Origin of the sequence: Kribbella sancticallisti (genome assembly GCF_039530625.1) — a bacterium.
Lineage (GTDB): Bacteria > Actinomycetota > Actinomycetes > Propionibacteriales > Kribbellaceae > Kribbella > Kribbella sancticallisti.
Genome location: NZ_BAAAOS010000058.1, coordinates 1 through 57,345 on the forward strand (window position 1 = coordinate 1; position 57,345 = coordinate 57,345).

At 68.8% G+C, this 57,345-nt stretch carries 52 protein-coding genes and 2 pseudogenes (1 of these 54 only partly in view); 42 read left to right on the forward strand and 12 right to left on the reverse strand.

The genetic code is table 11. The features are described from left to right. The 11 genes and pseudogenes from ABD255_RS37105 to ftsZ all read left to right on the forward strand — a co-directional run. Positions 1-272 (forward strand): annotated as a pseudogene (locus ABD255_RS37105) (hypothetical protein); the annotation flags it as partial. Beyond that, a complete protein-coding gene (locus ABD255_RS37110) occupies positions 269-2,050 on the forward strand; it encodes a peptidoglycan D,D-transpeptidase FtsI family protein (RefSeq protein ID WP_344221485.1) in 1,782 nt (593 codons plus the stop codon). The pseudogene ABD255_RS37105 and the gene ABD255_RS37110, both read left to right, overlap by 4 nt. Before the next feature lie 50 nt (positions 2,051-2,100). Then, the gene (locus ABD255_RS37115) at positions 2,101-3,642 is read left to right on the forward strand and encodes a UDP-N-acetylmuramoyl-L-alanyl-D-glutamate--2,6-diaminopimelate ligase (protein WP_344221486.1); all 1,542 of its coding nucleotides are present in this window, start codon (positions 2,101-2,103) and stop codon (positions 3,640-3,642) included. Then, on the forward strand, positions 3,639-5,033 hold the full coding sequence (locus tag ABD255_RS37120; protein WP_344221487.1) for a UDP-N-acetylmuramoyl-tripeptide--D-alanyl-D-alanine ligase: 1,395 nt from the start codon (positions 3,639-3,641) through the stop codon (positions 5,031-5,033). Before ABD255_RS37115 ends, ABD255_RS37120 begins: the two co-directional genes overlap by 4 nt. Beyond that, the gene (gene mraY / locus ABD255_RS37125; protein ID WP_344221488.1) at positions 5,030-6,091 is read left to right on the forward strand and encodes a phospho-N-acetylmuramoyl-pentapeptide-transferase; all 1,062 of its coding nucleotides are present in this window, start codon (positions 5,030-5,032) and stop codon (positions 6,089-6,091) included. Before ABD255_RS37120 ends, mraY begins: the two co-directional genes overlap by 4 nt. Further along, positions 6,088-7,542: a UDP-N-acetylmuramoyl-L-alanine--D-glutamate ligase gene (gene murD, locus ABD255_RS37130; RefSeq protein WP_425554631.1), complete on the forward strand. Its 1,455-nt coding sequence runs from the start codon at positions 6,088-6,090 to the stop codon at positions 7,540-7,542. The genes mraY and murD overlap by 4 nt, the downstream gene beginning before the upstream one ends. A 17-nt stretch (positions 7,543-7,559) precedes the next feature. Next, positions 7,560-8,837, forward strand: coding sequence for a putative lipid II flippase FtsW (gene ftsW / locus ABD255_RS37135; RefSeq protein WP_344221490.1), 1,278 nt, complete (start codon positions 7,560-7,562; stop codon positions 8,835-8,837). Positions 8,838-8,842: 5 nt separating this feature from the next. After that, positions 8,843-9,931 (forward strand): undecaprenyldiphospho-muramoylpentapeptide beta-N-acetylglucosaminyltransferase, encoded by a 1,089-nt coding sequence (murG, locus tag ABD255_RS37140; protein WP_344221491.1) that lies wholly within the window; start codon positions 8,843-8,845, stop codon positions 9,929-9,931. Positions 9,932-9,938: 7 nt separating this feature from the next. Then, positions 9,939-11,378, forward strand: coding sequence for a UDP-N-acetylmuramate--L-alanine ligase (murC, locus tag ABD255_RS37145; RefSeq protein WP_344221492.1), 1,440 nt, complete (start codon positions 9,939-9,941; stop codon positions 11,376-11,378). Positions 11,379-11,396: 18 nt separating this feature from the next. Then, positions 11,397-12,137, forward strand: coding sequence for a cell division protein FtsQ/DivIB (locus tag ABD255_RS37150; protein WP_344221493.1), 741 nt, complete (start codon positions 11,397-11,399; stop codon positions 12,135-12,137). Between the two features lie 226 nt (positions 12,138-12,363). Then, positions 12,364-13,368, forward strand: a pseudogene (gene ftsZ / locus ABD255_RS37155) (cell division protein FtsZ); the annotation flags it as partial. Positions 13,369-14,232: 864 nt separating this feature from the next. On the opposite strand, the gene ABD255_RS37160 reads toward ftsZ, so the two are convergent. After that, positions 14,233-14,751 (reverse strand): ArsR/SmtB family transcription factor, encoded by a 519-nt coding sequence (locus ABD255_RS37160; protein ID WP_344221494.1) that lies wholly within the window; start codon positions 14,749-14,751, stop codon positions 14,233-14,235. A 58-nt stretch (positions 14,752-14,809) separates the two neighbouring features. Here ABD255_RS37160 and ABD255_RS37165 point away from each other — a divergent pair, with 58 nt between their 5' ends. From ABD255_RS37165 to ABD255_RS37190, 6 genes are all read left to right on the forward strand, one after another. Next, the gene (locus ABD255_RS37165; RefSeq protein WP_344221495.1) at positions 14,810-15,724 is read left to right on the forward strand and encodes a S41 family peptidase; all 915 of its coding nucleotides are present in this window, start codon (positions 14,810-14,812) and stop codon (positions 15,722-15,724) included. Between the two features lie 10 nt (positions 15,725-15,734). After that, positions 15,735-16,466: a peptidoglycan editing factor PgeF gene (gene pgeF / locus ABD255_RS37170; protein WP_344221496.1), complete on the forward strand. Its 732-nt coding sequence runs from the start codon at positions 15,735-15,737 to the stop codon at positions 16,464-16,466. Then, positions 16,463-17,173 carry a YggS family pyridoxal phosphate-dependent enzyme gene (locus ABD255_RS37175; protein ID WP_344221497.1) on the forward strand — a complete coding sequence of 237 codons (711 nt, stop codon included), beginning with the start codon at positions 16,463-16,465 and terminating at the stop codon, positions 17,171-17,173. Before pgeF ends, ABD255_RS37175 begins: the two co-directional genes overlap by 4 nt. Positions 17,174-17,247: 74 nt before the next feature. Further along, a complete protein-coding gene (locus tag ABD255_RS37180; protein ID WP_344221498.1) occupies positions 17,248-17,766 on the forward strand; it encodes a cell division protein SepF in 519 nt (172 codons plus the stop codon). A gap of 37 nt (positions 17,767-17,803) precedes the next feature. Beyond that, on the forward strand, positions 17,804-18,109 hold the full coding sequence (locus ABD255_RS37185; RefSeq protein WP_344221499.1) for a YggT family protein: 306 nt from the start codon (positions 17,804-17,806) through the stop codon (positions 18,107-18,109). 210 nt (positions 18,110-18,319) lie between these two features. Next, on the forward strand, positions 18,320-19,090 hold the full coding sequence (locus ABD255_RS37190) for a DivIVA domain-containing protein (RefSeq protein ID WP_020387363.1): 771 nt from the start codon (positions 18,320-18,322) through the stop codon (positions 19,088-19,090). A gap of 281 nt (positions 19,091-19,371) precedes the next feature. Here ABD255_RS37190 and ileS read toward each other — a convergent pair whose 3' ends face one another. Continuing rightward, positions 19,372-22,524, reverse strand: a complete 3,153-nt coding sequence (gene ileS, locus ABD255_RS37195; protein WP_344221500.1) for an isoleucine--tRNA ligase — start codon at positions 22,522-22,524, stop codon at positions 19,372-19,374. 272 nt (positions 22,525-22,796) lie between these two features. On the opposite strand from ileS, the gene ABD255_RS37200 reads away from it, so the two are divergent. From ABD255_RS37200 to ABD255_RS37220, 5 genes are all read left to right on the forward strand, one after another. Beyond that, positions 22,797-23,072 (forward strand): DUF167 domain-containing protein, encoded by a 276-nt coding sequence (locus tag ABD255_RS37200; protein WP_344221501.1) that lies wholly within the window; start codon positions 22,797-22,799, stop codon positions 23,070-23,072. Positions 23,073-23,239: 167 nt separating this feature from the next. Continuing rightward, entirely contained in the window at positions 23,240-23,851 is a 612-nt protein-coding gene (locus ABD255_RS37205; RefSeq protein WP_344221502.1) for a TraR/DksA family transcriptional regulator, read from the forward strand. 176 nt (positions 23,852-24,027) lie between these two features. Next, positions 24,028-24,507: a signal peptidase II gene (lspA, locus tag ABD255_RS37210; RefSeq protein ID WP_344221503.1), complete on the forward strand. Its 480-nt coding sequence runs from the start codon at positions 24,028-24,030 to the stop codon at positions 24,505-24,507. Between the two features lie 20 nt (positions 24,508-24,527). Next, positions 24,528-25,436 (forward strand): RluA family pseudouridine synthase, encoded by a 909-nt coding sequence (locus ABD255_RS37215; protein WP_344221615.1) that lies wholly within the window; start codon positions 24,528-24,530, stop codon positions 25,434-25,436. After that, entirely contained in the window at positions 25,433-26,074 is a 642-nt protein-coding gene (locus tag ABD255_RS37220; RefSeq protein WP_344221504.1) for a Type 1 glutamine amidotransferase-like domain-containing protein, read from the forward strand. The genes ABD255_RS37215 and ABD255_RS37220 overlap by 4 nt, the downstream gene beginning before the upstream one ends. On the opposite strand, the gene ABD255_RS37225 is transcribed toward ABD255_RS37220, so the two are convergent. Beyond that, positions 26,071-26,673 carry a TetR/AcrR family transcriptional regulator gene (locus ABD255_RS37225; RefSeq protein WP_344221505.1) on the reverse strand — a complete coding sequence of 201 codons (603 nt, stop codon included), beginning with the start codon at positions 26,671-26,673 and terminating at the stop codon, positions 26,071-26,073. The two genes, ABD255_RS37220 and ABD255_RS37225, sit on opposite strands and share 4 nt — an antisense overlap. A 57-nt stretch (positions 26,674-26,730) precedes the next feature. Here ABD255_RS37225 and ABD255_RS37230 point away from each other — a divergent pair, with 57 nt between their 5' ends. After that, on the forward strand, positions 26,731-27,138 hold the full coding sequence (locus tag ABD255_RS37230; protein WP_344221506.1) for a RidA family protein: 408 nt from the start codon (positions 26,731-26,733) through the stop codon (positions 27,136-27,138). 1 nt (position 27,139) lies between these two features. Here ABD255_RS37230 and ABD255_RS37235 read toward each other — a convergent pair whose 3' ends face one another. Further along, entirely contained in the window at positions 27,140-27,943 is an 804-nt protein-coding gene (locus ABD255_RS37235) for an alpha/beta hydrolase (protein ID WP_344221507.1), read from the reverse strand. Between the two features lie 190 nt (positions 27,944-28,133). On the opposite strand from ABD255_RS37235, the gene dnaE reads away from it, so the two are divergent. Then, complete coding sequence (gene dnaE, locus ABD255_RS37240) at positions 28,134-31,679, forward strand: DNA polymerase III subunit alpha (protein WP_344221508.1); 3,546 nt, start codon at positions 28,134-28,136, stop codon at positions 31,677-31,679. 44 nt (positions 31,680-31,723) lie between these two features. Continuing rightward, on the forward strand, positions 31,724-32,362 hold the full coding sequence (locus ABD255_RS37245) for a hypothetical protein (RefSeq protein ID WP_344221509.1): 639 nt from the start codon (positions 31,724-31,726) through the stop codon (positions 32,360-32,362). Here ABD255_RS37245 and ABD255_RS37250 read toward each other — a convergent pair. Further along, entirely contained in the window at positions 32,359-32,748 is a 390-nt protein-coding gene (locus tag ABD255_RS37250) for a hypothetical protein (RefSeq protein WP_344221510.1), read from the reverse strand. The two genes, ABD255_RS37245 and ABD255_RS37250, sit on opposite strands and share 4 nt — an antisense overlap. 51 nt (positions 32,749-32,799) lie before the next feature. Here ABD255_RS37250 and ABD255_RS37255 point away from each other — a divergent pair, with 51 nt between their 5' ends. The 4 genes from ABD255_RS37255 to ABD255_RS37270 all read left to right on the forward strand — a co-directional run bounded on the left by ABD255_RS37255 (position 32,800) and on the right by ABD255_RS37270 (position 36,841). Next, a complete protein-coding gene (locus ABD255_RS37255) occupies positions 32,800-34,311 on the forward strand; it encodes a DUF3352 domain-containing protein (protein WP_344221511.1) in 1,512 nt (503 codons plus the stop codon). A 133-nt stretch (positions 34,312-34,444) separates the two neighbouring features. Then, complete coding sequence (locus tag ABD255_RS37260) at positions 34,445-34,816, forward strand: VOC family protein (protein ID WP_344221512.1); 372 nt, start codon at positions 34,445-34,447, stop codon at positions 34,814-34,816. Between the two features lie 41 nt (positions 34,817-34,857). Further along, complete coding sequence (locus tag ABD255_RS37265; protein ID WP_344221513.1) at positions 34,858-35,742, forward strand: LysR family transcriptional regulator; 885 nt, start codon at positions 34,858-34,860, stop codon at positions 35,740-35,742. A 25-nt stretch (positions 35,743-35,767) separates the two neighbouring features. After that, a complete protein-coding gene (locus tag ABD255_RS37270) occupies positions 35,768-36,841 on the forward strand; it encodes a serine hydrolase domain-containing protein (protein WP_344221514.1) in 1,074 nt (357 codons plus the stop codon). Here ABD255_RS37270 and ABD255_RS37275 read toward each other — a convergent pair. The 4 genes from ABD255_RS37275 to ABD255_RS37290 are packed head-to-tail and all read right to left on the reverse strand — an operon-like array spanning position 36,778 to position 40,590. Then, positions 36,778-37,347, reverse strand: coding sequence for a class I SAM-dependent methyltransferase (locus tag ABD255_RS37275; protein ID WP_344221515.1), 570 nt, complete (start codon positions 37,345-37,347; stop codon positions 36,778-36,780). The two genes, ABD255_RS37270 and ABD255_RS37275, sit on opposite strands and share 64 nt — an antisense overlap. Positions 37,348-37,398: 51 nt before the next feature. Further along, entirely contained in the window at positions 37,399-39,282 is a 1,884-nt protein-coding gene (gene recQ / locus ABD255_RS37280; protein WP_344221516.1) for a DNA helicase RecQ, read from the reverse strand. A 26-nt stretch (positions 39,283-39,308) separates the two neighbouring features. Continuing rightward, the gene (locus tag ABD255_RS37285; protein ID WP_344221517.1) at positions 39,309-39,752 is read right to left on the reverse strand and encodes a VOC family protein; all 444 of its coding nucleotides are present in this window, start codon (positions 39,750-39,752) and stop codon (positions 39,309-39,311) included. Between the two features lie 4 nt (positions 39,753-39,756). Continuing rightward, positions 39,757-40,590 (reverse strand): helix-turn-helix domain-containing protein, encoded by an 834-nt coding sequence (locus tag ABD255_RS37290; protein WP_344221518.1) that lies wholly within the window; start codon positions 40,588-40,590, stop codon positions 39,757-39,759. A gap of 142 nt (positions 40,591-40,732) precedes the next feature. Between ABD255_RS37290 and ilvD the strand changes: the two genes are divergently transcribed. Next, positions 40,733-42,583 carry a dihydroxy-acid dehydratase gene (gene ilvD / locus ABD255_RS37295; RefSeq protein WP_344221519.1) on the forward strand — a complete coding sequence of 617 codons (1,851 nt, stop codon included), beginning with the start codon at positions 40,733-40,735 and terminating at the stop codon, positions 42,581-42,583. Positions 42,584-42,589: 6 nt separating this feature from the next. Here ilvD and ABD255_RS37300 read toward each other — a convergent pair whose 3' ends face one another. From ABD255_RS37300 to ABD255_RS37310, 3 genes are all read right to left on the reverse strand, one after another. After that, the gene (locus tag ABD255_RS37300; protein WP_344221520.1) at positions 42,590-42,898 is read right to left on the reverse strand and encodes a type II toxin-antitoxin system PemK/MazF family toxin; all 309 of its coding nucleotides are present in this window, start codon (positions 42,896-42,898) and stop codon (positions 42,590-42,592) included. Then, the gene (locus tag ABD255_RS37305; RefSeq protein WP_344221521.1) at positions 42,898-43,134 is read right to left on the reverse strand and encodes a ribbon-helix-helix domain-containing protein; all 237 of its coding nucleotides are present in this window, start codon (positions 43,132-43,134) and stop codon (positions 42,898-42,900) included. Before ABD255_RS37305 ends, ABD255_RS37300 begins: the two co-directional genes overlap by 1 nt. A 77-nt stretch (positions 43,135-43,211) precedes the next feature. Further along, entirely contained in the window at positions 43,212-43,880 is a 669-nt protein-coding gene (locus ABD255_RS37310) for an LON peptidase substrate-binding domain-containing protein (RefSeq protein WP_344221522.1), read from the reverse strand. Between the two features lie 256 nt (positions 43,881-44,136). Between ABD255_RS37310 and hisD the strand changes: the two genes are divergently transcribed. From hisD to ABD255_RS37370, 12 genes are all read left to right on the forward strand, one after another. Further along, positions 44,137-45,450: a histidinol dehydrogenase gene (hisD, locus tag ABD255_RS37315; RefSeq protein WP_344221523.1), complete on the forward strand. Its 1,314-nt coding sequence runs from the start codon at positions 44,137-44,139 to the stop codon at positions 45,448-45,450. Further along, on the forward strand, positions 45,450-46,568 hold the full coding sequence (locus ABD255_RS37320; RefSeq protein WP_344221524.1) for a histidinol-phosphate transaminase: 1,119 nt from the start codon (positions 45,450-45,452) through the stop codon (positions 46,566-46,568). Before hisD ends, ABD255_RS37320 begins: the two co-directional genes overlap by 1 nt. A 76-nt stretch (positions 46,569-46,644) precedes the next feature. Continuing rightward, a complete protein-coding gene (gene hisB, locus ABD255_RS37325; RefSeq protein ID WP_344221525.1) occupies positions 46,645-47,244 on the forward strand; it encodes an imidazoleglycerol-phosphate dehydratase HisB in 600 nt (199 codons plus the stop codon). Continuing rightward, the gene (hisH, locus tag ABD255_RS37330) at positions 47,241-47,882 is read left to right on the forward strand and encodes an imidazole glycerol phosphate synthase subunit HisH (protein ID WP_344221526.1); all 642 of its coding nucleotides are present in this window, start codon (positions 47,241-47,243) and stop codon (positions 47,880-47,882) included. Before hisB ends, hisH begins: the two co-directional genes overlap by 4 nt. A 196-nt stretch (positions 47,883-48,078) precedes the next feature. Next, on the forward strand, positions 48,079-48,864 hold the full coding sequence (locus ABD255_RS37335; protein WP_344221527.1) for an ABC transporter ATP-binding protein: 786 nt from the start codon (positions 48,079-48,081) through the stop codon (positions 48,862-48,864). Continuing rightward, on the forward strand, positions 48,861-49,715 hold the full coding sequence (locus tag ABD255_RS37340; RefSeq protein WP_344221528.1) for an ABC transporter ATP-binding protein: 855 nt from the start codon (positions 48,861-48,863) through the stop codon (positions 49,713-49,715). The genes ABD255_RS37335 and ABD255_RS37340 overlap by 4 nt, the downstream gene beginning before the upstream one ends. Beyond that, positions 49,712-51,571, forward strand: coding sequence for an AMP-dependent synthetase/ligase (locus tag ABD255_RS37345; RefSeq protein WP_344221529.1), 1,860 nt, complete (start codon positions 49,712-49,714; stop codon positions 51,569-51,571). Before ABD255_RS37340 ends, ABD255_RS37345 begins: the two co-directional genes overlap by 4 nt. Further along, on the forward strand, positions 51,568-52,455 hold the full coding sequence (locus ABD255_RS37350) for a branched-chain amino acid ABC transporter permease (protein WP_344221530.1): 888 nt from the start codon (positions 51,568-51,570) through the stop codon (positions 52,453-52,455). The genes ABD255_RS37345 and ABD255_RS37350 overlap by 4 nt, the downstream gene beginning before the upstream one ends. Further along, a complete protein-coding gene (locus ABD255_RS37355) occupies positions 52,452-53,558 on the forward strand; it encodes a branched-chain amino acid ABC transporter permease (protein WP_344221531.1) in 1,107 nt (368 codons plus the stop codon). The genes ABD255_RS37350 and ABD255_RS37355 overlap by 4 nt, the downstream gene beginning before the upstream one ends. 43 nt (positions 53,559-53,601) lie before the next feature. Continuing rightward, on the forward strand, positions 53,602-54,906 hold the full coding sequence (locus tag ABD255_RS37360) for an ABC transporter substrate-binding protein (RefSeq protein ID WP_344221532.1): 1,305 nt from the start codon (positions 53,602-53,604) through the stop codon (positions 54,904-54,906). 132 nt (positions 54,907-55,038) lie between these two features. After that, positions 55,039-56,445 carry an alkaline phosphatase PhoX gene (locus ABD255_RS37365; RefSeq protein ID WP_344221533.1) on the forward strand — a complete coding sequence of 469 codons (1,407 nt, stop codon included), beginning with the start codon at positions 55,039-55,041 and terminating at the stop codon, positions 56,443-56,445. A gap of 285 nt (positions 56,446-56,730) precedes the next feature. Further along, positions 56,731-57,345: the beginning of a ricin-type beta-trefoil lectin domain protein gene (locus ABD255_RS37370; protein WP_344221534.1), read on the forward strand. Its footprint extends 2,406 nt past the window's final position; only the first 615 of its 3,021 coding nucleotides appear in the window; its start codon is at positions 56,731-56,733; the stop codon falls past the right edge of the window.

Consider the following 57,345-nt stretch of genomic DNA (forward strand, 5'->3'; position numbering starts at 1 on the left):
GAAGACCGCCCCTGGGCGACTGCGCGCTGCAGCCGCCAGCAGCGGCCGAGCCGCTACCGGGCGCGCTGCCGCAGCCGCCAGGGCGGCCGCAGGCGGTGCCGGCGGTGCTGGCGGTGCCGGCGGTAGGGGCGCCGGCGGCAGGACTGCTCCAGGCTCCGGCAGTGGTCGGGCTGGGCAGGGGAGAGGTCGTGCGGGTGCGCCGCCGCGGAAGCGGGCGGCGCAGAGTCGGCCGCCGCGGAAGCCTCGGGTTCGGAAGCCGCCTCGGACGTTGAAGTTGGGGCGGCCGGCGTTGCGGTTGCGGTTGACGTTCGGGGTGGTGGCGTTGGTGCTGTCGCTGTTCGCCGGGCGGTTGATCGTGTTGCAGGGAGTCGACCCGGACTCCTACGCGCTGGCCGCGACCAAGGAGAACACCAGGCCGTTCCTGCTGCATGCCTCCCGGGGCGCGATCCTGGATCGCAACGGGGTGCCGTTTTCGGTGTCCGAGGACGCCGTGGCGATCACGGCCGACCCGACCCTGACGAGCAAGGTCGCTCCGCAGTTGGCGACGCTGCTCGCGGCGAAGGTGCCGGGTACGAAGTACGACGACCTTCTCGCCGGTCTGACCAAGAAGGGCCGCTACGCGCTGCTTGCGCACAAGGTCAGCCCGCAGATCTGGAACCAGATCGAAACCGAGTTGAAGGCCCGCAACGAGGTCATCGTCGAGCAGAACAAGGGCAAGGCCCAGGACGCGAAGGCGCCGCTGCTCACCGGCCTCTACACCGAGTCGGACCCGATCCGCAGCCACCCGTACGGCACCGTCGCCGCGAACGTGGTCGGCGTCGTCGGCGACGAGGGCAAGGGCCTGGCCGGGCTCGAGTACGGGCTGAACGACAAGCTGTCCGGCAAGGACGGCAAGGCGATGTACGAAGTCGATGCCAAGGGCAACAAGATCCCGAACGCCGACCACACCGTCGAGGAGCCGAAGCCGGGCCTGACCGCGCAGCTCACCCTGGACGCCGACCTGCAGTGGTTCGCGGAGAAGCGGATCGAGCAGGCGGTCAAGCAGTACAAGGCCGAGTCCGGCACGGTGATCGTCCAGGACGTGAAGACGGGCGAGTTGCTGACGGTCGCCAACTTCCCGACCTACGACCCGAACAAGCCGCTGAAGGGTCAGTCGCTGAAGAACCCCGCGATCGAGCAGATCTACGAACCCGGCAGCGTGCACAAGATCGTCACGATGGCCGCGCTGGCGGACGCCAACAAGATCTCGCTGGACACCAACCTGCAGGTGCCGGGCAGCATCGTGGTGCAGCGGCGGGTGATCAAGGACCACTTCCCGCACGGCACCCTGAACCTGACGATCGCGGGCGTGATCGCCAAGTCGTCCAATGTCGGCACCATCATCGCGTCGAAGGAGATGGGGGTTCCGCAGTACGTCCGCTACCTGAAGGGGTTCGGCTTCGGCGAGCCGACCGGCCTGAACTATCCCGGCGAGAGCCGCGGCCGGGTCCCGGCCGGCGACGAGTGGCCCGACCTGACCTACGCGACCGTCTCCTTCGGCCAGGGGCTGGCCGTGAACGCCATCCAGATGACCGCAGCCGTGAACGCGGTGGCCAACGGTGGCGTCTACATGCCGCCGAAGCTGGTCAAGAACTACATCGACACGAACGGCAACCAGATCCCGAACCCGACCGCCCCACCACGCCGGGTGGTCAGCGAGACCGCCGCGAAGGAGGTCTCCACGATGATGGAGGCCGTCACCGCCAAGGGTGGTACCGCGCTGCAGGCGGCGATCGACGGCTATCGCGTCGCGGGCAAGACCGGTACCGCGCAGCAGACAGGTGAGGGCTGCGGCGGCCGCTACTGCAAGTGGGCGACTTCTTTTGCCGGATTCGCTCCTGCCGACAACCCACGCTTCGTTACGTACGTCGTACTCCAGAACCCGACGAACGGGCGCAGCGGTGGTGGTCAGGGAGGCCCGGTGTTCCGCGACGTGATGAGTTACGCACTGCAGAAGTACGTTGTTCCGCCGACTGGTGCGAAGCAGCCCCTCGTGCCGTTGACCTGGTGACGCCGGGTCAGGTAGGTGTCACCGGGCCCGGAGCGGTAGCCTCTGGGCCCGTGTCCACCCCAACCGCCGCAGGCGGAGCCGTTGCCTCCATCAGGCCGCAACGGACCGTACCGATCGGCCTCGCCGACCTCGCCAGAACCGCCGGAGCCAAGGCCCCGACGGAGCTCGCTGACGTCTCAGTGACCGGCGTGTCACTCGACTCCCGCTCGATCCTGCCGGGAGACCTGTACGCCGCTTTGCCGGGTGCGGTTACTCACGGCGCCCAGTTCACCGCGAACGCCCAGGCAGCCGGCGCGGTCGCGGTACTGACCGATCCGACGGGTGAGGAGCGGGCGCGAGCCACCGGGTTGCCGGTTCTGGTCGTCGCCAGGCCGCGCGAGGTGCTCGGAGCGGTCGCCGCCAAGATCTACGGCGAACCGACCAGCGAACTGCGTCTGCTGGGAGTCACCGGCACGAACGGCAAGACCACCACCAGCTACCTGCTCGACTCCGTACTGCGAACGCTCGGCCAGACCGCATTGATCGGCACCATCGAGACCCGGATCGGGGACGAGGTGGTCAAGAGCGTCCGGACCACCCCGGAGGCGACCGATCTGCAGGCGTTGTTCGCGGTGATGCGGGAGAAGGCCGTCGCCTGGTGCTCGATGGAGGTGTCCAGCCACGCGCTGGCGATGGGCCGGGTGGACGGCGCGCGCTTCGCGGTCGCCGGGTTCACCAACCTGACCCAGGACCACCTGGACTTCCACAAGACGTTCGAGGAGTACTTCGCCGCGAAGGCCTCGCTGTTCACACCCGAGCGGTGCGACCTGGCCGTCGTGAACATCGACGACGAGTACGGCCGCCGCCTCGCCGCGCAAACCGTCGTACCGCTCGTGACGGTGTCGACCACCGGCGACGCCGACTGGACGGTCACCGGTACGCATCAGTCGGAGCACGGCACTACGGTCCTGGACATCCAGGGACCGGAGGAGACCCTCACCGTCGAGATCGCCCTGCCGGGTGACTTCAACGTGGCGAACGCGTTGCTCGCGGTCGCGATGCTCCGGCAGGTCGACGTACCGGCCGACAAGATCGCGGCGGCGCTGCAGACGGCCGCGGTACCGGGGCGGATGGAGACGTTCAGCCGGGCCGACGGCCTGTCGGTGATCGTCGACTATGCCCACACCCCGGACGCGGTGGAGTTGGCCCTGCGCGCGGCGCGGACAGCGACCAAAGGCCGTCTGTTCGCGGTCGTCGGCTGTGGTGGCGACCGGGACCCGGGCAAGCGCCCGGCGATGGGCGCGGCCGCGGCCCGCGCGGCCGACGTGGTGATCGTGACCGACGACAACCCGCGCAGCGAGGACCCGGCGGCGATCCGCGCCACCGCGATCGCGGGCGCGCGGGCAGCGGTTCCGGACGTGGACCTGCGCGAGGTGGGCGACCGCCGCGCGGCGATCGTCACCGCGATCGAGCTGGCCGGTCCGGGCGACACCGTGGTGGTGCTGGGCAAAGGCCACGAGACCGGCCAGGACGTCGGCGGTGTGATCCACCCGTTCGACGACCGGCAGACCGTGCGTGAATCGATGGCGGCATCCGAGGAGTCGGCACAGTGATCCCTGTCAGTTGCGGCCAGATCGCCGAAGCGGTCCGCGGCGAACTCGTCGGCGTCGATCCGGCGGCCGTCGTCGACGCGCCGGTCGAGATCGACTCGCGCAAGATCACCGCGGGCGGGCTGTTCGTCGCGTTCGCCGGCGAGAACGTGGACGGGCACCAGTACGTCCCCGCCGTGACGGCGGCCGGTGCCACCGCCTCCATCACCACCCGCCCGGTCGAAGGCAGCCCGTGCATCGTGGTCGAGGACGCCCAGGCAGCGCTCGGTGAGCTGGCCAGGCTGGTGGTCTCCCAACTGCCCGACCTGACCGTGATCGGCCTGACCGGTTCGCAGGGCAAGACCAGCACAAAGGACCTGATCGCCCAGCTGATCCAGCCGTACGGCGCGACGGTGGCGCCGGTGGGCTCGTTCAACAACGAGCTCGGCCATCCGCTGACCGCGCTCAAGGCGGACCAGAACACCCGGTACCTGGTGGCGGAGATGGGCGCCCGCCACGTCGGCGACATCAGCTATCTGTGCCGGATCACGCCGCCGCAGATCGGCCTGGTGCTGAACGTCGGCTACTCCCACATCGGCGAGTTCGGCAGCCAGGACGCGATCGCGGCGGCCAAGGGCGAGCTGATCGAGGCTGTCCAGCCGGGTGGCACCGCCGTCCTGAACGCTGACGACCCGCGGGTCGCGGCGATGGCGAGCCGGACCGAGCAGACCGTGGTCACCTTCGGCGAGGCGCCGGACGCCGACGTTCGCGCGAGCGGGATCACGCTCGACCCGACCGGCAGGCCCGGGTTCACGCTGCACCTGGGCGGCGAGGAGCATGCGATCCAGCTTCAGTTGGTCGGCGAGCACCACGTGGCGAACGCGCTGGCCGCGGCGGCCGCAGTACGGGCTGCGGGGTTGACGCCTGAGCAGATCGCCGACGGGCTCAACGCCGCCACGGCCGTCTCCAAGTGGCGGATGGAGGTGACCGAGCGCGCGGACGGCGTCACCGTCATCAACGACGCGTACAACGCCAACCCCGACTCGGTCCGCGCCGCGCTCAAGGCGCTGGTCGCGATCGGCCGCACCCGGAAGGCGCGGACCTGGGCCGTCCTTGGCGAGATGCGCGAACTGGGCGACACCAGTACCGAAGAGCACGACGCGATCGGCCGGCTCGCGGTCCGGCTGGACGTGAACCGCCTGGTGGCGGTGACCGAACCGGCCCGGCCGATCCACCTGGGCGCGTCCCTGGAAGGATCCTGGGGCAACGAGTCGGCGTACGTCGACGACATCGACGGAGCGCTCGAACTGCTCCGCAAGGAACTGCAGCCGGGTGACGTGGTGCTGGTCAAGGCCTCTCGCGCGGCCGGTCTGGAGAGACTGGTCGCGGCCCTGCTCGAGGAGGCTTCGCAGTGATCTCGATCCTGCTCGCGGGTGCCGTGTCCATGGCGCTCACGTTGCTCGGTACCCGGCTGGCGATCAACCTGCTGGCCAAGCGCGGCTACGGCCAGCTGATCCGGGACGACGGACCGACCTCGCACCATACGAAGCGCGGGACGCCGACGATGGGCGGCACCGTCTTCATCGTCGCCACCATCGTCGGCTACTTCGCGGCGAAGCTGTTCACGATGAAGCCGCCGAGCGCCTCGGCGCTGCTGGTGCTCTTCCTGTTCGCGGGAATGGGCGCGGTCGGCTTCCTGGACGACTTCATCAAGATCTTCCGGCAGCGCAGCCTGGGTCTGCGCAGCAAAGCGAAGCTGGCCGGCCAGACGCTGGTCGCGGTCGCCTTCGCGATCCTGGCGCTGCAGTTCCCCGACGAGCGCGGGCAGAATCCGGCCTCGCCGTTCATCTCGTTCATCCGCGACATCCAGTGGCTGCACCTGGTGCCGGTTCTGGTGGTGATCTGGATCCTGCTGCTGATCGCCGGCATGTCGAACGGCGTCAACCTCGCCGACGGCCTGGACGGACTCGCCACCGGCGCCTCGATGATGGTCTTCGGCGCCTACACGCTGATCTGCATCTGGCAGTCCAACCAGAGTTGCGCGACCGCGCCGGGGGCCAAGTGTTACGAAGTACGCGATCCGCTCGACCTGGCGGTGGTCGCGGCCGCGCTCACCGGCGCGTTGTTCGGCTTCCTGTGGTGGAACGCGTCGCCGGCCAAGATCTTCATGGGTGACACCGGCTCGCTGTCGCTGGGTGGCGCGCTGTCCGGCTTCGCCGTGATGACCCGGACCGAACTGCTGGTCCTGCTGCTCGGCGGCCTGTTCGTCATCATCACCGCCTCCGTCATCCTGCAGGTCGGCTTCTTCAAACTGACCAAGGGCAAACGACTGTTCCGGATGGCGCCACTGCACCACCACTTCGAGATGCTCGGCTGGGAACAGGTCAACGTGGTGATCCGGTTCTGGATCATCTCCGGCCTGTGCGTCGCCACCGGCCTCGGCTTGTTCTACGCGGAATGGGTGGCCGGATGATGAGCCCCAGTACACGCCTCAGCACACGGACCGACGACGGCTGGTCGACCACTCGCTTTGTCGTGCTCGGGTTCGGTACGGCGGGCTATGCCTGCGCTGACTCGCTGTTGCAGGCCGGTGCCGAGTTCGTCACCGTGCTCGACGACCGGGACACCGAGGCGCTGCGCGAGAAGGCGCAGATCCTCGAGACCCTCGGCGCCACCATCAAGCTCGGCCCCGGCAGTACGGCGGAACTCCCGGCCGACGTGGAGATCGTCGTCACCTCGCCGGGCATCCCACCGCACGCGCCGCTGCTCGCGTCCGCCGTCGAGCGCGGGATCCCGGTCTGGAGCGAGATCGAACTGGCCTGGCGGCTCCGCGACCCCGCCAACGCCGCGCCGTGGTTGTGCGTCACCGGAACCAACGGCAAGACCACCACGGTCCAGATGCTGACCTCGATCCTGACCGCTGCCGGCCACCGGGCGGTTGCCGCGGGCAACGTCGGGCTGCCGCTGCTGGAAGCCGTGATGGACCCCGAGCCGTACGACGTGATCGCGGTCGAGCTGTCCAGCTACCAGTTGCACTTCACCGACTCGATGTCGGCGCACTCGGCGGCGGTGCTCAACATCGCGCCGGACCACGTGGACTGGCACGGTTCGCTGGACGCCTACGCGCTGGCCAAGGGCAAGATCTACGAGAACTGTCAGGTCGCCTGCGTCTACAACGTGGCCGACCCGGCGACCGAGCGGCTGGTCGAGGACGCGGACGTGATCGAGGGCTGCCGCGCGATCGGCTTCACCCTCGGCATGCCGGCGATCTCGATGGTCGGCCTGGTCGAGGATCTGCTGGTCGACCGCGCCTTCGTGGAGCAGCGGGCCTCGTCGGCGCTCGAGTTGGCGGGCTTGAAGGACATCACCCCGGCCGCTCCGCACAACGTGGCGAACGCGCTGGCCGCGGCCGCGCTGGCCCGAGCGTTCGGCGTACCGGCGACCGCGGTGCGGGACGGGCTGCGGGTGTTCCGTCCGGACGCGCACCGGATCGCGCACGTCGCGGACGTTGCCGGGGTCAACTATGTGGACGATTCCAAGGCGACCAACCCGCATGCCGCGCAGGCCTCCTTGCTGGCCTACGAGCACGTCGTCTGGATCGCCGGCGGGCAGGCGAAGGGTGCGACCTTCGACGAGTTGGTGATCGCCGCGAAGGACCGGTTGCGGGGTGTGGTGCTGCTCGGGCAGGACAAGCAGGTGATCGCCGAAGCACTTGCCCGACACGCACCCGATGTCCCGACGATCACTGTCGAGGCAACCGACACTGGTGCTATGCAGACAGTGGTGGGGGAGGCGACGAAGCTGGCGCAGGTGGGGGACACCGTGCTGCTCGCGCCCGGCTGCGCGTCGTGGGACATGTTCGCCAACTATGGAGCCCGCGGAGACGCCTTCGCCGAAGCCGTCCGACGGCTGGGCGACCACTGAGCTGAGGTGATCGCGTCATGACGATCACGGATCAGCCGAAGGACAAGGCCGGCAGCACTGCCGATCGCCCCTGGCTGGCGGCGATCAAGGACGTGCTGGACCGGCCGCTGACGTCGTACCACATCCTGCTCGGCGCGACCGGCCTGTTGCTGGTGCTCGGGCTGCTGATGGTGCTGTCGGCCTCCAGCGTGCTGTCGCTGCGGGCGAACGGGAACAGCTACACGATCTTCTACCGCCAGATCATCTGGGTCGGCGTCGGCCTGCCGATGGCCTACGTCGCGTCGCGGATGACGCCGCGGCACTTCCGGATGCTCGCGTACGTCGCTCTGCTGGGGTCGGTGTTCCTGCTCGTCCTCACCTACGTGCCGGGTCTGGGCGTCGGGGTGAAGGGCAACACGAACTGGCTGCACCTCGGCGGTCCGCTGCAGATCCAGCCGAGCGAGTTCGCCAAGCTGGCGCTGGTGATGTGGTGCGCGGATCTCTACGCCCGCAAGCAGAAACTGCTGACCCAGTGGAAGCACCTGCTGGTGCCGATGGTGCCGGTCTGCGGGCTGGTGATCGCGCTGATCGTCGGCCAGCACGACCTGGGCACCTCACTGGTGCTGATGGCCGTGATGATCGGGCTGATCTGGGTGGTCGGCGCGCCGACCCGGCTGTTCGTCGCCACCATCGTGGTGGTCGGCACCATCGCCGCGTACTTCGTCAGCACCGCGCAGCACCGGATGGACCGGTTGATGAACTTCACCAACCCGCTGGCCGATCCCGGCGGGGTCGGCTGGCAGGCGTACCACTCGTTCTACGCGCTCTCCACCGGCGGCTGGTGGGGCGTCGGGATCGGCAACAGCCGGCAGAAGTGGGGCAACCTGCCCGAGGCGCACACCGACTTCATCTTCTCGGTGATCGGTGAGGAACTCGGGCTGATCGGGTCACTGACCGTGCTCGCGCTGTTCCTCACCCTGGCCTATGTCGGGGTGCGGATCGCGACCCGCAACACGGACCCGTTCGTCCGCTATGCGAGCGCCGGAATCACCATCTGGCTGATGGCCCAGACGCTGGTGAACCTGGGCGCGGTGATCGGACTGCTACCCATCGTGGGTATCCCGCTCCCGCTTTTGTCGTACGGTGGGTCCGCACTGCTGCCGACGCTGATCGCGATCGGCATGCTGCTGTCCTTCGCGAAGGCCGAACCCGGCGCGCAGGCCGCCCTCAAGGAGACCCGGCGGCCTCGGTTCGAGTGGATGTCTTCGTGGCGCACACCTGGCCGAACCGGCCGTGAGAACACGCGGGAGCGTTGAAAGCTGTGCCCAGCATCGTCCTGGCCGGTGGCGGTACCGCCGGCCATACTTCCCCCCTGATCGCCACCGCCGACGCCCTGCGCCGGATCGACCCGACCGTCGAGATCATCGCCCTCGGCACCGAGCGCGGCCTCGAGACGCGGGTCGTCCCGGAGGCCGGCTACCGGCTCGAGTTGATCCCGCCCGTGCCGCTGCCGCGCAAGCCGACGCCGGCGCTGTTCGCAGTACCGGGCAAGATGCTGGGCTCGGTGAACGCGGCGCGCAAGATCCTCGACGAGGCCAAGGCCGACGTGCTGGTCGGCTTCGGCGGTTACGTCTCGACCCCCGCGTACGTCGCCGCGTGGCGCCGCAAGACACCGATCGTGGTGCACGAGGGCAACGCCGTACCCGGCATCGCGAACAAGTTCGCCGCCCGGTACTGCACGCACAACGTCATCACCTCCTTCCCCGGCACGGACCTGCCGCACGCCCAGTACGTCGGGCTGCCGATCCGCCGGGCGATCTCCACGATGGACCGGGCGGCACTGCGGGCCGAGGCGCGCGCCTTCTTCGGGCTGGACCCGGAGGCCCCGACCGTGTTCGTCACGGGTGGTTCGCAGGGCGCGCAGCGGCTGAACGAGGCGTTCGCGAGCGCCGCGGCGGACCTGCGGGCCGCGGGAGTGCAGGTGCTTCACGCGATCGGGCCCAAGAACACCCTTGAAGTCCCGCAAACGGGGAACCTGCCTTATGTGGTGCTCTCGTACGTCGACCGGATGGACTACGCCTACGCCGCCGCGGACCTGGTGGTCTGCCGGGCGGGGTCGAACACCGTCACCGAGGTGTCCGGCGTCGGGCTGCCGGCGATCTACGTTCCGTTGCCGCACGGCAACGGGGAGCAGGCGCTGAACGCCAAGCCCGTGGTGGATGCCGGCGGCGGGCTGCTCGTCGACAACGCCGCGGTGACCCCGGAGTGGGTCCGGGCGACCGTTCCGCAACTTCTGCACGACCGCGCGCGTCTGACAGCCATGTCCGCCGCGGCGCAAGGCCTGATCCGCACCGACGCCGACGACCGGTTGGCGCGGATCGTCCTGGATGTGGTGAGGTCTGCTTCGTGATCGTCCAATGATTATTTCAGTCCCTGATGCCATCTTCCCCGCGGAGAAGCTGGGCCGGGTCCACTTCGTCGGAATCGGCGGGGCCGGCATGTCCGGCATCGCCCGGATCATGGCGTCCCGTGGGATCGAGGTCTCCGGCTCCGACGCCAAGGACGGCAAGGTGCTCGCGGCCCTGCGCGCGCTCGGTGCCACCTGCTGGGTCGGCCACGCCGCCGAGCACGTCGCCGAGGCGGACACCGTGGTGGTGTCCACCGCCATCCGCGAGACCAATCCCGAGGTGGTCGCGGCCCAGGCCGCCGGGATCCCGATCCTGCCCCGGGCCGCCGCCCTGGCCTCGGTGATGGTCGGCCGGCGCACGGTGGCCGTGGCCGGTACGCACGGCAAGACCACCACCACGTCGATGCTGACGGTCGCGCTGCAGCACTGCGGCGCCGACCCGTCGTACGCGATCGGCGGCAACCTCAACGAGTCCGGCTCGAACGCGCACGACGGCACCGGTGACCTGTTCATCGCGGAGGCCGACGAGTCCGACAAGTCCTTCCTGACCTACAGCCCCGAGGTCTCGATCGTCACCTCGGTCGAGCCGGACCACCTGGACAACTACGGCGACGAGGCCAGCTACACGCTCGCCTTCGAGCAGTTCTGCGACCGGGTCCTGCCCGGCGGCTTCATGGTGATCTGCGTCGACGACGCGGGCGCCCGCCGGCTCGCGGAGTTCGCCCGCGCCCGCGGCATCGACGTCCGGACGTACGGCGAGTCGCTGGACGCCGACACCCGGGTCACCGAGATCACCGCGACCGGGGCGGTCCAGTCCTTCGTGCCGGTGTACCGCGGCCGCAGGCTGCCGGTGGTGAACCTGCAGCAGGCCGGCAAGCACAACGCGCTGAACGCGTCGGCGGCGCTGACCGTCGGGCTCGGGCTCGGCTTCTCCGCGGCGGACCTGGCCGAAGGGCTCGCGTCCTTCACCGGGACCGGCCGGCGGTTCGAGTTCAAGGGTTTCGAGGACGGCGTCCGGGTCTTCGACTCCTACGCGCACCACCCGACCGAGTTGGCGGTGGACCTGACGGCGGCCCGGCAGGTGGCGGGGGAGGGGCGCGTGATCGCCTGCTTCCAGCCGCACCTCTTCAGCCGGACCAGGATCTTCGCGACCCAGTTCTCCGAGGCGCTCGCGCTGGCGGACGAGGTCGTCGTGATGGACGTGTTCGCGGCCCGCGAGGATCCCGAACCCGGCATCACCGGCGCGCTGATCGCGAACCACGTGCCGCTGAAGCCGGACCAGGTCCGCTTCGAGCCGTCGTGGTCCGCAGTACCGCGGGTGGTCGCGGATCTGGCCGAACCGGGCGACCTGGTGGTCACCCTGGGTGCGGGAGACGTCACTCTCATCGGTCCCGAGGTGGTCGGCCTGCTGGCCGAACGGGCTGCCGCCGCGGCGGCGGTCGCGGAGTGAGCCGGTGGTGAGCGGGGGATGAGTCAAAGCACTGACCTGGCCCGGGCACAGCAGCGGTTCGCGCGCCGGCAACGGTTGGTGCGATGGCGTGGCTGGCTGCCCTGGGCGGCCGGCGGCCTGCTGGTGGTGATCGGCGCGATCGCCGCCTGGTTGTTCTACTTCTCGTCCGTCCTGGCGGTCTCCGGGGTGAAGGTGGCCGGCGCCGATACGGTGCCTACGGCAACGATCACCGAGGTGGCCGGGGCGCCGATCGGGACGCCGCTGGCGAAGGTCGACCTGGCCGCGATCGCCGAGCGGGTCCGGACGATCCAGGCGGTCGCCGACGCGCAGGTGACCCGGGACTGGCCGAACCAGGTGAAGATCGTGGTGACCGAGCGGCTGCCGGTGGTGGTCGTCACCGACGGCAGCAACTTCGAACTGGTCGACGCGACCGGGGTGGCCTTCAAAACGGTGGCGGCCAAGCCGGACGGGTTGCCCGAGGCGCTGGTGGTCGGCGACCGGCGCGACGTCACGATCCGTTCGGTGGTGACGGTTTCGGCCGCGCTGCCGGTCTCGCTGCGCGAACAGGTCGAGTCCATCTCGGCCGCCTCGCCGGACTCGATCACCCTGAACCTCGGGTCCAAGGTGAAGGTCGTCTGGGGCAGTTCCGATGACAGTGAGCGCAAGGCCGAAGTACTCAGCGTGCTGATGCGTCGCGATGCCAAGGTGTACGACGTCTCGGCGCCCGATCTCCCTGTCACCAAAGGCGAAAAGAAGTGATCCGTCTCATCGTGGTAGACGGCGGCGAGGCGCGTGGACATTGCTGGATCGGGTCCCGTAGCGTGCGAAGGAATCTACAGTCGAGATATCTCTAACCATCCACTAGAGGTTCAGGCTTTTCCGAGTGCCGGACAACGGGGATCGGTGTACGGAAGGGTCCGAGGCAGGCGCAGCTCGGACGGCCAACCGGCCATAACGGGAACAGAACGAGGCGAGAGGCGCGGACGTGGCGGCACCGCAGAACTATTTGGCACTCATCAAGGTCGTCGGTATCGGCGGAGGCGGCGTCAACGCCGTCAACCGGATGATCGAGCACGGTCTGAAGGGCGTTGAGTTCATCGCCATCAACACCGACGCCCAGGCGCTGCTGATGAGCGACGCGGACGTCAAGCTCGACATCGGTCGGGAGGAGACCCGGGGCCTCGGCGCCGGCGCGAACCCGGCGATCGGGCAGAAGGCCGCCGAGGACCACGCGGAGGAGATCGAGGAGGCGCTCAAGGGCGCCGACATGGTCTTCGTCACCGCGGGTGAGGGCGGCGGCACCGGCACCGGCGGCGCGCCCGTGGTGGCCCGGATCGCCCGCTCGCTCGGCGCGCTGACCATCGGTGTGGTGACCCGGCCGTTCTCGTTCGAGGGCAAGCGCCGCGCGACCCAGGCGGAGGACGGCATCGCCACCCTCCGCGAGGAGGTCGACACGCTGATAGTGATTCCGAACGACCGGCTGCTCACCATCTCCGACCGCGCCGTGTCCGTGCTGGACGCCTTCAAGCAGGCCGACCAGGTGCTGCTGCAGGGTGTCTCCGGCATCACCGACCTGATCACCACTCCCGGCCTGATCAACGTGGACTTCGCCGACGTCAAGGCGGTCATGTCGAACGCGGGCTCCGCGCTGATGGGCATCGGCTCGTCCCGCGGCGAGGACCGCGCGGTCGCGGCCGCCGAGGCGGCCATCTCCTCGCCGTTGCTTGAGGCAAGCATCGAGGGTGCGCACGGGGTGCTGCTGTCGATCGCGGGTGGTTCGGACCTCGGCCTGTTCGAGATCAACGAGGCGGCTCAACTGGTCTCGGAGTCGGCGCATACCGACGCGAACATCATCTTCGGCGCGGTGATCGACGACGCGCTCGGCGACGAGGTCCGGGTGACCGTGATCGCGGCCGGCTTCGACGGCGGGATGCCGAAGCGCCGCGAGCAGGCGATGAACCAGGCACGCCCGCAGAACCGTCTTCCGGCCGCTGGTGGTGACGTCGCGACGCAGGGCGTACCGCGGTCCACGCACGCTGAGGCGCAGGCTCAGGCTCAGCAGTCGGCCAACCAGCCGCCGCCGTACGGCACGCCGCCTGCCGGCGCGGGTCAGGCGCCTGCTGGTCAGGGTGCTGGCGGCTTCAGTGCGGGCGGTCAGAACGGTCAGGGTGGCCAGAGCGGTGCCGGTGGCCAGGGTGCCGGCGGCTTCGGCCAGGGCAACGCCGGGCAGGGCAACGGCGGGCAGGGTGCCGGCGGACAAGGTGCCGGTGGCTTCGGTCAGGGCGCTGACTCGGCCGGGCAGGGTTCTGGCGCGCAGGGTTCAGGCGCCCAGGGTTCGAACGCACAGGGTTCGAACGCGCAGGGTTCGAACGCGCAGGGTTCGAACGCGCCGGGCCAGGGCGGCCAGGGCGCTGGCGGCTTCAGCTCGGGTGGTCAGGGTGCTGCCGGGCAGGGCTCGGGCAGCCAGGGAACTGGTGGGGTGGCGTACCAGCCGCCGGCCGGGACTCCGGCGACCGACGACACCGTTCCGGTGCCGAACACCGACCAGAGCCGTGGGACCACCCACTCCGCTCGCCCGCAGGCCGGAGAGTCGGTCCGTACCCCGCAGCCGCAGTCCGACCAGCCGCCGGTTCCGCACACCCCGGCCTCGCCGATCTCCTCCCCGCAGGCCCCGACCCACTCGTGGCCCACGACAGGCCCGTCGAACTCCCCGTCCTCCCAGCCGGCTCCCCAGCGCCAGCCCCGCAAGCCGGACAACGACGAAGACGACCTCGACATCCCCGACTTCCTGAAGTAGTCCCCTCGGGGGGCCCGCTCGGCCGGCACCGGATCGGCGGAGCGGAGCGGGTGACCATCAGCTCGGCTGGTTCGCCTGGCGGGGCCGGTAGACCGAGACGACGACGCCGTGGCGTGCCTCACCGGGGCCCGCGTCCGTCAGGTCGCTGACCAGTTGGGTCAGCCGATCCTGCAGTTCTTCTGCCTGACGTTCCGTCAGCCGCAGATTGCGCAGCTTGAGGAGCGGTTGTCCCTCGGCCGACTCCAACTCGGCGGCCACCGCCTGCAGGGTGACCACGCGGTTCGCCCGTCCGCCTTCGCCACTGAAGTGCAGTTGCCTCGCTGTCCGGCGGTAGTACTGCTCAGTCCCACCGCGCACCTGACGTGTCTCGACCACCCGCACCATCCGGGCCTCGCGCAGTACGCCGAGATGATGCGCCACATTCCCCTTCGCGGTCCCGAGCGTGGCGGCCAGTTGGCTGATCGTCGCCGCCTCCTGGCCCAGCGCGAACAGCAGCCGGTGACGCAGCGGATGTCCCAGGGCCTTGAACTGCTCCGACGTCGAGATCTCGAGCTGTTCCTCCATGTCGTCGGCCATGGGATCAAGCGTCAATTGTTCTTGACGCTTTGTCAATGCCGGTGCTTCACTCGTCGGCATGCGTACAGATGAGATCCATGCGGTGATCGATCGGCTCGCCGCCCTGGTCGCCGTGCACTACGTCTTCCCCGAGGTCGGCGCCGAGATCGCCGACCGGCTGACTGAGGCGGTCAAGGACGGCCGGTACGACGACCTCGGTGACCCCGAGCAGTTGGCCGCGAAGGTGACAGCCGACCTCCAGATCGGCAACAACGACAAGCACCTGCGGCTCAAGTTCCACCCCGACGAGGTGGTGGACGAGACCGATCCGGGTGCCGACGAGGCGGACTGGCGTCGGCGGGCCGCGCTGGCGGCCGGCGGGATGGCGCGGGTCGAATGCCTGCCGGGCAACGTGGGCCTGCTGGAGATCCGTCCGCTGCTGTTCTACCCGGCGCACGCCGGGCCGGCCGTGAGCGCGGCCATGTCATTGCTGGCGGCAACCGACGCGCTGCTGATCGATCTGCGCGGCTGTCTGGGCGGGTCGCCCGACATGGTGGCCTTCCTGTGCAGTCACCTGTTCGACGGCGAACCGGTTCACCTGAACGATCTCGTCACCCCGGCCGACGGCACGGTCCGGCAGTTCTGGACGATCCCGCACCTGCCCGGCCCGCGCTTCGGCGGCAGCAAGCCGATCTGGGTGCTCACCAGTTCGACCACCTTCTCCGGCGGTGAGGAGTTCGCCTACGACCTGCAGCAACTCGGCCGCGCGACGATCGTCGGCGAGCGGACCGGTGGCGGAGCCCACCCGCGCGAGGGCTTCAAGCTGCACGCGCACCTGGAGGCGACCGTGCCGGTCCAGCGTGCGGTCAACCCCGTCTCGGGCACGAACTGGGAGGGCGTCGGGGTCGTTCCGGACGTCGAGACCAGCGCCGCGGATGCCTACGACGAGGCGTACACGCGGGCGGTGGCCAGTTTGGTTGCCGTGGCTGGATAGCCTTCGGGATGTGTTCGGTTACGACGAGGTTCTCGACGGTGTCCGCTTCGCCTTCACCGACCGCTTCGGCGGAGCCAGCCGGCCGCCGTACGGCGAACTGAATCTCGGCAGCGCGCAGGGGGACGAGGCCGACGCGATCGCGGAGAACTTCCGCCGGATCGCGACCGAGTTCCACGTCGGCGCCGACGCGGTCGTGCGGGTCAGCCAGGTGCACGGCCGGGACGTGCACGTGGTCCGGCCGGGCGACGAGTTGCCGGTCCGGCCGATGCGGACCGCGGACGCCGTGGTCACCACCCGGACCGATGTCGCGCTCTGCGTCCGGGCGGCCGACTGCCTGCCGGTGCTGCTGGCGGACCGCGTCAACGGCGTGATCGGAGCCGCCCACTCCGGCCGCAAGGGCCTGTACGCCGGTGTCGTGCCGGCCGCCGTCGAGGCGATGCGGCAGCTCGGGGCCGAGCGGATCACCGCGGTGCTCGGGCCGTACGCGTGCGGGAACTGCTACGAGGTCCCCGAGCAGATGCGAGCCGAAATTGCCGAGCGCGCGCCGGCGTCGTACGCCGAGACGAGCTGGGGGACACCGTCGATCGACGTCGCGGCCGGCGTCGCGGCGCAACTGGCCGAGCTGGACTGCGCGGTGGTCGATGCCACTCGGTGCACCATCGAGTCGGAGGACCTGTACTCGTACCGGCGCGAGGGCCCGGTCAGTGGCCGGATGGCCGGACTCGTCAGGCTGGCCCCGTGAGCCGCGAACAGGAACTGGCCGAGAACCTGCGGGTCGTGCGCGAGCGGATCCAGGCGGCCTGTGTGGCGGCCGGGAGGTCCGAGGACGCGGTCACACTCGTGGCGATCACCAAAACCTTCCCTATCAGCGACGTACGGGCGCTGGCGGCCCTCGGAGTACGGGATCTGGGCGAGAACCGGGAGCAGGAGCTCAAGGTCAAGGCACCGGACTGCCAGGACGTGACATGGCACTTCGTCGGCCAGTTGCAGTCGAACAAGGCCCGCTCGGTGGTCCGCAACGCGTCCGTCGTGCACTCGGTCGACCGCTCCTCCCTGGTGAAGGCGCTCTCCCACGCGGCCGTCGAGGAGGGACGCGTACTGCGCTGCCTCCTGCAGGTGAGCCTTGCGGCGTTCGGGCCGGCGGAGGCGGCGACCGGCAGAAGCCGGGGCGGCGTCGAGCCGGACGACGTACCGGCGCTGGCCGCTGAGGTCGCCGCGGCAGACGGCCTGGAACTCGGCGGAGTGATGGCTGTCGCGCCGCTGGGATCCGACGCCGACGAGGCGTTCGGGGGACTCGAGAACGTAGCCTCGCGGTTACGCTCCGAACATCCCGGCGCCGACTGGATCTCGGCCGGCATGAGCGCCGATCTTGACGCCGCGATCAGGCGTGGAGCGACACACGTTCGGCTCGGGCGCGCATTACTCGGTACGCGTACTCCTCTGGGTTAGTGTCGACATCGAGCAGGTTCTGAGACCTGCCCGTATTCGTCGGCGGAAGTACCGGACCGAGGGGCTGGAGGGCCATGAGCGGCGCGTTGCGCAAGATGGGTGTGTACCTCGGCTTGGTCGAGGACGGGGAGCGCTACAACGCTCGCTACGACGACGACGAGTACGAAGACGGCTATGACGACTACGAGGACGAGGCCGTCGACGGGGAGTCCCACGAGACAGAGCCGGTGACCGCGCGTCCCGACGAGCAGGTCGGCACCGTCAGCAAGTTCCCAGATCGACGTGGCGTGACTGCTTCCCCGGAGGTTACCGAGTTGGCCCGCATCACCACCGTGCACCCGCGCAGCTACAACGAAGCGCGCGTGATCGGTGAGCACTTCCGTGACGGCACCCCCGTCATCATGAACCTGACCGAGATGGACCACTCCGACGCCAAGCGGCTGGTCGACTTCGCCGCCGGGCTGATCTTCTGCTGCCGGGGCTCGATCGAGCGGATCACCACCAAGGTGTTCCTGGTCTGCCCACCCAACGTGACGTTGGCCGCGGAGGAGAAGGAAAAGATCGCCGCGGACGGGTTCTACAACCAGAGCTGAGGCCCGGTTTCCCCGGTCTTCTACACTCTTGTCTGACATGGATGCTCTCGTGCTGGTCCTCACCGTTCTCAGCTGGGTGCTGCTCGCCTTCTTCCTGATGCTGGTGGCGCGCTTCGTGCTCAGTCTGATCGTCATGTTCGCGCCCCAGTGGCACCCGAAGGGCCCGCTCCTGCTGCTCTTCGAGGTGGTCTACTCGGTCACCGACCCGTTCCTGCGGCCGCTGCGGCGGATCCTGCCCCCGATCGGTGCCGGTGGCATCCGGATCGACCTGTCGATGCTGATGCTCTTCGTGCTCGTCTCACTGGCGATGTCGATCAACTCGACCGCGATCAGGTCGTTGTGATCTTGACGGAACCGGCTGATTCACAAGGGAGTCGGAGCGTGAGGACTCCAGGACCTGGGTAGGAGCAGAGCCGAGAAACTCCGACCACGGGGAACGTTATCGCCCGCCCGGATTCCGCCAGAACACAACGAAGCGATAACGTGATCTACTGAGTCGCCGAGGTCAACGCCTGCGGGGACTCAGCCAAGACACAGACAAACGAGGTGAAAGATGCCGCTGACGCCGGATGACGTCCGCTCGAAGCAGTTCACGCCCGTCCGATTGCGGGAGGGCTACGACGTCACTGAGGTCGACTCCTTCCTTGACGAGGTCGAGGCCGAGCTCGAGCGACTTCTCGCCGAGAACGAGGAGCTGCGGGCGAAGCTTGCCGCCGCTCAGCGCGCCGGGAGTGGGCAGGACCGCCCGGTGGTCGACCAGACCGCCGCCCTGCCGCCTGTCGTGCAGCAGCCCAAGCCGGCTCCAGTTGTCGTGGAGAAGCCCGAAGAGAAGCCACCGCCAGTCGTCGCTCCTGCGGTAGCGGCCGCGGGGGCTGCTGCGGCAGCAGGAACCGTCGGCGACGCGTCCAGCTCCGCCGTGCGGCTGCTGGAGATGGCCACCAAGCACTCCGACGACCTGGTCCAGGAGGCGAAGGACACCGCCGACAAGATCATCGGCGAGGCCCGCGCCAAGGCCGAGCGACTGGAGAACGAGGCTCGTGGCAAGGCCGACCGGATGACCGGCGAGGCCCGTGCCCGCGCCGAGAAGCTGGACGGCGAGATCGCCGAGCGCCGCGCCCAGATGCTGGGCACGCTGGAGAAGCAGAAGGGTCAGCTCGAGCGCACCATCGACGACCTGCACGCTTACGAGCGCGAGTACCGCAGCCGGCTGAAGACGTACTTCACCGAGCAGCTGAAGGCACTCGGCAACGGCGATGACACGCTGAGCCCGCGCAACGGCTTCCGCCCGGAGGCCCGCGCCCAGGCTCACGGCCACGGCGTGTAAAGAACCACCTGACGTTCTGAGTTTGTCTGGCCTCTGACAGAGGCGGTGCTAATCCGGCAGCACCGCCTCTTCGTCATGTCCGGACAAATCTGACTGACTGTCGCTCCCTCGTGACACAGGGTCCCCACCTAGGCTGCCGGACATTCGGCCAGGACCACGGGCCCCCTCGTCCGCCGAGGGCGCCGGCACAGTCCCCGCTGCGGTGCACGATGCTGCCGACCGACCAGCTCTCCTGGTCCCGGTCTGCGAGCGCGGCGGGATGCTCCGCCGCGCTGGAACTCTCAGGCCTTGGTGAGCCAGTAGCTCAGGCCGAGTTCTTCGTCCGAACCGGTGACCGTCGTAGTGCTTGCCGGGGGCGCCGACAGGGTGAGGTCGGTCGCCAGGACCTCGCGGGCGATCTCGTCGGCGTGCTTGCCGAGGGCATCGGACAGTTCGGCGTCGGTCGACGTCAGCCAGACGGTGATCCGGTCCGACACCTCCAGGCCGGCGTTCTTCCTGGCCTCCTGCAAAGTCCGTACCACCTCGCGAGCGAGCCCGGCCTGCTTGAGCTCCGGCGTCACCTCGAGGTCGAGTGCCACTGTCTCGCCCTGCTCGTTGACGACCGACCAGCCTTCCCGCGGGCGCTCGGACAGCAGCACCTCGTCGGGGCCAACCTCGACGTTCTCGCCGTCGACCACCACGGTCGCCGTACCGGAGGCCTTCAGCGAGGCGGCCAGTTCGGCGGCGTCGGCGGCGGCGATCGCGGCCGCGACCACCGGCGTCTGCTTCGCGAACCGCTTGCCGAGCACGCGGAAGTTGCCCTTCGCCGAGTACTCGACCAGGTCCGCGCCGGCCGAGGAGAGCGGTTCCACCGAGCCCACGTTCAGCTCTTCGGAGATCTCCTTCAGCAGTTCGTCGTCCAGATCGGCGATCGCGGCGGAGCCGACCAGCGCCCGGCCCAGCGGCTGCCGGGTCCGGACCTTGGCCTCGGCGCGCGCCGACCGGCCGAGTTCGACGACCCGGCGGGCCATCGACACGTGCGTGGCCAGCCGGTCGTCGATCAACGCGGCGTCGTACTCCGGGAACGCGGCCAGGTGGACCGACTCGGCCAGCCCGGGGGTGACCGGGCGGAACACGTCCTGCCAGACCCGCTCGGTGACGAACGGGGTGAGCGGCGCCATCAACCGGGTGAGCACGTCGAGGGTCTCGTGCAGGGTGGCCAGCGCGCCGGCGTCACCCGCCCAGAACCGGCGACGCGAACGCCGCACGTACCAGTTCGACAGCACGTCGATGAACTGACCGATGACCGCGCCGAGCTTCTGCGTGTCGTACGCGGCGTAGGCCTCGTCGGTGTCGCGGACCAGCCGGTGCGTCTCGCTGACCAGCCAGCGGTCCAGCACGGAGCGCTCCGCGACCGGCGGCGCCTCGTCAGTCGGGGACCAGTCGGCGAGGCGAGCGTAGAGCGAGTGGAACGAGACCGTGTTCCAGTAGGTCAGCAGCACCTTGCGGATGATCTCGTTCAGCACGTTCGGCCCGATGCCGCGTGCCTTCCACGGCGAGCCGGAGCAGGCCATGAACCAGCGCACCGCGTCCGCGCTGTGGTCGTTCATCAGCGGGATCGGCTCGAGGATGTTGCCCAGGTGCTTGGACATCTTCCGGCCGTCCTCGGCCATGATGTGCCCGAGGCACACGACGTTGCGGTACGACGACTCGTCGAACACCAGCGTGCCGATCGCCATCAGCGTGTAGAACCAGCCGCGGGTCTGGTCGATCGCCTCGGAGATGAAGTCGGCCGGGTAGGCCTTGGCGAACTTCTCCTCCGACCCCTCGACCCACGGGTAGCCCCACTGCGCGAACGGCATCGAGCCCGAGTCGTACCAGGCGTCGATCACCTCGGCGACCCGGCGGGACTCCTCGCCACAGGTCGGGCAGGCGAAGGTGATGTCGTCGACGAACGGGCGGTGCGGATCCGTCGCGCTGACGTCGCGGCCGGCCAGTTCGCCCAGTTCGGCGAGGGACCCGACGCAGACCTGGTGGTCCTCCTCGCAGCGCCAGATCGGCAGCGGAGTACCCCAGTAGCGGGAGCGGGAGACAGCCCAGTCGATGTTGTTGCGCAGCCAGTCGCCGTACCGGCCCCACTTGACCGAGTCGGGGAACCAGTTGGTCTTCTCGTTCTCCCGCAGCAGGGCGTCCTTCACCTGGGTGGTGCGGATGTACCAGGACGGCAGGGCGTAGTACATGACCGGGGTGTGGCAGCGCCAGCAGTGCGGGTAGGGGTGCTCGTACGGCACGTGCCTGAACAGGACGCCACGTCCGGCGAGGTCGTTGACCAGGTCCTCGTCGGCCTTCTTGAAGAACTGCCCGCCGACCAGCGGTACGTCGGCCTGGAAGGTTCCGTCGGCCTCGACCGGGTTGACCACTGGCAGTCCGTACGCCCGGCAGACGATGAGGTCGTCGGCGCCGAACGCGGGGGACTGGTGCACCAGACCCGTGCCGTCCTCGGTGGTGACGTACTCGGCCAGTACGACGTAGTGCGCCGGCTCGGGGAACTCCACCAGCTCGAACGGCCGCTGGTAGTTCCACCGCTCCATGTCGCGGCCGACGTACCGGTCGGTGACGGTCCAGCCCTCGCCCAGCGCGCTCAGCAGCGGCTCGGCCACGACCAGGGACTCGTTGCCGTCGGTAGCGACGACGTAGTCGACCTCAGGATGTACTGCGACCGCTGTGTTCGACACGAGCGTCCACGGGGTCGTGGTCCAGACCAGCAGCGACGCCTTGCCGGCCAGCGGGCCGGAGGTCAGCGGGAAGCGCACGTAGACCGACGGGTCGATGACTGTCTCGTAGCCCTGCGCGAGCTCGTGGTCCGACAGGCCGGTCCCACAGCGCGGGCAGTACGGCGTGATCCGGTAGTCCTCGACCAGCAGGCCCTTGTCGTGGATCTGCTTCAGCGACCACCAGACGGACTGGACGTACTCCGGGTCCATCGTCCGGTACGGGTGTTCCATGTCCACCCAGTAGCCCATCCGGGTGGTCAGGTCGGCGAAGGCGTCGACGTGGCGCAGTACCGACTCGCGGCACTTCGCGTTGAACTCGGCGATGCCGAACGCCTCGATGTCCTTCTTGCCGTTGAAGCCGAGTTCCTTCTCCACCGCGACCTCGACCGGCAGGCCGTGGCAGTCCCAGCCGGCCTTGCGCTCGACCGAGAAGCCCTTCATCGTCCGGTAGCGCGGGAAGACGTCCTTGAAGACGCGGGCCTCGATGTGGTGGGTGCCGGGCATGCCGTTCGCCGTCGGCGGGCCCTCGTAGAACGTCCACGGAGTACCGCCGGCCGTCTGCTCGAGGCTCTTGGCGAAGGTGTCCTGCTCGTCCCAGTGCGCGAGCACGTCCCGCTCGATCGCGGGCAGATCGACCTGAGCCGGGATCTGCCGCCAGGGGGTGTTGGGGTTGTTCGCCATGTCTTTCGTCCTTCGTCGAGCCTGTCGCTTGACGAAGGGACGAGGCGCCGGCGCCGTCACCGGGTTCCCGCGGTACCACCCTCCTTGGTGACCTGAACCTGATCACCCACTTCATTTGCCCCGCTGCCGGTTCTAGTGAGTCCTCACGGACCGTTCTTCCGGCGGCTCCGGGGTGATAGCCCCATCCCAGCCTTGCGGTTTGCTGCCCAAGCATACGACTCCGCACCACCCGACTACGAATCGTTAATCAGTGGTCAAGCGAGAATTCCTCCATGAGAATTCTCGTGCGGGTGAAACCGGGTGCTTCCCGGACCGCGGTCGGCGGCCGGTACGACGGTCCGGCGGGCGTGGCCCTGGTCGTCTCGGTGGCGGCTCGCGCGGTGGAGGGACAGGCCACGAAGGCTGTTCTGCGGGCGGTCGCGCAGGCGCTGGGGGTGAAGCGGTCCGCGGTGACGCTGGTACGCGGTGCTACCAGCCGCGACAAACTGCTCGAGGTGGTGGGGAATGAGGCTGAGATCGAGCCGAGACTGAAGCAACTGCTTGCCTGATCGGCGTCCGAGATGTGGCTGTGACGCGCGAAACATCGAGCGGCCTTGAAGAACCGACTACCGTATGTCCACGGTCTGCGCGTCGGGCTGGCACGTTGCCTTTACGTGTCCTACTGTCTTGCGACCAGTCCGCTTCAGTCTCCGACGAAGGCAGGGGGTAGTCGACCATGGCTACATCGGCTCCGAAGAAGTCCGCCCCCAAACGTCCGACCGCGGCCGAGAAAAGCGCCGCGAAATCCGCCGAGCCGGCCAAGAAGACGCCGGCCAAACAGCCTTCATCGAAGAAGGCCCCTGCCAAGAAGACTCCGACGAAGAGGGTGGCCATGAAGACGAACGAGAACCGCACCCCGGCGACGGCGCCGGCCAAGTCGCCCGCCAAGAAGGCCGAGAACCTGACCGTCAAGGCCGGCGAGAGCCCCTGGTCCGCCACCGAGATGGAAGAACTGCGCGGTGAACTGGTCGCCGACGCGGCCCACCTGAAGGAAGAGATCCGCGACGCCGAGCAGGAGATCGTCGGACTGCTCCGCGACGGCGGCGACGGCGCCGGCAACGACCAGGCCGACGTCGGTTCCACCACCCTCGAGCGGGACCACGAGATGTCGCTGGCGAACAACGCCCGGGACATGCTGGACCAGATCGAGCGGGCGCTGTCCCGGATCGACGACGGCACCTACGGCGTCTGCGAGAGCTGCGGCAAGGCGATCGGCAAGGGTCGGTTGCAGGCGTTCCCGCGTGCGACACTGTGCGTGTCATGCAAAGAACGCGAAGAACGCCGCTGAGCGACCCAGGACCGTCCCAGCCCCCACGGGACTCCCAGCCAGAACCGGCCGACCTCGAGTCGGCCGGTTCTCCCTCATCCGCCCCCACTGAGGCCGCTGCTGAAGCTGCGTCCGAGAGCAGCCCTGCCGACGGCTCCAAAACTCCTGCTTCGACCGCTGGGCGGTCGGGGCGGTTGATGGTGGTGTTCGGAGTGGTTGGGCTGGTCGTGCTGGGGCTGGATCAGCTGACCAAGGTGCTCGCGTTGCAGCACCTCACGCCGGGGGAGCCGGTGAACGTGATCGGGTCGCTGCTCAAGTTCAACCTGATCCGCAACCCGGGTGCCGCGTTCAGCCTCGGGTCGGACTTCACTCCGGTGATCAGCGCGATCCAGATCATCGTCGCCATCGGCGTCGTCTGGCTGTCGCGCAAGCTCGGCTCGGTCGGCTGGGCGGTCGCGTTCGGCTTCCTGTTCGGCGGCGCGGTCGGCAACATCACCGACCGGATCTTCCGCGAGCCGTCGCCGTTCCACGGGCACGTGGTCGACTTCCTGCAGACGCCGCACTGGGCGATCTTCAACGTCGCCGACATGGCCGTCACCTCGGCCGCGATCCTGCTGGTGATCCAGACCCTGCGCGGCATCAAACTCGACGGCACGAAGGACGTGGGCAAGAAGTGAGCGGCGATTCGCGCACGGTGATGGTCCCCGACGGCCTCGCCGGTGAGCGGCTCGACGCCGCCCTGTCCCGCCTGTTCGGGGTCTCCCGGACGAAGGCCGCCGAGATGATCGAGTCCGGCCTGGTCCAGGTCGACGGCTCACCGGCGCTCAAGTCGGCCCGGGTCTCGGCCGGCGTGATGCTCGACGTCGAACTGCCCCCGCCGCCGGGTGAGATCACCGTCGTCCCGCAGACGGTCGACAACCTGCGGATCGTGCACGACGACGACGAGATCGTGGTCGTCGACAAGCCGGTCGGCGTGGCCGCGCACCCGTCGCCGGGCTGGACCGGCCCGACCGTGATCGGCCACCTCGCCGGAGCCGGCTTCAACATCTCCACCAGCGGCGCCGCCGAGCGCAAGGGCATCGTGCACCGCCTCGACGTCGGTACGTCGGGCCTGATGGTGGTCGCGAAGACGGAGTACAGCTACACCGTGCTCAAGCGCGCCTTCAAGGAGCGCACGGTGACGAAGATCTACCACGCGCTGGTGCAGGGTCATCCCGACCCGTTCACCGGGACCGTGGACGCGCCGATCGACCGGCACCCGCACCACGACTACAAGTTCGGTGTGGTGGCCGGCGGCAAGCCGAGCGTCACGCACTACGAGACGCTCGAGGCGTTCCGCTTCGCCACCCTGCTCGAGATCACGCTGGAGACCGGCCGGACCCACCAGATCCGCGTCCACATGGCCGCGATCGGACATCCGTGCTGCGGCGACCTGACGTACGGCGCCGACCCGGTCCTGGCCGAGCGCCTTCAACTCTCCCGTCAGTGGCTGCACGCCATGCGCCTGGGCTTCGCTCACCCCGGCTCGGGGGAGTACGTCGAGTACACCTCGGAGTACCCGGCCGACCTCGACCACGCTCTGGATCAGCTCGCCGACGCCCAGTGAAGCTCTACCTGTCCTCCTTCCGGCTGGGTGACCACCCCGAGCGGCTGGTCGCCCTGCTGCCGGAGGCGGGCCGGGTCGCGGTGATCTGCAACGCGGTCGACGCCGTGGATCCCGCCGTACGCCGGCAGGCGGTGGTGGCCGAGATCGAGTGGCTGACCGCCCTCGGCCTTCGCCCCGAGGAACTCGACCTCCGCTCGTACTCCGAGCGCGGCGCTCGCTTCGGCCAGGACCTGCGCGCGCGACTGGCGCAGTACGACGGTCTGTGGGTGCGTGGCGGCAACGCCTTCGTACTGCGCTCTGCCCTGGCCGCGAGTGGCGCCGACCAGTTCCTGGCTGAGCTCATCCGTTCGGAGTCCTTCGTGTACGCCGGCTACAGCGCGGGCGCCTGCGTCCTGGCCCCGAGCCTGCGTGGTCTCGAACTCTGCGACGACATCACCGAGGTCGAGGGCGAGCTGAGCTGGGACGGTCTCGGCGTGCTCGACGAGGCGATCGTTCCTCATCTGAACTCCCCGGGTCACCCGGAGGCGGAACTGGTGGAGAAGGTGCTCGCCTTCTATCAGAGCACCGGCGTGCGCCATCTACCCATGAGCGACGGCCAGGCTCTGGTTGTCGACGGCGACACGCGCGAACTCGTCTAGCTCCAGCCCAGGCCGACCGAGCGGCGGCAGCGAGCAGGCTCGTCGCCGGCCTGGACGAACAGCGCCGTGAGCATCGGTACGGCGTAGGCCAGCGCCTCGCGAGGCAGCGGGCCGGTGACCGTCAACGACGCGAGGCCGTGGCCGATGGTCCAGGTCTGGGTGGCGAGCTCGAGGGGATCGGTGTCGTCGGAGAATCGGCCGGCGGCCTTCGCGCGCGCGACCGCCTCGACCAGTCGATGGAGCGAGGCGTCCGCGGCGGCGAGGTCCTCCAGGTCGGCCTCGGCGTCGAACATCACCCGGTAGAGATCGGGATTGGCCTCGGCATTCGCCACGTACGCCGACCCGAGGGCGGCCAGATCGCGGACCGGGTCGGTCGACGGGACGACGTCGGCGAGGACCACCGCGAGCCGGGTGAAGCCCTCCTGGCGAACGGCCTTCCACAGGCCGTCGATGCCGTCGAAGTAGGTGTAGACGGCCATCGTCGACACCCCCGTCCCGTCCACCAGTGAGCGCAGCGTGATCGGCTGCCGCGCGCGGAGCATCTGTGCGGCCCGCTCGATCAGCAGCGATCGAACGGCCGGATCTTTGCGCCTGACCATGGTCTTACTATACATAACGCTGTTATGGTTTGGGTTCCGACAACTGAGGAGCGAGTCATGAGCGTGACGCTGATCAACCCCGACTGCCTGCCGAAGCCCGAGGTCTACCGGCAGTTGTCCATCGCGACTGGATCCCGGCTGGTCTTCCTGGCCGGGCAGGTGGCCCGGGACAGTGAAGGCCGGCCGGTCGGCGAGGACGACCTCGCGGCGCAGGTCGAGCAGGCGTATCTCAACATCGGGAACGCGCTGACGGAGATCGGTGGGTCGTTCGACGATGTGGCCAAGCTGACGGTCTATGTCGTCGACTGGCACCTCGACAAGATGCCGCTGCTGGGCGAAGGCGTCGCTCGCGCGGCCGCCAAGCTCGGCGTCGATCCGGTCAAGCCGATCACCCTGCTTGGTGTCGCCGCGCTGGGGGAGCCGGATCTGCTCGTCGAGGTCGAGGCCACCGCTGTCCTCGACTAGCTCATCTGGCGGCTTGATCGGCGAGTTCGACGATGGCCTTTATGAGCGCGGAGCCGTGCACGAGTGCGGAGTCGTTGTGGTTGGCGCCCGGTATCTCGACCAGGTTCTTCAGCGTGGGAGTTGCTGCTGCCACCGATCGACTCTGCTCCGGCGGGACGACGGAGTCGTTGGCGCCGAGCACCACCACGACTGGGGCCTTCACGCGAGCGAGTTGCTCGGCCAGCGGGAAGTCGTCGCGGAGTAACAGGCTGACGGGAAGAAATGGGTAGTGCTCCCGGCCGACTGAGGCGAGGTCGACGAACGGCGAGCGCAGTACCAGTCCGTCTGGGGGTGTCTCGGTGGCGAGTTCGGTGACCACCGCGGCGCCGAGGCTTTCGCCGTAGTACAGGATGCGGTTGGCTTCATGGGTGAGAAATCGCTGGGCCGCGCGGACGTCGTGGGCGAGGCCGCGCTCGCTCGGACTACCTTCATTGCCGCCATAGCCGCGGTAGTCGAACAGCAGGACGGTCAGCCCCTCGGCAGCCAGAGCTCGCGCCAACGGTGCTCGATCTGCTCGGTTGCCCGCGTTTCCGTTGGCGACCAGTACTGCGATGCCGCGGTCGGGATTGGCGGGCGGGACCAGCCAGGCGCCGAGCTGTACGCCGTCGTCTGTCTCGAGTACCACGTCGCGCGCGCCGGGCAGTACTGTCGCCGCCGGCGCGACGGCGGTCGTGTCGGGCAGGTAGATGAGGCGGCGCTGGAATCCCCAGACGAGGGCGAGGACCAGCAGCACCACGGCAGCTGCGACTAACCCGACCCTGACCACGCACCCAGTGTGCCGGGCCGGGGTCGCGAGCAAGCTCGCAGCTGTGGTTGAGCGGAGAGCCGCGACCGGATATCGGGCGATTTCGCGGGCGCCGGACGGGCTGCTCGGAGGGGCACCGCAAAAGTGTCAGAAGGCCCGCATAGGCTGTCCCAGTCCCGCTCACACACGCCTCTGGGAGGTCTGCGAAGACATGGCGTCCAGCGACAGTTTCGTGCATCTACATGTGCACACCGAGTACTCGATGCTGGATGGCGCCGCGCGGATCGACGAGTTGTTCAAGACCGCCCAGGAAATGGGCATGCCGGCGATCGCGACCACCGACCACGGCTACGTGTTCGGGGCCTACGAGTTCTGGAAGACGGCGAAGAAGTACGACGTCAAGCCGATCATCGGCGTCGAGGCGTACCTGACGCCGCACACCCACCGCAGTGAGCGGAAGCGGGTCAAGTGGGGCGACGCGAACAGCGGCCGCGACGACGTCTCGGGCAGCGGTGCCTACACCCACATGACGCTGCTCGCGAAGAACACCAGCGGCATGCACAACCTGTTCAAGATGTCGTCGCTGGCCAGCCTCGAGGGGTACTACTTCAAGCCCCGGATGGACCGCGAGCTGCTGCAGACCTACGGCAAGGGCCTGATCGCGACCACCGGCTGCCCGTCGGGCGAGGTGCAGACCCGGCTCCGGCTCGGGCAGTACAAGGAGGCCGTCGAGGCGGCCGCCGAGTTCCGCGACATCTTCGGCGCGGAGAACTACTACTGCGAGCTGATGGACCACGGGCTCGGCATCGAGCGCAACATCCAGGGCGACCTGCTGAAGCTGGCCAAGGAGCTCGGCCTGCCGCTGGTCGCCACGAACGATCTGCACTACACCAAGCCCGAGGACTCGGTCGCCCACGCGGCGCTGCTGTGCGTGCAGTCGGGCTCGACGCTGTCGGACCCGAACCGGTTCAAGTTCGACGCGAACGAGTTCTACGTGAAGACCGCCGCCGAGATGCGCGAGGTCTGGAAGGACTACCCGGAGGCCTGCGACAACACGCTGCTGATCGCCGAGCAGTGCGACGTCAGCTTCACCGAGGGGGAGGGCCGGTTCATGCCGCGCTTCCCTTGCCCGGAGGGGCACAACGAGGAGTCCTGGTTCATCGCCGAGGTCGAGACCGGCCTGCACAAGCGCTACCCGGCCGGTGTCCCGGACCACGTCCGCAAGCAGGCGGAGTACGAGATCGAGGTCATCACCTCGAAGGGGTACGCCGGCTACTTCCTGGTCGTCGCCGACTTCATCAACTGGGCCAAGGAGCACGGCATCCGGGTCGGCCCGGGCCGTGGTTCCGGTGCCGGTTCGATGTGCGCGTACGCGATGCGGATCACCGACCTCGACCCGCTCCAGCACGGCCTGATCTTCGAGCGGTTCCTGAACCCGGAACGTATGTCGATGCCCGACTTCGACATCGACTTCGACGACCGCCGCCGCCCCGAGGTGATCCGCTACGTCACCGAGAAGTACGGCGACGACCGGGTCGCGATGATCGTCACCTACGGCACGATCAAGGCCAAGCAGGCGATCAAGGACGCCGGCCGGGTGCTCGACTACCCGTTCGCGATGGGCGACCGGATCACCAAGGCGATGCCGCCCGCGGTGATGGGCAAGGACGTGCCGCTGTCCGGCATCTTCGACCCGAACCACAAGCGGTACTCCGAGGCCGGCGAGTTCCGCCAGCTGTACGAGTCCGACCAGGACGTCCGCAAGATCGTCGACACCGCGCGCGGGCTGGAGAACCTGAAGCGCCAGTGGGGCGTGCACGCGGCCGGCGTGATCATGTCCAGCGAGCCGCTGATCGAGCTGATCCCGATCATGCGCCGCGACCAGGACGGCCAGGTCATCACCCAGTTCGACTACCCGAGCTGCGAGACGCTCGGCCTGGTCAAGATGGACTTCCTGGGCCTGCGGAACCTGACGATCATGGACGACGCGGTCAAGAACGTCGAGGCCAGCCGCGGCATCACGCTGGACCTGGACGCGCTGGGCCGAAGCCTCGACGACGGCCCGACCTTCGAGCTGCTGGGCCGCGGTGACACGCTCGGTGTCTTCCAGTTCGACGGCGGCCCGATGCGGGCGCTGCTGCGGCTGATGAAGCCGGACAACTTCGAGGACATCTCGGCCGTCGGCGCGCTCTACCGGCCCGGGCCGATGGGCGCGAACAGCCACACCAACTACGCGCTGCGCAAGAACAAGCAGCAGGAGATCAGCTACCCGCACGACGAGCTCGCGGTCGCGCTGGAGCCGATCCTCGGAACGACGTACGGCCTGATCGTCTACCAGGAGCAGGTCATGGCGATCGCGCAGCAACTCGCGGGCTACACGCTCGGCAAGGCGGATCTGCTCCGCCGGGCGATGGGCAAGAAGAAGCGCGAGGTGCTGGACGCGGAGTACGTCGGCTTCTCCGAGGGGATGAAGGCGAACGGCTTCTCCGACCAGTCGATCAAGGCGTTGTGGGACGTCCTGGTCCCGTTCTCCGACTACGCGTTCAACAAGGCGCACTCGGCGGCGTACGGGCTGGTCTCGTACTGGACCGCGTACCTGAAGGCGAACTACCCGGCGGAGTACATGGCCGCTGTTCTGACGTCCGTGAAGGACGACAAGGACAAGATGGCCATCTACCTGAACGAGTGCCGCCGGATGGGCATCAAGGTGCTGCCGCCGGACGTGAACGAGTCCGACTCGAACTTCACCCCGGTCGGTACCGATGTCCGCTTCGGCCTGTCGGGGATCCGCAACGTCGGCGTCAACGTGGTGGCCGAGATCGTCGCCGCGCGCGAGTCCGAGGGCCGGTTCACCGACTTCGTCGACTTCATCGACAAGGTGCCGCTGCCGGTCTGCAACAAGCGCGTCATCGAGTCGCTCGCCAAGGCCGGCTCGTTCGACTCGATGGGGCACGCCCGGCGCGCGGTCGTCGCGGTGCACGAGCAGGCGGTGGACGAGGCGATCGACCTCAAGCGGAACGAGGCGCACGGGCAGTTCGACCTGTTCAGCATGGGCGACGACAGCGACGAGGGGGAGGGCAACTCCCGGCTCACCGTGACGGTGCCCGAGATCGAGGAGTGGGACAAGGCGACCAAGCTCGCGCACGAGCGCGACATGCTCGGTCTGTACGTCTCCGACCACCCGCTGTTCGGCGTCGAGCACGTGCTCACCAACGGCACCGACTGCACGATCGGCCAGTTGCTCGCGGACGAGGACCGGCCGGACGGCACCCAGGTGACGATCGGCGGCCTGGTCACCGCGGTCCAGCGCAAGGTGAACAAGCGCGGTGACATCTACGCCATCGTCACCATCGAGGACCTCGAGGGTTCGATCGAGGTGATGATGTTCTCCTCGGCCTACCAGTTGGCCGCGCACCTGCTCACCAACGACGCGATCATCTTGATGAAGGGCCGGTTGCGCCGCCGCGACGACCGGGTCGAGCTGAGTGGTTCCGACGTCACCGTGCCCGACCTGACCGAGGGCCCGAGCGGACCGGTGGTGATCACCATGCCGGTCAACCGCTGTACGCCGCCGCTGGTCGAGCAACTCCGCGACGTGCTGCAGTCTCACCCGGGGATGACCGAGGTGCAGTTGCGGTTGCAGGCCCGGCAGAAGACGACCGTGATGCGAATCGGCGACCGGTTCCGGGTCACCCCGACCTCGTCGCTGATGGCCGACCTCAAGGCGCTGCTCGGCCCGTCGTGTCTGGCCGGCTGAGGCCGGTGAGCGACGATCCTTTGGCGATACGTCAGACTGGCGAGGTGAGTCACCCAGTTCAGCCTCAGCCCGGTCACTACCAGCCGGGGCAGCCGGCGCCGTACAGCCAGCATCCGTTCGGTGTGCCCATGCCGGTGGTGCAGGAGCCGAAGCTCCCGTGGGGCAAGGCGATCGCGGTCATCGTCGCGGCCTTCCTGGTCGCCGGTGTCATTGGCGGCTGGGCATGGCAGCAGTTCGCGCCGCTGGCGCAGTACACCGTGGACGAGAACGGTGGGTCGCTCGGCGAGGAGCAGATGACCAAGGTCTTCGGGCCGGACGGCGCCTTCACCTCGATCGGCTTCCTCGCCGGCCTGGTGCTCGGCGGCCTGCTGTTCTGGTGGTTGCGCAACTACGGCCCGTGGTCGGTCGGCATCGTCGTGCTGGGCTCGGCGCTGGGAGCCGGAATCGCCTGGGGTGTGGGGATGCTGCTCGGGCATGACCCGCTGCAGCCACGGCTGGAGACGGCCAGGCCCGGTGACCTGCTGGCCGCGCCGCTGGAGCTGCATACCTGGACGCCGCTGGCCTCCTGGCTGGTCGGCGCCGCCCTCGCGTCAGCGATCATCGCGGCCCTGACCTGGCGTTCAGAACCCATTGCAACCGGATCGACGCCTGCCGCGTCAGAATCGTCGCCGCAGGTGCACTAGCCTGTTTCGGCCCGGTGGTGAGGCCACCGGCGACGCGAGGGGGCTACATGTCCGACAACACCAATCCGCCGGCTGGTGGGCACCACCCGGGTGCCGCAGGCGGACCACAGGGCCCGTACGGCGGCCCACCGCAGGGACAACCCCAGCACAACCCGTACGCCGCACCGCAAGGCCAGCAAGGCCAGTACTCCGGTCAGCAGGGACCTGGTTCGGCCCAGCCGGGTCAGCCGCAGCCGGGCCAGTACGGACAGCCTGGCCAGCAGCCCGGCCAGTACGGACGGCCCGGCCAGCAGCCTGGGCAGTACGGCCAGCCGCAGAACCCGCAGTATGGACAGCAGGGTCCGCAGTACCAGGGCCAGCAGGGTCCGCAGTACGGCGGAGGCCAATCGCAGCAGGGGTTGTGGCCGCAGCAGGGGCAGCCGGACTACCCGCAGCCGATGCAGGGCAACTACCCGGGTGGTGGCGGACAGCCGCCGTACGGGGCGTTCCCGCAGGCGCAGCAGTGGCAGCCGGAGCCGAAGAAGAATCGCGGCAAGCTGGTCCCGCTGGTCGCGGTCCTGGCCGTGCTCGCGGTCGTTGCCGGCGGCAGCATCTTCGCCTACGCCCGTCTCAGCGGTGGTGACCAGCCGGCCGCGGTCCTGCCCGGCAACGCCGTCGGCTACGCGCGGATCGACCTGAACCCGTCGGCCGGCCAGAAGGTCGCGGCGCTGCGGTTCCTGATGAAGTTCCCGTCGGCCAAGGAAAAGATCGGGCTGACCAGCGACAACGACGACCTGCGGCAGAAGCTGTTCGAGCTGATCAAGAAGGAGTCCGGCGACGACCTGGCCGCCGTCGACTTCGACAAGGACGTCAAGCCGTGGCTCGGCGACCGGGCCGGGGTGGCCGCGGTTCCGGGCAAGGACGGCGAGGAGCCGGACGGCATCGTCGCGGTCGAGGTCAAGGACGAGGGCAAGGCCAACGCCGGCCTGGACAAGCTGTTCGCGAACGAGAAGGACAAGCCGGGCCGCGCGTTCAGCAACGGCTACGTGATCCTGTCCGACGACCAGCCGACGGTCGACGCGGCGGTTGCCGCCAGCAAGGACAACCCACTGTCCGAGAACGCCAAGTTCAGCAAGGACATGGACGCGCTCGGCGAGCAGGGCTTCGTCTCCTTCTGGGCCGACACCAAGGCGCTCACGCTGGCCGCGGGCAAGAAGCTGACCGATGAGCAGCGGGCGGCGGTGCCGGAGGGCAGCATGGCCGCGGCGCTGCGGTTCGACGCGCAGTACGTCGAGCTGAAGGGGATCGTGCACGGCGACCAGAGCGTGAAGGTGAACACCTCCAACGCCGGCGACGTCGTCGCGAAGCTGCCGGACACGACCGCCGGGGCGGTCGCGGTGTCCGACGGCGAGAACCTGCTCAGCACGGCCTGGACGCAGATGGAGAAGGCCGGCGGGCTCAACCTGGGTGAGCTGACGAAGAACTTCACCGCGGAGTACGGCCTGACCCTGCCGGACGACCTGAAGACGCTGCTCGGCAAGAACTTCGCCGTCGTGGTCGACAAGGACTCCGCCGACGGCCCCAAGATCGCCGCCCGGATGGAGACCGACCCGGCCAAGGCCGAGGCGGTCGTGGGCAAGGTGAAGGAACTGCTCAGCACCCGGACCCGGCTGAACATCCCGATCGAGCTCGCGAAGGACGGCAGCACGCTGGTCGCCGCCACCGACAAGAGCTACGCCGAGCAGGTGCTGAAGGGCGGCAACCTCGGCCAGTCGGAGAGCTTCAAGCAGGCCGTGCCGGACGCGTCCGACGCGGTGGCGGTCGGCTACGTCGACTTCGCCGGCCTGTCGGCGCTGAACGAGGAACTGTCCTCGAACAAGGACTACGCCGCGCTCCGCTCGGCCGGCTTCTCCACCCGGAGCACCGGCGACGGCGAGGCCGACTTCACCCTGCGGGTGGTCGCGAAGTAATCCGCTCGAAGAAGACCCGGACGGCTTGAGACGCAGCCGTCCGGGTCTTCTGGCTTTCTGTGCGCCGCGATGTCGAAAACCGCCGGCCGGTCTCTACCTAGGGATGACACACCCCCTGGAAAGGACCCTTGAGATGAACCACATCACCGACATCCGCACCATCGCGATCCCCGTCACCGACCAGGACCGCGCGCTCGACTTCTACGTCGGCAAGCTGGGCTTCGAGAAGCACATGGACGCGCCCCTCCCGCAGCTCGGCGGCCGCTGGATCGTCGTCGCCCCGCCCGGCACCTCCACCACCCTCGCCCTGACCCCGGCTTCGGACGCCACTCCTGCCGGCACCGACACCGGCATCCGTCTCGTCACCCCCGACGCTGCCGCCGCCCACACCGCCCTGACCACCGCCGGCGTCACCACCGACGACCTCCTCGCCTGGCCCGGCATCCCGCCGATGTTCACCTTCCGCGACCCCGACAACAACCAGCTCTACCTGATCGAGGAGTAGCGGCCCCTGTCATACCCTGCAGGTATCAGGAGGTGGGTGGCGTGGACGTCGACCTGCGCAAGATCCGGTACTTCGTGGCGCTGGCTGAGGAGCTGCATTTCGGCCGGGCGGCTGAGCGGTTGCACATCGCTCAGCCGGTGTTGTCGCGGCAGATCCGGGCGTTGGAGGACGAGCTCAAGGTCCAGCTCCTCGTCCGGACCAAGCGGGCGACCGAGTTGACCGCGGCCGGGCGGCAGTTGCTGGACGACGCGCGGCCGTTGCTCGCCTCGGCGGAGGCGGCGCGGCGCCGGGTGGTGCAGGCGTCACGGGGGACGAGGACGTTCACCATCGGCTTCATGCCCGGCATCACCGTCACCGCCGCCGTGCGCGCGTTCACCGCGCGGCACCCTGAGTTGACGATCGAGCTGCTCCGGACGTCCTGGCACGACCAGGTCGAGGTCCTGCGGGACGGCCGGGCGGACGTGAGCATCGTCCGGTTGCCGATCGACCAGCAGGGCTTGACCATTCGCCCACTGTTCGACGAGCCGAGGGTGGCAATGCTGCCGGCAGATCACCGGCTGGCCGGGAAGCCGTCGATCCGGATCGGCGACCTCGCGGACGAGCACCTGCTGCAGGATCCGGACGCGGTACCGGAGTGGCGCGACATCGCCGTCGAACTGCGGGAGGGGACTGCCGGCCGGGTGCCGACCTTCCAAAGTGTTGAGGAGAAGCTCGAACATGTCGCGGCACGCAACGGCATCTCTGTCCTCCCGCTGTCGACGGCGAGTTTCTACACCCGCCCCGACGTCGTCCCCGTCCCCATCGAGGACATCGGCCCGAACCATGTCTGCTTGGCCTGGTCGTCCACCCGCCGCTCCAAGGTGATCCACGACTTCGCCGATCTGGCCCTCGACGTGGTCAACGGCGAGCAAGCCGCGCCGACCTGACCCTGGAGCACGCGACCATCGAGGGATGAAGCCCGGGGCGAAGTCGGCGGTGGTGTTGGCGCTGGTGGTGGGCCTAGGCGGCTGCTCCTCGGGCAACCAGGAGTCGGCCGTGCCCGCCCCGGCCTCGACGCCAGCCCGGCAGGAACTGCCCGCTCCCGCGACCACCGCTCTCGATCCGGGCAAGGCCGCGGCGCTTCAGGCCGTGCTGGCGAAGGTGGTCGGCACTCCCGAGAGTGAGGCGGGTTCCCGAGGAGTCACGGCGGCGGTGGTGACTGACAAATGGGTGTGGTCCGGCGCCGCGGGCAAGGATGCCGCCGGGACCGCGTTGACGCCGCAGACGAGCATGGGCGTCGCGAGCATCACGAAGACCTTCGTCGCCGCGGAGGTGCTTCTGCTCGCGCAGAACAAGAAGATCGACCTGGATGCGCCGCTGTCGAAGTACGTGCAGCACAAGCTGACCGCCAACAACGCCACTGTCCGGCAGCACCTCGGCATGCGGTCCGGAGTACCGAACTATCTGCCTGACGACTACGGCCGGATGGACAAAGCGATCGCCGCGGCGCCCGGAGAGCACTGGACTCCTGAGCAGGCTCTGTCCTACGACACTGCCGAGCCGACCCAACCGGACAGCCCTTACAACTACAGCAATCCCAGCTACGTGCTGCTCGGGATGCTGATCGAGAAGGTGACCGGCGAACCACTCGCGACCGTACTGCGCCGCGACCTCGCCAAGCCCGCCGCGCTCGAGCGAGCCGCCTTCCAGGACGGGGAGAAACCCCAGCCGCCACTGGCCGAGGACCGCAACCCGATCTGCGGCCGAGCGGTCGACGGCTTCACCCCGTGCCGCGCGATCGCCAGCCTCTCCGCGGCCAATGCGGGCCTCGCCGCCGATGCGCCGACGGTCGCACGATGGGGCTACCAGCTGTACGGCGACCGCGTCGTACCGGCGGAGGTGGTCAAGCAGATGACCACCGGCGACGGCGAGTACGGCCTGGGCACGATGCTGTTCTCGCAGTCTTTCGGCGTCGGCACCGGCTACGGCCACCGCGGCAGGATCTCCCAACGGGTCACGCTGTCGTGCGGGCCTTCCTCGAAGTAGCGGCCCACGATGCGCCGGGTGGTGCCGTCGGTGTGGTCGACCAGTTCCCCGTGCGCCGGCGCCTTGTAACAGGGGTGCACGATCGACGCCACGAACCATCCTCCCGGCACGAGGACGCGGGCGATCGACCGGATCGTCGGCTCGAGCTCGGGGATGTCCATCAACGCCATGTGGCAGACGACGCCGTCGAACGAATCGTCGGCGAGCCCGTGCAGGTCGTGCGCACTGCCATGGCGGTACTCGATGCCGCGAGGGCTTTCCTGCTCGAGCGTGCGGGCGTGAGCCAGGAGTGACGGGGAGGCGTCGACGCCGACCACCGAGGCGCCGAGGTCCGCGAGGCGTCTGGCGTCGCGCCCTTGACCACAGGCGATCGCGGCGACCCGCTGGCCGCGGACGTCACCCACCATCTCGTCGAACGTCGGATCGTCCAGGCCGGCACCGTCGGGGTCGACGGTCGCGTGGTAGACGTCGGCCAGTTCTTCATAGGCACTCGTGATGTCGGTCATGTGTTGTCCAACGGCGCCGGCCCGGCCGAAGTTGCCTTGTCTGCTGTCGGCCTACTCCTCGGCGGCCAGCGTCGCCAGCACACCCTCGCCGTACTTCGCCAGTTTGTTCTCACCCACGCCGCTGATCTTCCCGAGCTCGGCCAGCGTGCTCGGCAGGTCGGTCGCGATCTGCCGCAGCGTGGCGTCGTGGAAGATCACGTACGCCGGGACGCCCTGCTCCTTGGCGACGGCACCTCGCCAAGTACGCAGCCGCTCGAACACCGGCGCGGCCTCGGGAGCGAGATCCACGGCGGCCTTCTTCTTCCCACCGCTCGAGCGGGAGGACCGGCCGACCCGCTCGGGCTCGCGGCGCATCATCACGTCGCGACGCCGGCCGAGCACCTCGGCGCTGTCGTCGGTGAGCAGCAGGGTGCCGTAGTCACCTTCCACCGCGAGCAGTCGCTGGGCAAGGAGTTGGCGGACCACGCCGCGCCACTCGGTGTCCTTCAGTTCGGTGCCGATGCCGAACACCGTCAGTTCGTCGTGCCGGAACTGCGAGACCTTCGGGGTGACCTTGCCGAGCAGGATGTCGATCACCTGACCCGCGCCGAACTTCTGGTTGCGCTCGTGCTGCAGCCGGTAAACGGTCGAGAGCAGCTTCTGTGCCGCGATCGTGCCGTCCCAGGACTCCGGTGGCGTCAGGCAGGTATCGCAGTTGCCGCAGGGCTCGCCGTCCTGTGTTGCATTCATTCCCCGCCCCACCGCCCCGGTCTGGCCGAAGTACGCGAGGAGTTGTTGCCGGCGGCACTGCACGGTTTCGCAGAGGGCGAGCATCGCGTCGAGGTGCGTGCCGAGGCGACGGCGGTGCGCGGCGTCGCCCTCGGAGGTGTCGATCATCTTGCGCTGCTGCACGACGTCCTGCAGCCCGTAGGCCAGCCAGGCGGTCGACGGCAGTCCATCGCGGCCCGCGCGACCGGTCTCCTGGTAGTAGCCCTCGACCGACTTCGGCAGGTCCAGGTGCGCGACGAACCGCACGTCCGGCTTGTCGATCCCCATCCCGAACGCGATCGTCGCGACCACGACCAGCCCGTCCTCACGAAGGAAGCGGGACTGGTGCTTCGCCCGCATCCTGCTGTCGAGGCCGGCGTGGTACGGCACCGCCTCGATGCCGTTCTGGGTCAGGAACGTCGCGGTCTTCTCGACACTGTTGCGGGACAGGCAGTACACGATGCCCGCGTCGCCGGCGTGCTCGGTCCGCAGCAGGTCGAGCAACTGCCGCTGCGGATTGTCCTTCGGCACGATCCGGTACTGGATGTTCGGCCGGTCGAAGCTGGCGACGAAGTGCTTGGCCTCGGCCAGGTTCAGCCGGGTCGCGATCTCCCGGTGGGTGGCCTCGGTCGCGGTGGCGGTCAGCGCGATCCGCGGTACGTCGGGCCAGCGCTCGTGCAATTCCGAGAGCATCAGGTAGTCGGGCCGGAAGTCGTGGCCCCACTGGGAGACACAGTGCGCCTCGTCGATCGCGAACAGCGAGATCTTGCCCTGGTCGAGCAGCCGAACGGTCTGCTCGACCCGGAGCCGCTCGGGCGCCAGGTAGAGCAGGTCGAGCTCGCCGGACAGGAACGCCTGCTCCACCTCGCGGCGCTGCTCGTAGTCCTGGGTCGAGTTGAGAAACCCGGCCCGTACGCCGAGCGCCGTCAGCGCGTCCACCTGGTCCTGCATCAACGCGATCAGTGGCGAGATGACCACCCCGACGCCCGATCGGACCAGCGCCGGGATCTGGTAGCACAGCGACTTGCCGCCACCGGTCGGCATCAGTACGAGGGCGTCACCGCCACCGACCACGGTCTCGATGATGTCCTGCTGCTCGCCGCGGAACGAGTCGTACCCGAACACCCGGTGCAGGACCTGCAGGGCCTCGCTCGAGGTGTCGTCCAGCGGCTGGGTCGTCTCGGTCACCCGGCGATTCTACGGAGATTCGGCCGTCACTGTTGGGGGCCTGTGGACGACGCGCCGATCTCGCCGCCGTACGTGCCGACACTCCACACGTTGCCCTCGAAATCGGTGACGGCGAACCCGCGCGATCCGTAGTCCTCGTCGCGCATCTCCCGGAGCACGGTCGCCCCCGCCGCCATCACCTTCGGCCACAACGCGTCCGGGTCGTCGTGCACGAGGTACACGGCGGCGGCCTGGTCCACGTACTTGTCGAACTCGTTCGGCTCGGCGTTGCGGTCGATCGAGCTCACCATCACGCCACCACCCGCGGGCCAGGCCAGCTCGGCGTGGGCGATGGACCCTTCGGCGACTCCCGGGTACTGGGCGACGAGGCTGAACCCGAGGCCTTCGGTCAGGAACTTCAGCGCGGCCTGGCCATCCCGGTAGATCAGGGTTGGCCAGACGCCGATCTTGGTGTCTGTCTTCGTGTCCATGACCTCAGACTGGCTCGTCCACCCCGGCATCGTCTTGTACGAATGGGAGCTCCTCGGTGATCCACTGCCGCGGCGAACACCCGGCCAGCGAGTGCCACTCGCGGGTCAGGTGCGCCTGGTCGGCGTACCCGAGGTCAGCCGCGAGATCAGCCAACCGGGTCCTCGGCCGCCGCTTCAGCCGCCCGACCGCCTGCTCGAACCGCATCACCCGCGCCGCCACCTTCGGCGCCAGCCCGTACTCCGTCCGGAACCGCTCCGTCAGGTGCCGCCGGCTCCAGCCGACCTCCGCCGCCAATTCCTGTACTCCGACGCCGCCCGCCGTCTCACACAGCCGTCGCCAGGCCCAGCTGAGCTCGGCCTGCGGCGCGGGGATGGGCTCGTCTCGCCACGCCTCGAGCAGCAGCGTCTCAACGATGGTGAACCGCTGCTCCCAGTCCTGCGCGGCCCGTAGCCGCTCGCCGAGCTCCTGGGCGGACTGGCCGAGTAGCTTGTCGACATCCAGCACGACCGAGGCCAGCTCGCCGGATGGAAGCCCGAGCAGGGCCCGTGAACCAGCCGGGGTCAGGCCGAGCTGGAGACCGGACATGTTGGGGGAGTCGCCGATCCGGACAGCGGTCGAGTGCAGGCCGCTCACGGCGGTGGTGAACTTCTCCACCGGTGCGCCCGGCCAGGCGATGCCCAGCGGCTCGTCCAGACTGATCACGACCGTCAGACACCGCGTCGGCAGCCCGCGGTGCAGCTCCGGCGGATCACCCTGGTAGGCGTAGCCGACGAAGTCGCCGAGATACGGGCGCAGCGCGGGATGGATCCGCCGCCCGAGAAGCTCGAAGCCCTCCATCTCCCCAGGCTAGAGCGACCCGCCGACAGAAGTCCCGACCCCGCCGGCCGGAAGATCCGCCATCCGGGACTGGCGTTTCGGCATCTGGACCGCTAGTGGCACCATGCAAGGAGCTGTTCCGAGAACCTTTGGAGAGATCGTCGTGCCTGAACTGAGGTCCCGTACCGTCACCCACGGCCGCAACATGGCGGGCGCCCGCGCCCTCATGCAGGCCTCCGGCGTCGCCAGAGAGGACTTCGGCAAACCGATCATCGCCGTGGCGAACAGCTTCACCGAGTTCGTCCCCGGCCACACCCACCTCCAGCCGGTCGGCCGGATCGTCTCCGAGGCGATCCACGCGGCCGGCGGGATCGCGCGTGAGTTCAACACGATCGCGGTCGACGACGGCATCGCGATGGGCCACGGCGGCATGCTCTACAGCCTGCCGTCGCGCGACCTGATCGCCGACTCGGTCGAGTACATGGTCGAGGCGCACTGCGCGGACGCGCTGGTCTGCATCTCCAACTGCGACAAGATCACCCCGGGGATGCTGATGGCCGCGCTGCGGCTGAACATCCCGACCGTGTTCGTCTCCGGCGGTCCGATGGAGGCAGGCCGGGCCACCCTGGTCGACGGCACCGTACGCAAGCTGGACCTGATCGACGCGATGTCCGAGGCCGTCAACGAGAACGTCTCCGACGCCGACATCCTGCGGATCGAGGAGAACGCCTGCCCGACCTGTGGATCCTGCTCGGGCATGTTCACCGCGAACTCGATGAACTGCCTGACCGAGGCGATCGGCCTGTCGCTGCCGGGCAACGGCTCGGTGCTGGCGACCCACACCGCCCGCAAGGCCCTGTACGAGAACGCCGGCCGCACCGTCGTCGAGATCACCAAGCGGTACTACGACACCGACGACGACACCGTGCTGCCCCGGGTGGTCGCGTCGCGGGCCGCGTTCGAGAACGCGATGGCGCTCGACATCGCGATGGGTGGTTCGACCAACACGATCCTGCACCTGCTCGCCGCCGCCCAGGAGGCCGAGGTCGACTTCGACCTGGACGACATCAACGCCGTCTCCCGCCGGGTGCCCTGCCTGGCGAAGGTCGCGCCGAACGTCGCACCCGGCGGCACGTACTACATGGAGGACGTGCACCGGGCGGGCGGCATCCCGGCGATCCTCGGCGAGCTGTACCGCGCCGGGCTGCTGAACGAGGACATCCACACCGTGCACAGCGCTTCGATCGACGAGTGGCTGAAGAACTGGGACGTCCGCAGCGGGTCGCCCTCCGCCGAGGCGGTCGAGCTCTGGCACGCGGCGCCCGGGTGCAAGCGGTCCGCGACGGCGTTTTCGCAGTCCGAGCGCTGGGAGACTCTCGACACCGACGCTGCCGGCGGCTGCATCCGCGACGCCGAGCACGCGTACTCCGCTGACGGCGGCCTGGCGGTCCTCAAGGGCAACCTGGCAGTCGACGGGTGTGTGGTGAAGACGGCGGGCGTGGACGAGTCGATCTGGACCTTCCAGGGCCCTGCGGTCGTCTGCGAGTCGCAGGAGGAGGCGGTGGAGAAGATCCTCGCCAAGGCGGTCCGGCCCGGCGACGTCGTCGTGATCCGCTACGAGGGTCCCAAGGGTGGGCCTGGGATGCAGGAGATGCTCTACCCGACGTCGTTCCTGAAGGGCCGGGGGTTGGGCAAGGTCTGCGCCCTTGTCACCGACGGCCGCTTCTCCGGCGGTACTTCGGGTCTGTCGATCGGCCACGCGTCGCCCGAGGCGGCGTCGGGCGGCACGATCGCCCTGGTGCAGGACGGCGACCAGATCCGCATCGACATCCCGAACCGCTCGATCGAGCTGCTGGTCTCCGAGGATGAGCTCGCAGTTCGCCGCGAAGCCCTTGGTGGCGTCTACGCACCCAAGTCTCGGGACCGCAAGGTCTCCGCGGCTCTGCGCGCTTACGCCGCGATGGCCACCAGCGCGGACAAGGGCGCGGTACGGGACATCAGCAAGCTCGGCTGAGGCCTGTCAGCGGAGTGGTTCGAGGTCGAAGGCGAGGGTGATGGCTTCGGCCAGGGCGGCTTCCTGGTCGGGGAGCAGATAGCCGATCAGGCGGCCGAGCTGGACCTTGGGGATGGTCTGGATGTTGTCGCAGCTGATCGCGCTGGGGTGGTCCAGGCCGTTCTGAGAACCGACCAGGACCTCGGTGGACAGGCCGCGGATCGTGCTGGTGATCGGGGCGACGGTGACGTTGGTCAGCCGCGGCCGGATCAGCTCGCGGGTGAGTACGACCACCGGCCGGGGCTTGTCGAGCCGGGCGACGTGCAGCGGGCGCATCAGTCGAGGTCGGACAGCGCAGTACCACCGGCGTAGCTCGCGAGTCCGTCCAGGTCGGAGGGCTCGCCGTACTCGGCGAGAATGGCCGCGTCCCGCTCGGCCAGCTCCCGGCGACGCTCACGCTCCATCGCCCGGGCGACCACGGACGCCCGGCTGGAGGCCTTGTTGTCGTCGACCAGCCGGTCCATGAACTCGACCAGTTCGTCCGGCAACCGCACGGTGATCTGCTTACTCATACCAAAACCATACCGCTCCGGGATTCACTTCTCCACCGGTGACCTACCTCCAGCACCTCAGCTGCCGGACTGAGGGCTCAGTTCGGTGACATGTCCGCCCAGGCCAGGTCGGTGGCCGGGAGCGAGGGGAGCGCCGAGATGGCGGACAGTTCGTTGTCGAGCAGGCCGACCAATTGAGCCAGTCGGGTGGTGGTGTCGATGGCCTCGAGGAGCTTCTGCCGGTCGGGGGTGAGCAGGGTCATGGCGGCCGAGATCAGGTACGAGAGGGTGCCGGGGTCGTCGGGCAGGGAGCCGATGCGCAGGCCGGGCTGGGAGATCTCGGTGACGGCGGCGGCGTACTTGCGGAAGCGCTGGACGGCCACCGTCGCCGCGCCGAGGGGGTCGTCACCGGGCTCCTCGTCCAGCCATTCGACGTCGGCGACCAGGTAGTCGCCGCCGCTGTCGAGCTCGGCCACCTTGAACCGGCGGTTGCCGGTCAGGGTGATCTCGACCGGTCCGTCGTCGTCGGCGTCCAGGCTGATCTCGGAGATGGTTGCCGCGCACCCGGTGCCGTAGAGCGACCGGAACACCCGGTCGCCGAGCTCGTAGCCGTCCCGGACCGCCACGGCGCCGCAGACGAGTTCGCCGCCGTTCTCGACCAGATCACGGATCACCGCCCGCCCCTGCACGTCGGTGACGGGAATCGGGAGCACCAGCCCGGGGAAGATCACTGTCTCGACAGTGAGAAGCGGCAGGCGGGAGTCCATGCCGTCGAGCCTAGGGCATCCGGCTCCATCCGCTGCGTGCTGCGCGGCACTCGGTGGGCACCTGACAGCACCGCAGGAGAGGTCACGATGGCCAGGGCATCGCAACCTCTCCCGCGGCACTGTCAGGCACTCCACCGAGCACCTGCTCGCGACCGCAGCGGATGGAGCCGCATGCCCATGCCAACCACCCGGGGCGGTGGTCCGCGCAGTAGACGGCGCGCGGAGGCCGGGGGAGGCGACCACTAGACTTGGGCTCATGATTCGCCGCGTCGACCTGCGGGGCCGAGTGGCAGCCGGAGAGGTTCTTGACCTCGAAGCCCTGGTCCCCCGAGCCGTATTCGACGTCGAGGCCGCCCTCGACGTTGCCCGACCCATCTGCCTGGACGTCCGTCATCGCGGTGTCGAGGCGATCAGGGAGTACGGCGAGAAGCTCGACCATGTGCGGGTGGAGGACCTCCGGGTCCCGGCCGAGGCGCTCAAGACGGCCCTGGAGGAGCTCGATCCGGCGGTGCGGAGCGCCCTGGAGGAGTCGATCCGCCGGGTCCGCGAAGTCAGCGAGGACGAGCTGGGCGGTGACGTGGAGTCACAGCCCGCGCCGGGTGGCCGGGTCACCCAGCGGCTGGTTCCGGTGCAGCGCGTCGGCCTGTACGTCCCGGGTGGACGGGCGCCGCTGGCGTCCAGCGTCGTGATGAACGTCGTCCCGGCTCAGGTAGCGGGGGTGACTTCGCTCGCTCTGGCATCGCCGCCTCAGAAGGAGTTCGGCGGACTGCCGCACCCGACGGTCCTCGCGGTCTGCGCGATGCTCGGGATCGACGAGGTCTACGCGATGGGCGGCGCGCAGGCGATCGCCGGCTTCGCGTACGGCTTCGAGGGTTGCCGCAAGGTCAACCTGGTCACCGGTCCGGGCAACATCTACGTGGTCGCGGCCAAGCGGTTCGTGCAGAGCGAGGTCGGCATTGACTCCGAGGCCGGCCCGACCGAGATCGCCGTGCTCGCCGACGACACCGCGAACGCCGCGCACGTCGCGGCCGACCTGATCAGCCAGGCCGAGCACGACCCGATGGCGGCCAGCGTGCTCGTCACGCCCAGCGAGACCCTCGCGGCCGCGGTCGAGGCCGAGTTGGAGCAGCAGGTTCCCCGGACGAAGCACCGCGAGCGGGTGGAAGAGGCACTCGGCGGCCGGCAGTCGGCCGTAGTACTGGTGGACGATCTGGATCAGGGCACCGCGGTGGTGGACGCGTACGCGGCCGAGCACCTCGAGATCCAGACGGCCGACGCCGAGGAGCGGGCCGGGCTGATCACCAACGCCGGCGCGATCTTCGTCGGTGGCTGGTCGCCGGTCTCCCTGGGCGACTACCTCGCCGGGTCCAACCACGTGCTGCCGACGGCCGGCTGCGCGTGCCACTCGTCCGGCCTGTCCGTGCGCAGCTTCCTCAAGGCCATGCACGTCGTGAATTACTCCCGCGAGGCGCTGCAGGAGGTCGCCGGGCACGTTGTCGCGCTCGCGAACGCCGAGGACCTGCCCGGGCACGGCGACGCGGTGGCGGTCAGATTCAAGGGCGAAAGCTGATGGGCCGCTTCGACGGCCTGCCGTTGCGGGACGAACTGAAGAGCTTCGAGCCGTACGGCGCACCGCAACTGGACGTGCCCTTCCTGCTCAACGTCAACGAGAACCCGTACCCGCCGAGCGAGGCGGTCGTCGCGGACATCACCGCGTCCGTGGCGGAGGCGGCCCGCGGACTGAACCGGTACCCGGACCGCGAGTTCCTCGCCCTGCGCGCGGACCTCGCGGCGTACCTGGGTCGTGAGTCGGGAGCCAACCTCACCGCCGAGCAGGTGTGGGCAGCGAACGGGTCCAACGAGGTGATGCTGCACCTGCTGCAGGCCTTCGGTGGACCAGGCCGTATCGCGCTGTCGTTCGCACCGACCTACTCCATGTACCCGGAGTACGCCCGCGACACGAACACCGGCTGGGTGGTCGGCCGCCGGTCCGAGGACTTCACACTGGATCAGAGCAAGGCACTCGCGGCGATCTCGCGGCACCGGCCGTCCGTAGTACTGCTGGCCTCGCCCAACAACCCGACCGGTACGGCGCTGCCGATCCAGCTGGTCGAGGCGGTCGCCGCCCGGACGGCCTCGATCGGGGCGGTCTTGGTGGTGGACGAGGCGTACGCGGAGTTCCGCCGGACCGGTACGCCGAGCGCGGTCACGTTGTTGCCGTCGTACCCCAATCTGGCGGTGGCCCGGACCACCTCGAAGGCGTTCGCGCTGGCCGGGGCGCGGGTCGGTTATCTTGCCGCGAGCAAGCAACTGGTCGATGCCCTGCGCATCGTTCGGTTGCCGTACCACCTGTCGGCCGTGACCCAAGCGGTCGCCCGGGCAGCGCTGCGGCACTCCGACGAGCTGCTGGGCCGGGTCGAGCAGCTCCGGGTTGAGCGGGATGAGACCGTGGAGTGGCTGCGGGCGCAGGGCCTGCGGGCCGTCGACTCGGACGCGAACTTCGTGCTCTTCGGCACGTTCGCCGACCGGCACGCCGTCTGGCAGTCGCTGCTGGACGACGGGGTACTGATCCGGGAGACCGGACCGAACGGCTGGCTGCGGGTGTCGATCGGCACCGGCGCCGAGATGGCCGCGTTCCGCGCCTCGCTGGAGAAGGTGCTCAAAACAGACGTAGGAAGGCAGACATGAGTGAGCGGAGCGAGCTCATCAAACAACACAGTGCGGTTTGTGCCTCATCCGCGCCCGGAGCGAAGCGAGGACGTGGATGAGTAGGACAGCCCGGATCGACCGGGAGACGAGCGAGTCGAAGGTGCTGGTGGAGCTCGACCTCGACGGCACCGGGCGCGCCGACATCTCCACCGGGGTCGGCTTCTACGACCACATGCTCAACGCGCTGGCCAAGCACGCGTTGCTCGACCTGCACGTGAACACGGTCGGCGACCTGGAGATCGACGCGCACCACACCGTCGAGGACACCGCGATCGGCATCGGCCAGGCGCTGCGTGAGGCGCTGGGGGACAAGAAGGGCATCCGCCGCTTCGGTGACGCGACCGTACCGCTGGACGAGGCGCTGGTGCACTGCACCGTCGACCTGTCCGGACGCCCGTACTGCGTCCACACGGGCGAGCCGGACGGCCAGGTGTACGCGATCATCGGCGGTGACTACGCCGGATCGCTGACCCAGCACGTCTTCGAGACACTCGCGTTCAACGCCGCGATCTGCGTCCACATCCGGGTGCTGTCGGGTCGCGACCCGCACCACATCGTCGAGGCGCAGTTCAAGGCGTTCGCCCGGGCGCTGCGGGCGGCCGCCGAGCTCGACCCGCGGCAGCCGGGCATCCCTTCCACCAAGGGTGCTCTGTGACCAAGAAGGTCGTCCTGCTGGACTACGGTTCCGGCAACATCCGCTCGGGTGAACGCGCGCTGCAGCGGGTCGGTGCCGACGTGACGGTGACGGCCGACTTCGACGCGGCGCTGAACGCCGACGGGCTGCTGGTCCCCGGCGTCGGCGCGTTCGAGGCCTGCATGACAGGACTGCGCGCGGTGCGTGGCGACGTCGTGGTCGACCGTCGGCTGACCGGCTCCCGGCCCGTACTCGGGATCTGCGTCGGGATGCAGATCCTGTTCGCGAAGGGGATCGAGCACGGCGTCGAGACCGACGGCTGCGACCAGTGGCCCGGTGTGGTCGAGCGACTGCGGCCCGAAGCCGGCGAGCCCGTTCCGCACATGGGCTGGAACACGGTCGACGTGCCGGCCGGGACCACCCTGTTCGACGGCATCGAGAAGGAGCGGTTCTACTTCGTCCACTCCTACGGCGTCCGCGAGTGGCAACTCACCGACACCCGGGCCTCGGTCACGCCGGCGGTCACCTGGACGTCGTACGGGGGCGACCGGTTCGTCGCCGCGGTCGAGAACGGCCCGCTCACCGCGACCCAGTTCCACCCGGAGAAATCCGGCGACGCCGGTGCGGAGTTGCTGGCCAACTGGGTTCGCTCGCTCTAGCTCTGCTGTACCACGGTGTTGCCGTGGTTTGCTCCTGACCTGCCTGGATGCGTTCTGAGGCAGCCGATTCGGGATCGATCACGTTTTGGGGAACGGCGTCCGATTTTCGGGCCGCACCCCTTCCGTAGATGACATCGGTGCTGTCACACTCACTCGCCAGAACGGTTGGAACCTTCGGGGATCCAGGAGGCCGGGCGTGCTGGCAGCGACAAATCTCGAGGTCGTCTACGACGATGTGATGCTGGTCCTGCGCGGCGTCAGCCTCGAGGTCCCGCAGGGGCGGATCGTTGCCCTGCTGGGAGCGAACGGGGCCGGCAAGTCGACGCTGCTGCGCGCCATGTCCGGGTTGCTGGACGTGCACGACGGCGAGGTACGGCGGGGCGCGATCACGCTCGACGGTGAACCCATCCACGGCCTGGGCGCCAGCCGGATAGCTGCCTTGGGCATCAAACAGGTGATGGAAGGCCGGCGGATCTTCGTCGATCTGACGGTCGAGGAGAACCTCCGGGTCGGTGGTCATGTCGCGTCGCGGGCGTTGAAGGCGAACCTCGACCGGACCTATCAGTTGTTCCCGGTGCTGGCCGAGCGGCGGCGCAAGATCGCCGGCTACCTGTCCGGCGGCGAGCAGCAGATGCTGGCGATAGGGCGGGCACTGATGTCGGACCCGCGCTACCTGCTGATGGACGAGCCGAGCCTCGGCCTGGCGCCGATGATCGTGCAGCAGATCCGGGACGTGATCGTCGAGATCAACGCGGCCGGCACCACCGTGCTGCTGGTCGAGCAGAACGCCGCGATGGCGCTGGCGATCGCCGAGCACGGCTACGTGCTGGAGAACGGCGCGATGGTGATGGACAAGCCGGCCGCCGACCTGCTGGCCGACGGCGACGTCCGCGAGTTCTACCTCGGCCTCGGCGCCGAGGGCGGGGCCCGATCGTTCCGGGACGTGAAGCACTACCGGCGCCGGAAGCGGTGGTTGTCATGACTGACCCTTCGCTGATCCCGCCCGAGCCGCCCGGTCAGGAGCCCTCGCTGACCCCACCCGAGCCGCCCGGTCAGGTGCTCGCCTTCGACGACGTGCTGCTCGAGTTCTCCGGTGTGACCGCGCTGAACGGCGTCAGCTTCACCGTCGACGCGGGCGAACTCTTCGCGATCATCGGCCCGAACGGCGCCGGCAAGACCTCCGTCTTCAACGTGCTCTCCGGCGTCTACCGCCCGCAGCGCGGCTCGGTACGGTTCGGCGACCAGAACCTGCTCGGCCTGCGCCCGCACGCGATCGCGCGGCTCGGGATCGCCCGCACCTTCCAGAACATCGAGCTCTTCTCCAACCTCACCGTGCTGGACAACCTGATGCTCGGCCGCCATCACCACCACCCGTACGGCGTACTGGCGGCGTTCGGGTGGCTCGGCAAGGCCCGGCGCAACGAACTGGCGAACCGGCGGGCGGTCGAGGAGATCGTCGACTTCCTGGAGCTCGCGCAGTGGCGGCGGATGCCGGTCGGCCTGCTCCCGTACGGCGTACAGAAGCGGGTGGAGCTCGGCCGGGCTCTGGCCTCGGAGCCGAAGCTGCTCCTGCTGGACGAACCAGTCGCCGGGATGAACCTGGAGGAGACCGAGGACATGGCCCGGTTCATCCTCGACATCCGCGACGAACTGGGCCTGCCGATGGTGATGGTCGAGCACGACATGGGTCTGGTGATGGATCTGGCCGACCGGATCATGGTGGTCGACTTCGGCCGCCCGATCCGGACCGGCAAACCCCAGGAGGTCGCCACCGATCCCGACGTGGTGCGCGCCTACCTGGGCGAGGAGCACCGGATCGTGGAGCGCGCATGAGTACCGTCACCACCGCGGTCCGGCTCGCGACGATCGCCACCCGGGTACGGGATCGGGCCGTCGCGACGCCGAACGTGATCGCCTTGCGGGAGAAGGACCTGGGCCTGTGGCAACAGGTCAGCTGGTCGCAGTACTGGTTCACGGCGGAGCAGGTCGGGCACGCGTTGCTTGCCCTCGGCATCGAGCCGGGGGACCGGATCGCGATCCACTCGGAGAACCGGCGGGAGTGGCTTTACACCGACGTCGGCGCGGTCGCGGTGCGGGCCGTCACGGTCGGCCTGTATCCGACGAACCCGGTCTCCGAGGTCGCCTACCTGCTGCGCCACTCGGGCACCCGGGTGCTGATCGCGGAGGACCAGGAGCAGGTCGACAAGGCGCTCGCCGTCGCCGACGAGCTGCCGGACCTGGAACGCATCGTCTACCTGGAGCCCCGCGGCATCCGGCACCGGTACGACGACCCACGACTGCTCGCCTGGCCGGATTTCCTTGCCTTGGGCGACGAACACCGCGATACCCATCCGGGCGCCGTGGCGGAGCGGATGGAGGCGGCCGGACCGGACGACGTGGCGACGCTGGTCTACACGTCGGGAACCACCGGTCCGCCCAAGGGCGTGATGCTGACGGTGGCGAACGTTGACTACGCCATCCAGGAACTTGTCGAACGCGGTGGCTTCACCTCGCCTCCTCCGTCGTCCAAGGACAGCGTCTTGTCCTACCTGCCCCTGTGCCACGTGGCCGAGCGCGTCTTCAGTTGCTGGTTCGGCGCCGGCGCCGGCGTCACCGTGCACTTCGCGGAGTCGATCGAGACCGTGGCGGGCAACCTGCACGAGGTGCAGCCGAGCATCCTGTTCGGGGTGCCGAGGATCTGGGAGAAGATCGCGGCCGGCGTACAGATCCGGATCAGCTCGGCGAGTTGGCTGAAACGGCACATCGGCGGCTACTGGCTGCGCCGCGCGGACTGGATCGGCGACACCCTCGCCGCGAACGGCGGCAAACACACCACCGCCTCCCGGCTGGTCCACGCGATCGGCTACCTGATCTGCTACCGCGCACTGATGGACCGGGCCGGCCTCCGCAAGGTCCGGTACGCCGCCTCGGGTGCCGCGCCGATCGCGCCCGAGGTACTGCGGTTCTTCATGGGCCTGGGTCTTCCGATGCACGAGGTGTACGGGATGACCGAGAACTCGGCCGTCGCCACCGCGAACCGGCCGGGCCGGGTCAAGGTCGGCACCGTCGGCGAAGTACACGACGGGGTGGAACTGCGGATCGACGAGAGCACCGGCGAGATCCTCACCCGGCATCCGGGCACCTTCGCCGGCTACTGGCACGACCCCGACGCGACCGCGCGGATGATCGACCCGGACGGCTGGCTGCACACCGGCGACGTGGGGGAGTGGGTCGACGGCACGCACCTGCGGATCACCGACCGGATGAAGGACCTGATCATCACCGCGGGCGGCAAGAACATCGCGCCGTCGGAGATCGAGAACGCGCTGAAGGCGTCGCCCTACATCAAGGAGGCGGTGGTGATCGGCGACCGGCGCAAGTACCTGTCCGCGTTGGTCGGGATCGAGCCGGACACCGTCGGCCACTGGGCCCAGCTGCACCGGCTGCCGTACTCGACGTACCGGGATCTGTCCTCGAAGCCCGAGGTGATCGCGCTCGTCCAGGGCGTGGTCGACGAGGTGAACGAGCGGTTCGCCACGGTCGAGCAGATCAAGACCTTCCGGATGCTCCCGAAGCTGCTGGAGCACGAGGACGGCGAGCTGACCGCGACCCAGAAGGTGAAGCGCAGCGCCGTCACGGACGCCTTCGCCGACCTGGTCGAGTCGATGTACTCCGGGGGTGTGCGGTGAACGAGTTCGTCGCCACGGTGGTCCGCGGTCTGGGCAACGGCTCGATCTATGCCCTGCTGGCGTTGGGTTTCGTCATCATCTACAAGTCCATGCGGGTGATCAGCTTCGCCCAGCCGGCCTTCATGATGGCGGGCGGCGTACTGGTCAGCTACCTCGTGTTGTCGATGAACTTCTTCCTCGCCGTCGTGGTGGCGCTGCTGCTGACCGCGCTGCTCGGCGTCGGCGTGGAGCGGCTCGCGCTGCGGCCGATGATCGGCAAGCCGGTCTTCGTGATCGCGATCATCACGCTCGGCATCGACATCGTGATCCGGACGGTGGTGAACTCGTTCATCGGCCTGGACATCCGCCAGATGGGTGATCCCTGGGGCCTGCAGCAACTGAACGTCCTCGGTGTCACGATCGACCAGCGTCACCTGGCCACCTTGATCACCACGCTGGTGGTGGTCGCGGCGCTGTTCGCCTTCTACCGCTGGTCGCGGACAGGACTGGCGATGCGGGCGGCCTCGTCGGACCAGGAGGTCGCGCAAGCGCAGGGTGTCTCGGTCGGGCGGGTGTTCTCGCTGTCGTGGGCGCTCGCCGCGATGCTCGCCGGACTGGCCGGGGTGTTCCTGTCGACCGGCATCGGGCTGGAGCAGAACCTCTGGCTCACCGCGCTCAAGGCGTTGCCGGTGATCATCCTGGGCGGTCTCGACTCGCTTGGTGGAGCGGTGATCGCCGGACTGTCGATCGGCGTGGTGGAGGCGCTGGTGGGGAACTATGGCGGCGATGTCAGCCCGCTGTTCGGCGGCGACTTCTTCCTGGTGGTTCCGTACCTGCTGATGCTGCTCGTCCTGCTGGTCAGACCGTACGGCCTGTTCGGCACCAGAGAGGTGGAGCGCATATGAGGGGTCGGCCGCAGCTCTACCTGTCGTACGGGCAGGACATGGCGTTGCTGAACACGCCGTCCAAACGATGGTGGACGCTCGTGCTCGTGCTGGTCGCAGTACTGCTGCCGTTCATGCTCGAGGACGACCTGCTCGTAGTACTGGCGACTGCGTTCGTCGCGGCGATCGGCGCGATCGGGCTCAACCTCGTCACCGGGTACGCCGGTCAGGTGTCGCTGGGGCACGCGTTCTTCCTCGCGATCGGGGCGTACACGGCGGCGGCGCTGTCGGGTGATCCGGACAGCACCCGGCTGATCGGGTTCGGGATCACCTCCTTGCCGATCTGGTTGCTTGCCGCGGGACTGGTCGCAGGGTTGGCCGGGTTGATCGTGGCACCGCTGGCGGCCCGCTTGCGGGGGTTGTACCTGGCCGTGGTCACGCTCGGGCTGGTCTTCATCGGCGAGCACATCTTCAAGCACTGGCGCGAGCTCACCGGGGGAGTGGGCGTCGGCCGGCCGGCCGCGATACCGGAGTTGTTCGGGATCGAGTTCGCGGTCGACGGGGCGATGTTCACCAAGGCGCAGAAGCTGTATCTGCTGATGTTCGTGCTGCTGGTGATCTTCGGGGTGCTGGCCCGCAACCTGGTCCGGTCGCGGATCGGCCGGGCGCTGGCAGCCGTCCGCGATCGCGATCTGGCCGCCGAGGTGATCGGCGTCGACGTGACGCGGTACAAGATGATCGCCTTCGCGGTGTCGTCGTTCTACGCCGGCGTCGCGGGGGCGTTGCTGTACGTGATGATCGGCTTCGTCGAACCGGGGTCGTTCAACCTGGCGATGTCGGTGCAGTACATCGCGATGATCCTGGTCGGTGGCGTGGCCACCATCTCGGGATCGGTACTGGGCGCGCTGTTCATCACGCTGTTGCCGCGGCTCACCCGCGAACTGCCGGCCGTGCTGCCGTTCATCAGCAGCAGTTCCACGGCCGGGGGCATCACGGTCTTCCAGGTCGAGACGATTCTGTACGGCCTGTTGATCATCGGATTCCTGATCTTCGAACCGCGAGGGCTGTTCGGGATCTGGATCCGCATTCGCACCTATTGGAAGTCATGGCCGTTCTCGCACTGACGTGGGTCGCACGCCGGTGCCGGCAGCCTGAGGAGGAAGAGCGATGAAGAGCAGTCGCAGGACGGTCGCGGTGGGCCTGGTGGCCGCCGTACTGGCCGTCGCAGGGTGCCGCAACGACGCCCCGGAGACCCAGGAGGGCAGTGAAGGCGTCAAGTTCGACGTCGGCGTGACCAAGGAACCGTGCCCGGCCGCGGTCGACCAGGCCAAGGGCTGCATCTATCTGGGGTCGATCTCGGACCTCACCGAGGGCCCGTTCAAGGCGCTCGGCGTGCCGATCACGGAGAGCCAGAAGGCGTTCTGGAAGCGCGTCAACGACGCCGGCGGGATCGGCGCCTACGAGGTCGACGTGACGAAGTACGTCAAGGACAACAAGTACAACCCGCAGATCCACAACGAGGTGTACTCCGAGATCAAACCCGACGTGCTGGGCCTGGTCCAGACGCTGGGATCACCGACCACCGCGGCCATCCTGGGTGACCTGAAGTCCAGCAGCGTGATCGGCGTACCGGCGTCGTGGACGTCGGCCTGGGCGTTCGAGGACGTCATCCTTGAGTCGGGCACGAACTACTGCTTCGAGTCGATGAACTCCGTCGACTTCGGGGCCGAGACGCTGCAGGCCAAGAGCGTGGCGGCGGTGCACTTCCCGGGCGACTACGGCGACGACGCCGCGGCCGGGACCAAGCTCGCGGCCGAGGCCAACGGGATGAAGTTCACCGACATCCCGACCGCTCCCGGGCAGGAGAACCAGGGCGCGGCGATCCAGAAACTGGTCGCGGCCAAGCCCGACATGGTCATCCTGACCACCGGTCCGACCGAGGCGGCGACCATCGTCGGCGGAGCCGCCCAGGCCGGCTTCAAGGGCCAGTTCATCGGCACCAGCCCGACCTGGAACCCGGCGCTGCTGAAGAGCCCGGCCGCTCCCGCGCTGACCGCGCTGTACCGGCAGTCGGGACCGTGGGCGCCGTACGGGACCGACACCCCGGGGCACAAGGCGCTGGCCGAATCACTGGACCCGGCGAAGTTCGCGGCCGCGCCGAACGACGGATACACGGCCGGCTGGGTCTGGTCGTACCCGCTGAAGGCTGCGCTCGAGAAGGCGGTCGAGTCCAAGGATCTCACCCGGGCCGGGCTGCTGGCAGCGGTGAAGTCGCTGGAGACCGTCGACTACGAGGGGATGCTCCCTGCTGAGGCCGGGCGGTTCGGCGGCGAGCCGAACGAGCGGGTCTTCCGGCAGAGCATCATCTCCAAGGTGGACGCGACGGCGCCCACCGGAGTGAAGGTCGAGAAGGACTTCTTCGTCGGCAAGACCGCGGAGAAGCATGAGTTCAGCAAGCCCTGCTACCAGTAGGTAGCACGCCGGACGGCGCGCGCGGGAATCCGAACTCGCGCGCGCCCGACGCGCGGTTCACCTTGTCGACGGCGGCTGTTCACCATACGTTCACTGGTGATCGACAGTTTCTGCCACCAAGGAGGCCCCCTCGTGTCCGTGGAACCGCAGTCGAATCCCCTGTCCCGGCGGCAGTTCGTCGCCCGTGCGGCCGCGGCAGGTGTTGCCGTCAGTGTGGCGGGGTCCGTCGAGGCCCTCTTCACCGCAGCACCGGCACTCGGAACGTCCGGACCGAAGATCGGTTACGGCCCGCTCATCCCGGACCCGGCGGGCATGCTCGACCTGCCGCGCGGGTTCAAGTACAAGGTGGTGTCCCGCGAGGGCACGGTCCGCCCCGACGGCCTGAAGGTCCCGTCCCGGTTCGACGGCATGGGCACCTTCCCGGACCGCCACGGCGGCAACCGGCTGGTCCGCAACCACGAGTGCAGCCCGACCGCCACGATCAAGGTGGTCGCGCCGCCCGAGCGGACCTACGACCCCGCCGCGGCGGGCGGCACCAGCACGATCGTGGTGGACCGACACAACACCCAGGACGGCGAGTACATCAGCCTCGGCGGTTCGGCGATCAACTGCTCCGGCGGCATCACCCCCTGGCGCACCTGGCTCACCTGTGAGGAGACCGAGGACAAGGCCGGCACCCGCGGCTACACCAAGGACCACGGCTTCATCTTCGAGGTCGACCCGTACGACGACCGCCGCAACAACAACCCGACCCCGCTGAAGGAGATGGGCCGGTTCCAGCACGAGGCGGTCGCGATCGACCCGGCCACCGGCATCGTCTACGAGACCGAGGACGCCTTCGTCGCCCCGCTCGGCGGCTTCTACCGGTTCCTCCCGAACCGCCCCCGGGGTGGCTGGGGGAGCCTGCGCGCGGGTGGTGAACTCCAGGCCATGCACATCGACGGCCTGCCCGACATGTCCGTCGTCCAGGAGCCCGGCACGGTCTTCCACAACGTGCAGTGGGTGAAGGTCCCCGACCCGCTCGCCACGACCGAGTCGGTGCGCGCCCAGGACTACGCGAAGCCGATCACCGGCGGCTACAAGCTCGAAGGCTGCTGGTGGGGTGCGCTGGACCGCTGCGTGTACTTCGTCTCGTCGTTCGCCCGCACCGAACTCGGTCCGAAGGTCGACCACGACGGCCAGGTCTGGCGCTACGACCCGCGCAAGCGCACCCTCCGCCTCGAGGTCATCTTCACCCGCCCGAGTCCCGGCTCGGACGACCCCGAGTTCGATGCCCCCGACAACATCACCATGTCGCCGTACGGCGGCCTGATGATGTGCGAGGACGGCCTGGGCGAACAACACATCCTCGGCACCACCGAGGACGGCGAGGTCTTCAAGTTCGCCCGCAACCGGGTCAACAACGGCACCCCCGAAGAGCCGGAGTACGGCGAACTGGCCGGCGCCGGCTTCTCCGCCGACGGCCGCACCATGTTCTTCAACGTCTACACCCCCGGCATCACCTACGCCGTCACCGGCCCCTGGCGCCGCCGCCGCTGACAACTCATCCGCTCGCCGCCCCCACCCGCGCTTCGGGTGCGGGGCGGCGCCTACGTCAACTGCTTCCGGAAAGGGCACATCCGCGTGCTCGACGGTCGGCTTCCCGACGACGGTCCGTACACGATCGAACACCGTTGATCGGCTCAGAACTCTTCGGGGTAACCGTTTTCGTGCCTGCTCTTGCACGCCCGCGGATCGTGCCGCATGCTGTCGGGCAATCTGGGGTGCTCGCCTGGGGGGACGGTGAGGGCTCGACAGTGAGGACGATTCGGGCCGGGGGGCTTCATGTTGCGTTCTGCCACCAGGACGTTGGCAGCGTTCTGTGTACTGCTGCTGGCGCCGTTGACGATGCCCGCGTCGGCACGCGCCGCGGTCGCGCCGAGCGGTTTCAGTGAACAGGTCGTGTTCAGCGGGCTGACGAATCCGTCGAATGTCGCGTTCGGCGCCGACGGCCGGGTGTTCGTCGCCGAGAAGAGCGGCCTGATCAAGGTTTTCGACTCGCTCGAGGACTCGACGCCGAGTGTGTTCGCCGACCTTCGCACGAAGGTCTACAACTACTGGGACCGCGGCCTGCTCGGCCTTGCCCTGCACCCCGACTTCCCCACCGACTCACGCGTCTACGTCCTCTACACGCACGACGGCCTGATCGGCGGGCCGACACCCAAGTGGGGAACCGTGGGCGGGACCAACGACCCGTGCCCGTCGCCACCCGGACCGACGAGTGACGGCTGCCAGGCCAGCGCGCGATTGTCGGTCCTGACGCCGAGCGGCTCGACGGTCGCGGAGCAGGTCCTGATCGAGGACTGGTGCCAGGTGTTCCCCAGCCACTCGATCGGCTCGATCGAGTTCGGGCCGGACGGCATGCTGTACGCCGGCGGCGGCGACGGCGCCAGCTTCAAC

Excerpts from the sequence above, each read along its gene's own strand:
- murD (WP_425554631.1), top strand. The coding sequence starts at position 6,088 with ATGATGAGCCCCAGTACACGCCTCAGCACACGGACCGACGACGGCTGG.
- ftsW (WP_344221490.1), top strand. The coding sequence starts at position 7,560 with ATGACGATCACGGATCAGCCGAAGGACAAGGCCGGCAGCACTGCCGAT.
- murC (WP_344221492.1), top strand. The coding sequence starts at position 9,939 with ATGATTATTTCAGTCCCTGATGCCATCTTCCCCGCGGAGAAGCTGGGC.
- ABD255_RS37150 (WP_344221493.1), top strand. The coding sequence starts at position 11,397 with ATGAGTCAAAGCACTGACCTGGCCCGGGCACAGCAGCGGTTCGCGCGC.
- ABD255_RS37160 (WP_344221494.1), bottom strand. The coding sequence starts at position 14,751 with ATGGCCGACGACATGGAGGAACAGCTCGAGATCTCGACGTCGGAGCAG.
- ABD255_RS37165 (WP_344221495.1), top strand. The coding sequence starts at position 14,810 with ATGCGTACAGATGAGATCCATGCGGTGATCGATCGGCTCGCCGCCCTG.
- ABD255_RS37180 (WP_344221498.1), top strand. The coding sequence starts at position 17,248 with ATGAGCGGCGCGTTGCGCAAGATGGGTGTGTACCTCGGCTTGGTCGAG.
- ABD255_RS37185 (WP_344221499.1), top strand. The coding sequence starts at position 17,804 with ATGGATGCTCTCGTGCTGGTCCTCACCGTTCTCAGCTGGGTGCTGCTC.
- ABD255_RS37190 (WP_020387363.1), top strand. The coding sequence starts at position 18,320 with ATGCCGCTGACGCCGGATGACGTCCGCTCGAAGCAGTTCACGCCCGTC.
- ileS (WP_344221500.1), bottom strand. The coding sequence starts at position 22,524 with ATGGCGAACAACCCCAACACCCCCTGGCGGCAGATCCCGGCTCAGGTC.
- ABD255_RS37200 (WP_344221501.1), top strand. The coding sequence starts at position 22,797 with ATGAGAATTCTCGTGCGGGTGAAACCGGGTGCTTCCCGGACCGCGGTC.
- ABD255_RS37205 (WP_344221502.1), top strand. The coding sequence starts at position 23,240 with ATGGCTACATCGGCTCCGAAGAAGTCCGCCCCCAAACGTCCGACCGCG.
- lspA (WP_344221503.1), top strand. The coding sequence starts at position 24,028 with ATGGTGGTGTTCGGAGTGGTTGGGCTGGTCGTGCTGGGGCTGGATCAG.
- ABD255_RS37215 (WP_344221615.1), top strand. The coding sequence starts at position 24,528 with ATGGTCCCCGACGGCCTCGCCGGTGAGCGGCTCGACGCCGCCCTGTCC.
- ABD255_RS37225 (WP_344221505.1), bottom strand. The coding sequence starts at position 26,673 with ATGGTCAGGCGCAAAGATCCGGCCGTTCGATCGCTGCTGATCGAGCGG.
- ABD255_RS37230 (WP_344221506.1), top strand. The coding sequence starts at position 26,731 with ATGAGCGTGACGCTGATCAACCCCGACTGCCTGCCGAAGCCCGAGGTC.
- dnaE (WP_344221508.1), top strand. The coding sequence starts at position 28,134 with ATGGCGTCCAGCGACAGTTTCGTGCATCTACATGTGCACACCGAGTAC.
- ABD255_RS37255 (WP_344221511.1), top strand. The coding sequence starts at position 32,800 with ATGCAGGGCAACTACCCGGGTGGTGGCGGACAGCCGCCGTACGGGGCG.
- ABD255_RS37260 (WP_344221512.1), top strand. The coding sequence starts at position 34,445 with ATGAACCACATCACCGACATCCGCACCATCGCGATCCCCGTCACCGAC.
- ABD255_RS37270 (WP_344221514.1), top strand. The coding sequence starts at position 35,768 with ATGAAGCCCGGGGCGAAGTCGGCGGTGGTGTTGGCGCTGGTGGTGGGC.
- ABD255_RS37275 (WP_344221515.1), bottom strand. The coding sequence starts at position 37,347 with ATGACCGACATCACGAGTGCCTATGAAGAACTGGCCGACGTCTACCAC.
- ABD255_RS37285 (WP_344221517.1), bottom strand. The coding sequence starts at position 39,752 with ATGGACACGAAGACAGACACCAAGATCGGCGTCTGGCCAACCCTGATC.
- ABD255_RS37290 (WP_344221518.1), bottom strand. The coding sequence starts at position 40,590 with ATGGAGGGCTTCGAGCTTCTCGGGCGGCGGATCCATCCCGCGCTGCGC.
- ABD255_RS37300 (WP_344221520.1), bottom strand. The coding sequence starts at position 42,898 with ATGCGCCCGCTGCACGTCGCCCGGCTCGACAAGCCCCGGCCGGTGGTC.
- ABD255_RS37305 (WP_344221521.1), bottom strand. The coding sequence starts at position 43,134 with ATGAGTAAGCAGATCACCGTGCGGTTGCCGGACGAACTGGTCGAGTTC.
- ABD255_RS37310 (WP_344221522.1), bottom strand. The coding sequence starts at position 43,880 with ATGGACTCCCGCCTGCCGCTTCTCACTGTCGAGACAGTGATCTTCCCC.
- hisD (WP_344221523.1), top strand. The coding sequence starts at position 44,137 with ATGATTCGCCGCGTCGACCTGCGGGGCCGAGTGGCAGCCGGAGAGGTT.
- ABD255_RS37320 (WP_344221524.1), top strand. The coding sequence starts at position 45,450 with ATGGGCCGCTTCGACGGCCTGCCGTTGCGGGACGAACTGAAGAGCTTC.
- hisB (WP_344221525.1), top strand. The coding sequence starts at position 46,645 with ATGAGTAGGACAGCCCGGATCGACCGGGAGACGAGCGAGTCGAAGGTG.
- ABD255_RS37340 (WP_344221528.1), top strand. The coding sequence starts at position 48,861 with ATGACTGACCCTTCGCTGATCCCGCCCGAGCCGCCCGGTCAGGAGCCC.
- ABD255_RS37345 (WP_344221529.1), top strand. The coding sequence starts at position 49,712 with ATGAGTACCGTCACCACCGCGGTCCGGCTCGCGACGATCGCCACCCGG.
- ABD255_RS37355 (WP_344221531.1), top strand. The coding sequence starts at position 52,452 with ATGAGGGGTCGGCCGCAGCTCTACCTGTCGTACGGGCAGGACATGGCG.
- ABD255_RS37360 (WP_344221532.1), top strand. The coding sequence starts at position 53,602 with ATGAAGAGCAGTCGCAGGACGGTCGCGGTGGGCCTGGTGGCCGCCGTA.